This is a genomic window from Advenella mandrilli, from assembly GCF_016595155.1.
GTDB lineage: Bacteria > Pseudomonadota > Gammaproteobacteria > Burkholderiales > Burkholderiaceae_B > Advenella > Advenella mandrilli.
Window position 1 is genome coordinate 115344 of sequence record NZ_JAENGP010000010.1, and the last position, 51668, is coordinate 167011.

Consider the following 51668-nt stretch of genomic DNA (forward strand, 5'->3'; position numbering starts at 1 on the left):
AGGATAAACGTTGTATGAATAAAGATATCAGGATTCTGATTGTTGACGATTTCCCGACAATGCGCCGTATTGTTAAAAACCTGTTGAAAGACCTGGGGTTTGAAAGTGTTGATGAGGCCGAAGACGGTGCACAGGCACTGGCTAAATTGCGTAATGGCGTGTCTGGTTACGATTTGGTGGTTTCCGACTGGAACATGCCGGTCATGGATGGCCTGACCATGCTTAAGGAAATCCGGGCCGATGAAAAGCTCAAACAGATTGCCATCCTGATGGTGACGGCGGAAGCCAAAAGTGAAAATATTGTTAGTGCTGCCAAGGCGGGCGCCGACGGTTATGTGGTTAAGCCCTTTACGGCAGCTACGCTGGAAGAAAACCTGCATAAGGTGTTTGAAAAAGCCAAACGCCGCATGAGTGCTTAAGCTTAAGCATGCCCAACACCGGATGGACCGCCATACATCCTGACAAGGACTAAAATAATGAAAAATTTAACACAACCTTTGCCGGAAGACGGAAAAACCAATGCAGAAGCACCGGTTTATGACCGGATTGCCCATGTTACCCGTTTGCTGCGTGACAGCTTGCGCGAGCTGGGTCTTGAGCCTAGTGTGCAATCTGCCGCCAAAGCCATGCCAGATGCCCAGTCACGTATTCGTTACATTACCTCCTTAACCGAGAAGGCTGCCAATGATGTGCTGAACAGCGCGGAACTGGCCCAATCGGAACTGGGTCACCTGAAAGCACATGCTGCCGGCCTGTCCGAAGAACTGAAACAAGTCATGCAGTCTGGCCCCCATGATCAGGTGTTGCTATCCCGAGAGCAGGCTAAAAATGTCCAGTCTTTCCTGGCGGGCGTGAAAGATGAACTGCGGCCGGTTGATACCGCTTTGATTGATATCATTACGGCTCAGGCATTTCAGGATCTGACAGGGCAGGTGGCCAGCAAGCTGACCGTGTTGCTTGATCGCATCGAGCAGGAACTGGTACAGGTGCTAATTGAATACATGCCCGAAAAATACAGCCAGGAAATGGAAAAAGAAGCCCAGGCTGAAGAGGCCCTGTTAAATGGTCCGGTGGTTGAGCATGAAGAAAACGGTGGAACCGTAAAAAACCAGCAACAGGTAGATGATTTGCTGGCCCAACTGGGTTTTTAATCGCATTGATGCAGGTTTATCTGTCATAACCGGCATTAAGGCCGGTTTTTCATCCCTTACTCACCCAATTGCCGTGCTGGCAAAATAGGTAAACTGGTGGCAATTTACCATGCGCTCATTCCGGATAGCGCCCTTTAACCTTACCTCTCAGCATGGCAGAAGACAGCGACCTTGAAAAAACCGAAGCCGCTTCCCCGCAACGATTAACCAAAGCGCGGGAAGAGGGGCAGGTTGCGCGCTCGCGAGAGCTCAATACCTGCCTTATTCTGCTGGCCGGTGCCATGACGCTTTGGGCTAGTGGCGGTTTTTTGTATGACCGCCTGGTGTATGTCATGCGCACCACCATGCATTTTGATTGGGAACCCAAGAGTGCGGTAGAAAGTCTGGCGCCAGGCATGCTGGATAATTTCCTGCATGTGCTGGTGGGATTGTCTCCGCTGTTTGTGATATTGATTGTTATTGCGATTGGTTCATCGGTTGCCCTGGGTGGCCTGGTTTTTTCAAGCAAGGCGCTGGCCCCCAATTTTGGGCGCATGAATCTGTTCAAGGGACTGGGGCGCATGGTAAGCGCATCAACCTGGGTTGAGTTACTCAAGACATTGCTTAAAGCCGCCGTGATTGGCGGTGTTGGGGTAATGGTGATTAAATCGTATTTACCGCAAATGCTTGCCTTGTCACATCTTTCTTTGCCCAGGGCATTGGCCCTGGGTATGGAAATGGTGATGTTTTGCTGTGCAAGCATTATTGCTTCACTATTACTGATTGCCCTTATAGACGTGCCTTGGCAGCTGTTTTCCCATGCTAAAAAAATGCGGATGAGTAAAGAAGAGGTTAAGCGTGAACACAAGGAAAACGAAGGTGATCCGCACCTTAAGGGACGGATTCGCCAGCAACAGCGTGAAATGGCGCGCAATCGCATGATGAGTAGTATTCCTGACGCTGATGTGGTGGTAACCAACCCCACCCATTATGCCGTGGCGCTTAAATATGAACCGGAGGGCGACCGCGCACCGCTCGTGATTGCCAAGGGAACCGGTGAAATTGCCCGTAAAATTCGTGAGATTGCGGCAGAACATCATGTGGCGCAACTGGAAGCACCGGCATTGGCCCGTGCCCTGTATGCCAATGTCGAGCTGGATCAGCCTATTCCCGAAGCGCTGTTTAGCGCTGTCGCCCAGGTGCTGGCCTGGGTGTACCAGGTGCAGCAGTATCAGCAGGGAATGGCCGAAGAGCCAGGCCAGCCTGTGAATTTATTGGTGCCGCCTGAGCTTGATCCGCAATCCCGCGAAGCGCAGGGACCGGCACCAGAGCCGGTTCCATGATTTTTCCATGGCCTGAATTAGATTAATCAAAGAGTATATGAACCGTTTTTTTTCCTCACTGAAATTGCATGCGGCAGACTCCAGGGTACTGGTTGGTCCTGTGCTGATTGTCATGGTGCTGGCCATGATGGTCTTGCCCTTGCCGCCGTTTTTGCTGGATCTGTTTTTTACCTTTAATATCGCCCTGTCCATCATGATCCTGCTGGTGGCCATGTTTACCAAAAAACCGCTGGATTTTGCCGCTTTCCCGTCGGTACTGCTATTTGCCACGCTGCTGCGTTTGTCCCTTAACGTGGCATCTACCCGTGTGGTCTTGCTGCATGGCCATACCGGACCCGATGCGGCCGGTCAGGTTATTGAGGCATTTGGCCACTTTCTGGTGGGCGGCAATTTTGCCGTGGGGATTGTTGTTTTCGCCATCCTGGTGTTGATTAACTTTGTGGTGATTACCAAAGGGGCCGGCCGGATTGCCGAAGTGGGCGCCCGTTTTACCCTTGACGCGATGCCGGGTAAGCAAATGGCCATTGATGCCGACTTGAACGCGGGGCTGATTGCCGAAGATGAGGCGCGCAAAAGAAGGGCTGAGGTCTCCCAGGAAGCCGAGTTTTACGGTGCCATGGATGGGGCCAGCAAGTTTGTGCGTGGGGATGCCGTTGCCGGCCTGATCATCATGGTGGTGAGTATTGTGGGTGGCCTGCTGGTGGGCGTTTTGCAACATGACCTGAGTTTTTCAGAGGCGGGTGAGGTTTATACCTTGCTGACCATTGGTGACGGCCTGGTTGCCCAGATTCCTGCCTTGATTATTTCAACGGCCGCCGGTGTGGTGGTGTCGCGCGTGGCCAATAACCAGGATGTTGGCCAGCAAATGATGGGTCAGCTGTTTTCCAACCCGATGGTGCTTTATATTACGGCAAGCATTATTGGCATTATGGGCCTGATTCCCAATATGCCGCATATTGCCTTTTTATCGCTGGCGGCTTTGTTTGCTTATATTGGTTATAAAATCCAGAAAAACAATGAAGCACTTGCCTTGCAAGGGCCAGAGCAGGAAATAGACGCTACACCGGTTGATAGCGCTTCTAAAGAAGCACGCTGGGATGACGTCACCATGGTAGAGCCCTTTGCCATGGAAGTGGGTTATCGGCTTATTAGCCTGGTAGACCAGGAGCAGGGCGCTGAATTGATTTCCCGTATTCGCAGCCTGCGTAAACAGTTCGCCCAAAATATGGGTTTTTTGCCGCCAGTGGTGCATATCCGCGACAATCTTGAATTGCACCCCAGTGAATATCGCATTTTACTGTCGGGCGTGGAAATTGCCAAAGGCCAGGTTCAGCCGGGTAAATGGCTGGCGATAGACCCAGGCGGGGTAGAGTTTGAATTGACTGAAGGCGAGAAAACCGTTGATCCGACCTTTGGTCTGACCGCTTACTGGGTGAGTGAGGACGTGCGTGAGCGGGCTCAGGTCATGGGGTATACCGTGGTTGATGCCAGCACGGTGATTGCCACTCATATTAACCACTTGCTAACCCGGCATGCCGCGCATTTGCTGGGGCGCCAGGAAGTGCAGCAATTGCTGGAGCATATCGGCCGGGAAGAGCCCAAGCTGGTAGAGGACTTTGTGCCCAAAGCGGTATCCCTGACCACCTTGCATAATGTATTGCGTGGCCTGCTGGCCGAAGGGGTGTCTATTCGCGATATGCGTACCATTGTTGAAGTCCTGACCGAGTGGGGCCCTATTCTAAGTGGCCAGACCCAGCCCGGCATGATGATTAATATAGAAGAGCTGATTGCCCGGGTACGCACGGCGTTGGGCAGGTCTATAACACAGCAATGTTTTGGTGATGTTCCCGAGTGCAATGTGATTGGCCTGGCACCCCAATTGACCCAGGTGTTAACGCAGGCGCTTACCACCAGTGGTTCGCTGGAGCCCGGTCTGGCCGATAACCTGCATACCGAAACCGAACTGGCCCTGCAAAAACAAACGGTTCACAATTTTCCGCCGGTACTCGTGGTGCCACCGGTATTGCGGTCTTCATTGGCCAGATTGTTCAGGCACGGGTTTCCCCAATTAACCGTCTTGTCCAATACGGAAATTCCTGAAGAACGGTATTTAAAAGTCACGTCGGTGATTGGCGGTTAATGTAAACCAGGCAATGACCAGCGTGTAATGTAAATATACATGCTGCTCATCAAAGGCGGTCTGAAAATGCAGATTTAGTTTAAGCGCTGGCCAGGGGTTTGCCAGTGTTAACCGGTTTGCGCATGCCTTTGCCATCGTAGGTGTGTTGCACGCCAGCGGCGCGGTTAAGGGAATCAAGGGCGTCCTGGTTGTATTTCAGGTAACTGTGAATCATGATGGCGTTGTTTTCATTCAGGTTTTTTGCCTGTGAAACAAGCGCATTATAGTGGTGCCATTGTTTGGCAAGGTCGCCCTGCTGCTGGGGATCCAGCTTTTCAAGGGTGGCCGTCAGGCTGCTTTGTGTTTCTGAAACCGGAAAGCGTGATTGAACCAGCTGCATTCTTTCTTTATAGGCCGCTTCCAGTTGCTGGCCAATTTGCCATTTTTTTTGCGCCAACTCATGCAAAGGTTCGGGCGAGCTAAAGGCCATGAGTTCTGCGGATTCATCATTCAGTACTTGCAGAAACTGTTTGGCAATTTCTGTTTCCAATACAAGCTGTTCCAGGATTTGGCGGGGCAGGGAAGCTGGCGATGAATCGTGATGAGTGGTCATGGTTAAGGTGTTATTAATTCAGTATGTCCAGGGCATCTTGCAAAATGCCCTCGGCGATACGTGCGGGGTTGATATTAAGGGTGCCATCGGCCAGAGCCTGGCGAATAGCCTGGACGCGTTCCAGGTTAACGTCGTTTTCCGGGCTGGTAAGGTCGCGGGCTACCGGGCTTAAATCCACCTTGGTACTGCTGTCTGGCTGTGCCGGAGCAGGTGTGGCGGTGGCAGCGGCAGGCGTACCGTTACGGGAGGCCGGTTTGGTCGTAACCGCCGTGGTTTGGTAAAGCGAAGTGGGAGAAATTTTTATCGTCATGATTTTTGGGGCTGCCTGACGGATACATGATAAACCCCGCTTGGCAGCATTAAAACAGTTGGCTTACCGGTATTAACGGACGAATTGGTAAAAACTTTAGTCCAAAGCCTGTTTTTTTTGCTGTTAATGCGTTGATTATAAGCCAGGGCAGTCATGGTGGCGCCTAAAACAGGACATTAACCGTATTGGCATTAATAACCGTTCCCATAATGACCTTGCCGGTGCCGGTTTTAACCTGGATGCTGCCGCCCACGTCTGCCGTGCTAAGGGCCTCTCCTTGTTGGGTAACCGTTAGGGCACCATGGCTTACCTGAAGCCGTACCGGCTGTCCCTTGCTAATGGATTGCGGGCTGCGGATCATATTCAGTTTGATGGGGCGGCCTGCCGGGATACGGCTATTGGCAATATGGCCTAATAATTGCTTGGGTGTTGTGCGGGCGCTGGCCTGCAACTTGAGCAGGTCACCCTGTTTTTCTTCAAGGTGGGCGGGCATAATAGCCTGCCCCATTTCTATGGTTTGGGCCGCAACGTAATAATGGCCGGTGACTGAAAGCGCTGCGCGCAGGTATTCGGTTTTACCGGAATCCATGCAACGAATGCCCACCGACATTGAGGCGCGAAGCGTGCCTTTGTTGGGCAGGAAGTATACCCGGTCATGACAGGTTTCAAAGGATTGTGCCTTGGGCACACTGACATGAATGGTGGGCGTGCCATCAAGCGAGGCGGCTTGTTCGGCAAGGTAGTCTTCGGTTTCTTGCATAATGGCCTGTTGCAGGCCGGATATTTCAGTGGCCTTGGCCGGGTTGTAAAAAGTGGCCAGGCAAAGCAGGGCAAAGCCCAGCGTTTTTAAACGGGTGCCGGACAAATCTGTGCGAGTCAAAGACAGTATCCTGTTCATAATGTGAATTATATCCGCGGGCTGCTATTCCAATTAGCCTGAATTAAGCAAGAAAACCCCCGTTTACCGTTCCTTTGTATTGCCACGGCATGGCTTACCATATTAACTGTAATGGCTTAATAGTATGTTGTGAATGCAACAGGAACAGGCACTATGGACAGGATCGGTAACGACTTCAAATTTTTGCAAACCGCTGTTGGTTTGCGCCAGCAACGGATGGAATTGCTTTCCACCAATATTGCCAACGCAGATACGCCTAACTACAAGGCGCGTGATTTCAGTTTTAAAGAAGTACTTGCGCAGGCAACCGGTGGGCCAAAGGGCCTGGCAGATACGCAGCTTGCCCTGACCTCGGCCCGGCATATTCCGGCAGCGGCAATGGGGCCAATGCATTTTTCACCGCAATACCGCTTGCCAACGCAAAACAGCCTGGATGGCAATACGGTTGAAATGGATGTGGAACGGGTGGCTTTTGCTGATAACACCATGCAATACCAGGCCAGTTTGACGCTGTTGAATGGCAAGATCAAATCCATGCTGTCGGCCTTGCAGCCTAATTAATGAAAAGGAAACAGAATGTCTGACATGATGAGTATTTTCAGCATTTCCGGTTCGGCATTGAATGCGGGTTCACAGCGCATGAACGTAACGGCCAGCAATATTGCCAATGCCGACAGTGTGGCCGGGCCCGATGGCCAGCCTTATAAAGCCAAGCAGGTGGTTTTCAAAATGGCGCCGTTGGGCAATGCCATTAACCCGTCCCCGATTGGTGGCGTACAGGTTAGCAATGTGGTGGAAAGCCAGGCACCCATGCGGCTGCAGTATGACCCGCAAAGCCCTTATGCCAATAACGAGGGTTACGTGACGCTGCCCAACGTTGATGTAGTGGGTGAAACCGTAAACATGATTGCGGCGGCCCGTTCTTACCAGGCCAACGTTGAGGTGATCAATACGGCCAAGTCAATCATGATGAAAACACTGACACTTGGCCAGTAAAAGCGAAAGGTAATTTATGACAACCATCAATCCAGCCGGTAGTGCCAGCTCTCTTGCCGGAAGTGCGGGTAGCCTGGGCGCCGGCAGTATTGCCGAAACACAAGAGCAGTTCCTGACTTTGCTGGTTACCCAGCTGCGTAACCAGGATCCGCTTAATCCCATGGACAATGCCGGGATTACTTCGCAGCTGGCCCAGCTCTCTACCGTTAGCGGTATAGAAAAACTCAACCAGACCGTCTTGGCCCTTACCGGCCAATTGGATGTGTCGCAGTCCATGCAGGCCTCTAACCTGATCGGCCGTCATGTGTTGGTGCCCGGTGAAATCATTAAGTTGGGTGAAAGCGGTGTGGCCACGCCTTTTGGGGTAGACCTGATGAGTGAAGCTGCCAGCCTGAAAGTGGAAGTTATTGATGCCGCCGGTAATCCGGTGCGGACCTATGAGATGGGCGCGCAACGGGTTGATGTTATTTCCATGCAGTGGGATGGCCTTGGCGATAACGGCACGCAGGCTGCGGCCGGAAAATACACGGTTCGGGTGACCGCGCTGGATGCGGCCAACAGTGCCGTACCGGCAGAAGCGTTGCAATACGGGCAGGTACAAAGTGTTTCTTATAGCACCGAAGGCATGAAAATGGACCTGGGGCTAACCGGACGTTACGCGCTGACTGATTTGCGCAAAGTAATGAACTGAAGATTAATTTTTTATAAGTGATTTTTTATCATGGCATTTGGACAAGGTTTATCAGGCTTGAACGCCTCGGCACAGAATCTGGACGTGATTGGTAACAACATTGCCAACTCGGCCACAGTAGGTTTCAAGGCATCAACGGTAGCATTTGCCGATGTTTATGCATCATCACGGGTAGGTATGGGCGTGCAGGTGGCCGCTATTAATCAGCGATTTACCCTGGGTACCGTGAGCTCCACCGGAAATTCGCTTGATTTGGCGATTGACGGAGACAAAGGTTTGTTCCGTTTAACGGACACTAGCGGCAATGTGTCTTATACACGCAATGGCCAGTTTCAGGCAGACCGCAATAACTATATTGTGAACAACAGCGGGCAGCGTCTTACCGGCTATATTGGTGAAAACAGTACCTTGTTGCAGGAACTGAAAATCCCGGTGGGTAATATTGCGCCCAGCGCCACCCAGGATGCCAGTGTCGTGAGCAACCTGGATGCCAATGCCCCCATCATTTCAATTACCGGTTCGGCCGAAGTGCTGGGGCAGGTTGATCTGGAATCAGGCGGCACCACTACGACTTACCATTACCGGGTCAGCAGTACCGGTGGCCTGACCTGGACCGATGCCAGCGGTGCAGGTGTACCGGCGCCAGCAGATGGTACTTATGGCAGCGGCTCATCAAGTGTAATCCTGGCGGGTGGACAGGTGGTAAGTGGTGCTCTGGAACCCACGGCTGAATACGCAGCGGCACAGCAGGCAAGGCCATTCTCGCCCGCTGATCCGGCCAGTTTTACCCATTCGCTCAACATGAACGTGTACGACTCTTTGGGCAATGCCCATGAGTTGACCCAGTACTTTGTTAAGCGTGCCGGCACCAGTGGCACCGAAAGCCAGTGGGATGTTTACTACTATATGGATGGCGCTTCAGTGGATTCTCCTGCTGCCGGTGGCCCGTTACCCATGACCTTTGACAGCATTGGCCGTTTAACCAGTAGCAATACCTTAACGGTAACGGTTAACCAGCCGGGTACCGCCGGTGCACCCGCCGAGGCGCTGGTCATGACAATGGATTACACCGGCAGCACCCAGTTTGCCGGTGCCTTCTCCTATGACTTTATTCAGAATGGCTATGCCACCGGTGAGTATTCCGGTTTGGCTATTTCTTCTGACGGCGCCATTGTGGCCAGTTACACCAATGGTGAATCGCAGGTTATGGGCTATGTGGCCCTGGCCAACTTCAATAACCTGAGTGGTTTGCAACCCGTGGGTGGCAATGCCTGGCAGGAAACCCGCGATTCTGGCCAGCCTATTGTTGGCAAACCGGGCACTAACAGCCTGGCACTGCTTAAAGGGCAGGCGGTTGAAGAATCCAACGTGGATATGAGTGCCGAGCTGGTGAACATGATTATTGCCCAGCGCAATTACCAGGCCAATGCCCAAACCATTAAAACTCAGGACCAGATCTTGCAAACCCTGATCTCGATGCGTTAATTGGCAGGAGTGACATAAATGGATCGCGCAATCTATACCGCCAGCAACGGGGCTGCCAGAATCCTGGAGCAGCAGTCGGTCCTGTCCAATAATCTGGCTAACGTGAACACACCGGGCTTTCGGGCCCAAATGTCGCAATACCGTTCCACGCCGGTGGTTAGTCCGCTCATTAATAGCGCCGACACCACCCGGGTACTGACGGTTGCCACTACGGCAGACAGCAATATGGAGCAGGGCCCCTTCATGACCACCGGCCGTGACCTGGATGTGGCTATCCAGGGGGATGGCTGGTTTGCGGTACGGGCACTTGACGGCGCTGAAGCCTATACACGCAGCGGGAATTTACAGCGTAATGCCGACGGTTTGCTAGTGACCTCGGGTGGCTTGATGGTGCTGTCTGAAGATGGCCAGCCCATTGAAATTCCCGATGCGGCCGCCATTGGCATTGAGCGCTCGGGCGGTATTAACGTACTGGCCGATGGTGACGCCGCTACCGAAGTGCAGCGGGTGGCCAAACTTAAAATTGGCGACCCGGCCGATGCCCGGATGGTGCGTGGTGATGATGGCCTGTTTCGTGCCGTCAATGCCCAGGGTCAGCCGGTTGATTTGCCTGATACGGCACTGCTAACCGTTGTAAGCGGAACCCTGGAGGGCAGCAATGTTAGCGCCGCTGGCAATATGGTGGGGCTTATCCAGAATGCCCGCCGCTTTGAAATGCAAATGAAAATTATCCAGGAACTGAGCAGTAAAGAACAAAATGCCAACAGCCTGCTTTCATCGGCCGGTTAAACGCATCTTGCTGGAATGTGTAGTTACTTATTTATTGTTGATTTGATCAGGAACCAATATGATACGCTCGCTGTGGATTGCCAAAACAGGCCTTGAGGCCCAGCAAACCAATATGGATGTTATTTCCAATAATATTGCCAACGTGAACACCGATGGCTTCAAGCGCAACCGTGCCATTTTTGAAGACCTGATGTACCAGACCGTACGCCAGCCCGGTGCCCAGGTAGGCGATGCCAACCAGTTGCCAACGGGACTGCAAGTGGGTATGGGGGTGCGTACCGTGGCCACCGAACGCATCCACACCCAGGGTAATTTGAAGAACACCGGTAATAGCCTTGATATTGCCATTGACGGCAAGGGTTTTTTGCAGCTTGAAATGCCTGATGGCACCTTTGCCTATACCCGCAGCGGTTCGTTGCAGCTGGACCAGAACGGTCAGTTGGTCACTGCTGGCGGTTATCCCATACAGCCCGCGATTACCATCCCCGATAATGCCTTAACCATTGAAATTGGCCGCGATGGCACGGTGTCGGTCACCCAGCCAGGGGCAACCGGCAACAGCATCCAGGTTGGCCAGCTGGAATTAACCACCTTTGTGAATCCGGCCGGTTTGCTGAGCCTGGGTGAAAACTTGTATGCCCAAACCGATGCCTCGGGTGCCGAAACGGTTTCTACCCCAGGTTTGGATGGCACTGGCAGGATTTTGCATAAATATACCGAAACCTCTAACGTGAACGTGGCCGAAGAGCTGGTTAACATGATTGCTACCCAGCGGGCCTATGAAATGAACAGCAAGGCCATTACCACTTCCGACCAGATGCTGGCCCGTTTAACCCAGATCTGATGGTTTCATTAACCCTGCGATATTGCCCTATGTCTATGTCTTTGCGTTCGATTCGTCTGTTTATTGTTGGCCTGATCATTGCCCTGGCCAGTGCTTGTGCCATGGTGCCTCATCCTAAAATCGTGGACGGCCCCCTGACTGCCGAGCCTATGCCGCCAATGCCCGATGTGCAGCAAGAACCGGATGGTTCCATTTACCAGGCAGGGCGGGCGGGTAGCTTTCCGCTGTTTGAAGACCGTCGGCCACGCAATGTGGGCGATATCGTGACGGTAGTGATTGAAGAAAAAACCAATGCCTCAAAACGGGTGGCCACCAGCACAGACCGCAGCAGTGGTATTGACTTTGGGGTAACGGCAGCACCCGACTGGATGCCCAGTGCCCTGGAAGCCGACAAGCGCTTTACCGCTGATGGCAGCAATGACATGGAGGGCAAGGGCAGCAGCACAGCCAATAACATGTTTACCGGCAACATTACCACCACGGTTATTGGCGTGCTGGCCAATGGCAACCTGAGAATTGCCGGCGAGAAAGCCATTGCGATTAACCAGGGCAGTGAACACTTGCGTTTTTCAGGGGTCGTTGATCCTCGTTCAGTAACCGGCACCAATACCGTATCTTCCACCCAGGTGGCCGACGCCCGCATCGAGTTTCGCAGCAAGGGTGTGATGGACGAGGTGCAAACCATGGGTTGGCTGCAACGTTTTTTCCTGAACATTGCACCGTTCTAAACCTTGCTATTACATAACGATTGGAGTTGCAGTTTGACAATGAAATCCGGCATCCTGAAAAGCATCATGGCACTGGCTTTATGGCTGGGACTGGCTCAGGGTTTTGCCCTGGCTGAACCATTGCGGGACCTGGCGTCCATCCAGGGGGTACGCGATAACCAGCTCATTGGTTATGGTCTGGTTGTGGGGCTGGATGGCAGTGGCGACCAGGTGCGCCAGTCGCCCTTTACCCAGCAAAGCCTGACCAATATGCTGGCGCAGCTGGGGGTCACAGTGCCGGCCGGCGTCAATATGCAGGTAAAAAATGTGGCAGCGGTTATGGTAACGGCAACCTTACCCTCGTTTGCCCAGCCTGGCCAATCCATTGATGTGAATGTTTCCTCTATGGGTAATGCCAAAAGCCTGCGGGGTGGCACTTTGCTGATGACGCCCCTGAAAGGGGCCGATAACCAGGTATACGCCCTGGCACAGGGAAACATTGTGGTGGGTGGTGCAGGGGCCCAGTCTGGGGGCAGTCAGGTTCAGATTAACCAGCTTAACGGTGGCATTATTACCGGCGGTGCCTTGGTAGAGCGCACCGTGCCTACCCGCTTTGGCAAAGACGGGGTGGTTAAAATAGAAATGCATGACACGGATTTTGGTACCACTGAAAATGCCGTGGCCGCGATTAACAAAGTCATGGGGGTTGGGGCTGCAAGAGCCCTGAACGGGCGGGTGATTGAAGTTCGTGGTCCCATGGCTGAATCGGCGCAAACCGCATTTTTGGCTCGTTTACAGGCTATCAATGTGACGCGGGCCGCCGCAAGGGCCAAGGTTATTATTAATGCCCGTACCGGTACCGTGGTCATGAACCAGACGGTAACGATTGACCAGGCCGCGGTTGCTTTTGGCAGCCTGGCGGTGGTCATAGACCAGAGTTTAGAGGTTAACCAGCCCGATACGCCTTTTGGTGGCGGGCAAACCGTCGTCACCCCCAACACGAATATTCAATTGCAGCAGGAACAGGGCAAATTGCAAATGGTCCGCCGAAGTGTCCGCCTGACTGATGTGGTGCGCGCGCTAAATGCCTTGGGGGCCAGTCCGCAAGACCTGATTTCCATATTGCAGGCCCTGAAAAGTGCCGGTGCCCTAAGGGCCGAACTGGAAATCATTTAACCAACAGGAGTTGCCATGACTATCACCAGTTATACCCCTCGTCCCGGTGCGAGCCGTTCGGCGCCACAGTTTGTGATGGACATGAATTCACTGCACCAGCTCAAGCAGCAGGTGGCGGGGCAAATGAATACGTCGCTGGAAGACATTGAAAAGGGTGAAAAAGAAGTTGCGCAGCAGTTTGAAGCCCTGTTTATTCAAACCTTAATGAAACAGGCACGGGCAACCCGCCTGGGAGAGGGAATGTTTGAAAGTGACCAGTCGCGCCTGGTGCAATCCATGGCAGATGAGCAAATGGCCTTGCATCTGGCGTCGGGTAAAGGAATCGGCCTGGCCGAATCTTTGCTGGGGCAAATTCAGGCAAGTGGCTCTGCGGCCATGCTTAATGCCGGTGCGGTCACTGAAACCGTCCCTGGTGTAGCGATGGGAAGTGCAGGTTCAAACCATCTGGAAAGCAAAGACGCGATTGGTGAACTTATTTCCTCTTTAGGCAACCGGATGCGAAGCTTCACGAAAAATATGGCGTCGGTCATTGGGGTGGCTGGCAATGCCCCGGAACGGGTGGCGGGTTTTGTTGAAAAAATGGGCCCGGCTGCCAGTGCGGCAGCGGCCAGTTCCGGTATTCCGGCTTCGCTTATTTTAAGCCAGGCCGCCCTTGAGTCGGGTTGGGGGCGACGCGAAATCTTGCATGAAAATGGCCAGACCAGCCATAACCTGTTTGGCATTAAGGCCACGGGGGGCTGGAGCGGTAAAGTGGTTAATGTCATGACGACTGAATATGTGAATGGGGTGGCCAAGAAAATGGAACAGCCCTTCAGGGCCTATGACTCTTATGAAGAGTCCTTTGCCGACTATGCCCGCCTGATTAGCCAGAATAAACGTTACCAGCATGTATTGACGGCAGAAAATGCCCACGAAGCCGCCCGGCAGATCCAGAAAGCCGGTTACGCCACAGACCCCAAATATGCCAGCAAACTGATCAATATCATGGGTTATTTTGATGACCGTTCATTGGCTGGCCGTAGCCAATTGGCAGAACAAAGCCGGAGCACCAATATTTAGGCTGGCCAACGCGCTTTTTTAGGTGGCCACCCTAAACAATTGGATTTTTCTGCCGTAAACCAATAGAAAGACAAGCAATATTTATTGACGGAACATTATGAATTTGGCCAAACTTGGGCTAACCGCCCTGAATACGGCGCAGGCTCGCCTGACAACAACCAGCCATAATATTAATAACTACGATACCGCCGGTTATACCCGGCAGGAAACTCTGATCTCATCGGCGGGCGGCTCTTCAACAGGCAGCGGTTTTTTTGGCCGGGGTGTCGCGGTCGATACCGTACGCCGGGCTTACAGCTCTTTTTTAAGCGACCAGCTTGTTAACAATGAAAGCAAGGGCGCATTGCTGGCCGCTTATGGTGGCCAGATTTCAAAAATCAATAATGTCCTGGCAGACCGTACCGTGGGTATCGGGCCGTCAATCCAGTCATTTTTTGAGGGGGTTAATGCGGTGGCCAGTAACCCGGCTGATCCGGCTTCACGCCAGGAATTGCTGGGCCGTACCCAAACCGTGGTGACTCAATTCAACGAGCTGGGCCATTTTCTGGATCAGCAACGGGGTGAAATCAATAGCCAGATTGACAACTCGGTCACGTCCATTAACGCCCATCTTAGCCGCATTTCACAGCTGAACCAGCAAATTGTACAGGCCAAGGGCGTTAATCCCAATCATGAGCCCAATGACTTGCTGGACCGACGTGATTATGAAGTTTCCCAATTAAGCCAGATTATTAATGTCAATGTGGTGGAACAAGACAATCAGGTCAGCATTTCCGTGGGAAATGGTCAGCAGCTGCTGACCCAAAATAAAATTTACCCCTTAACCACCGGCCCCTCGGCAGACAACCCCAAAAATACCGTGGTGTATGCCACCATTCCGGTTGGCAGGCAAGATGAGGTTGTTAAGGTTGAGCTGGACGAAGCAAAAATAACGGGTGGTTCGCTGGGTGGTTTGTTGAAATACCGCCGTGAAAGCCTGGAAGTGGAGCAACGTGAAGTAGGGCAACTGGCCACGGCGTTTGCCCTGTCCATGAACGAGGCCAATGCCAAAGGCCTGGACCTGAAAGGTGAACCGGGCAAGGCATTTTTCAATGTGCCTGCCCCTGTTGCCACGGCCAATGCCCAAAATGTGGGTAATGTCAACCTGACGGCCAGCTTTCAGGCTGAAGCAGCCGGCAAAATACAGGCTTCCGATTACGCCATTTATTTTGATGGCAGCAATTACTCGGTTACCCGTGAAAGCGACAACCATCTTATTCATACTGGTACCAGCCTGAATGGTGTTGATATTGACGGTATGCAATTGAACATGGATAGCGGGACGGCGTCAGCGGGTGACCGCTGGGTGCTGTCTGCGGTTGCTCACAGTCCGGTACAAATTAGTGTGGCCATGACCAGCCCCGAACAGATTGCCGCTGCCGATACAGAGGGTGGCGTAGCCAACGGTAATAATGCGCTAGAGATGGCAAAACTGCAAAGCAGCAAAGTGTTGGGTGGCCTGAAAACGTTTAATGAAAGTTTTTCACAAATCGTTAACCGGGTAGGGGTTCAGGCCCAGCAAAATGAATTCATGATGGCCTCCCAGGAAGCCCTGACCAAACAAAGTTATGCCTCCCAGCAGGCCTTGTCAGGAGTTAACCTGAATGAAGAGTACATCAATCTTGAGGCTGCCCAGGAAATGTTCATGGCCGCTTCACGCATTATTGAAGTCAGCACGGTGCTGATGGATACTATTTTATCTTTGAAGTAAGGGGTTAAGGCATGCGCATCAGTACCAGCCAGTTCTATAAATCAGGATTAAACACGATCAATGCACAGCAAGCCCGGCAGCTGGATATCTTTACGCAAATTGGTACCGGCAAGAAAATTGTTTCTCCTAAAGACGACCCGCTGGGGGCCGCCCGCGCTTTAAATTTATCCAATAATATGGCGATTAATGATCGCTTTGCCGAGAACCGCAGCATTGCCAACCAGAACCTGGCTTTTGAAGAAAGCATCCTGAACGAAGTGGCCACGACGCTGGTTGCCATTAAAACCAGAATTGTGGAAGCGGGCAATGGCACCATGGCTGATGCCGATCGGGCCACGCTGTCCGAGGTAGTAAACAGCCTGCGCAACCAGGTATTGGGCCTGGCCAATAGTACCGACGGTAACGGGCAATATATTTTTTCGGGCAACCAGTCAGACCGTGCCGCTTTTGCCCCCGATGTCACCGGCAACATCAACTGGCAGGGTGACCTGGGCAACCGTGCCATTCAGGTTAGTTCTTCGCGTCAGTTAAGTTCGGCCGATACCGGTTATACGGTATTTACCCGTGCCGTTTCCGGCGAGAATAGTTATTTGACATCGGCCGCCAACACCAATACGGGTACCGGACAAATCAGCGCGCCCAATATCAGCGATCCGAATGGTGCCAATGTTGGCAACAATTTCAGTATTGTATTTAGTGGCACACCGCTATCTTATACAGTTGAAACCCGTAATGCCGATGGCGTGGTGGTGGGCACCGACGGCCCCAATGCGTATGAGGCCGATAAAGAGCGACTGGCCTTGCCCGGCGGAGTCGATGTGGCGTTTTCCGGCACACCCGCCGAGGGTGATACATTTAGCGTTAATCATGCCCGGAATGAAGATATCAATATTTTCAATACGCTGGATGACCTGGCTGCCGCCCTTAATACGTCGACCAGCACAGACCCGCAAGCGGCCGCCCGGTTGCGCAATGCGATGTCATCGGCCACCCAGAGAATTGATGCCAACTACAACACGGTGCTAACTACCCGAGCATCAATTGGTACAAGAATGAATGAAATCGAGGCACTGGACGCCAGTGGCGAGCAACGCCGGCTTGATTTCAGAAGTGAAATTTCCGCCATTGAAGATGTTGATTATTATGAGGCAAGTACCGAACTGACCATGCGTGGTATGGCACTTGAGGCAGCATCCCTGGCCTTCAAAAAAATCCAGGGCCTTAGCCTGTTCAGGACATTAGGTTAATATTGGAGTTGGTGCAATGAATTTATCTGCAATACAAATTAAATCCAGCCTGCGTATTTTGGTAGCCATTATTATTTTGGGTACCTTTGCTGTGTTGGCCATGGCCGTGGTAAGCAATTTCCAAAGCACGGCTTCCATCCAGACATTAAGCCAGGCACTGGCGCAATATGCCCCGGCTGATGTGGCCCTGGACAACCAAAAATTGCTTGAACAGTCCGAACACAATACCCGTTATGTGATGTTGACCTCGGCGGTAATTATCCTGTTTACCCTGTTCTTTGCTTTTTTCGTGCATCGCCTGTTAACCGCAGTGATTGTGAAGCCGTTTGCCCGGGTAGAAGATTACTTCAGCCGCATGGCCAAAGGTGAGCTTAACCAGAATATTCAAGTGATTGGCAATAATGAAGTAGCCCGTATTATGCGTGGCCTGGTTGATATGCAAGACAAACTGGGCAGTATTGTTGATCAGGTTCGGGACAGCCTGAATGTGATTAATGAAAACGGCGACAAGCTGGGTGAAGACAATCTTAACTTAAGTTCACGTACCGAGCAGCAATCGGCAGCTTTGCAAGAAACAGCAGCCAGTATGGAAGAGCTGTCCAGCACCGTTAAGCAGAACGCTGAAAATGCCCGTCAAGCCAATCAATTGGCGGTTCAGGCTTCCCAAGTGGCTGAACAGGGCGGGGATGTGATGCGCAAAGTGGTTAGCACCATGGAAGAAATATCCGTTGGTTCTAATAAAATTGCCGATATTGTCAGCATGATAGACAGCATCGCTTTCCAGACTAATATTCTGGCTATTAATGCGGCGGTTGAAGCCGCACGTGCCGGTGAGCAGGGTAATGGTTTTGCGGTGGTGGCCTCTGAAGTGCGTGCCCTGTCACAACGCAGTGCCGAGGCCGCCAAAGAAATCAAGCTGCTGATTGACGCGTCGGTGGACAAGGTGGGCGATGGTGCCAAATTGGTTGGCCAGGCGGGTGAAACCATGAGAAATATTGTGACGTCTATTTCAGAAGTCACCACCATCATGGGTGAAATTTCTTCAGCCACCGAAGAACAGGCCACCGGCATTGACCAGATCAATCGGGCCGTTATCCAGATGGATAATGTGACGCATCAGAACGCAGAGCTGGTTGAACGTCTGTCTGCGTCAACCGAATTTCTGAATAATCAAATTGATGAAGCCATGAATACGATGGCCCTGTTTGTGACTAAAGGCCATCGTTCATTTGTGGATGACGCTATTTATCAGTCTAAAAAGAGCGGTGTTAAAAAATCATCACCCATGCTGGCCGCTGCCAAAAAAGAAGTACCATCGCTTTCCCTGCAGCAAGCCTGGGAAAAGCGCCTGGAATTTGGCGAGCAAGATGTGCCCTTGCTAACCGAGAAGCATGAAGAACTGCGTTCTCCGCTAAAGTCTCATAAAAAGCAGGATGATTGGGTCTCTTTCTAGTTAAAACCCGCCCATGACACGCCCCATCTGTTCAAATCCATTGAAGAAAAACCGTTCAAGGAATTGATTCAGATAGGGCAGTACGATCATTAACAGCATCATACTGAAGGTGAGGGTAATGGGAAATCCTACCGCAAATACCGACAATTGCTGAGCGGTACGGTTCAGGATACCCATGGCCAGATTAATCGTTAGCAGGGAAATAATCAGCGGTATGGCAATAAGCATACCCGCAATAAAAATCTGTGCACTCCATTCAATCAGTAGGCCAATGCCATTTAGTTGCAGGGTGGCATCGCTAATGGGCACAATTTCAAAAGACCGTGCCAGGCCCGAGATTAAAATAAGATGTCCGTTGCCGGCTACAAAAATTAGCATGGCCAGGGCATTAAGCAGGCGCGACATGACGCTGGTATTACCCCCGTTGGCCGGATCAAAAAAGGACGCAAAAGAAAGTCCCATTTGCAGGCCAATCAACTCACCGGCCATATTCACGGCGGCAAAGGCAATGCGCATGGTAAAACCCATGGCCATGCCAATCACAATTTGTTTGGCCATCATGACCATGGCCGCCCAGGAATCGGGGGGGATAGTTTCAAAAGGGCCAATAAAAGGTGAAATGGCTACCGTTAAAATAACTGAAATGCCAATCTTGACCATGACGGGCACGGTGGATTCGCCCAGGACCGGTGAACTGCCCACAAAAGCCGCAATGCGACACAGTGGCCACAGAAACAGGCCAATCCAGGTGTACAGTTGATCCAGGGTAAAGGTAATCATAAGGGGTAGCGGCTAAGCGGGTGCTTGCAAACGCGGGCGTTTACTGGGCCAGGCTTGGAATGGAAATAAACAATTCCCGTATGTAGTCAGTGAGCGAGCCGATCATCCAGGGCCCCAGCAGCACCAGTACGGCACCCACGGCCAGAATTTTAGGAATGAAAGACAGCGTCATTTCGTTAATTTGCGTTGCTGCCTGGAAAATGGCAATCACCAGGCCCACCACCAGCGTGGTAACCAGTAGCGGTGCCGCCAGCGAAAAAGCCAGACGTAACGCAATATACGTCATTGACATGATGGATTCTGAAGTCATGCAAATTCCTTGTAAACAGGTGCGGGCCGCGTTTATTGATAAAAGCTGCGTGCCAGGGAGCCTAATAGCAGGTGCCAGCCATCAGCCAGTACAAACAGCATGAGCTTGAATGGCAGGGAAATAGTGACCGGCGGTACCATCATCATCCCTAAAGACATTAAGACGCTGGCAATCACCAGGTCAATAATTAAAAATGGGATGAAAATGGTAAACCCGATCTGGAAAGCGGTTTTCAGTTCACTGGTCACGAAAGCGGGAATTAAAATACGCATGGGTACGGCTTCGGGGCTTTCAAATTCGGTCATATTGGCCATATCACCAAACAGGGCCAGGTCGCTTTCCCGGGTTTGGCCAATCATGAAGGCATGAATGGGTCGCGCTGCCCGTTCAACCGCCTGCTCGAAGGTAATTTGTCCTTCATTCAGGGGGGTGTAGGCATCTTGGGCAATTTGATCAAGTACCGGAGACATGACAAAAAAAGTCAGGAACAAAGACAGGCCGATAATCACGCTATTGGGCGGAGAGGCGCCCGTGCCCAAGGCATTGCGCAGCAAACCCAGCACAATCACAATACGGGTAAAACCGGTCATCATTAAAATAACCGCCGGTAAAAAGCTTAAGCCGGTTAGCAAAAGCAGGGTTTGCATGCTAAGCGAATACGTTTGTGAGCCATCCGGGTTGCTGGCACTGGTTAAGGCCGGCATGTTCACCTGGGCAAAAGCCGGGTCGGCCATTAACAACAAGGCGGGCAACAGGAAAACCAGCAGTGTTTTAATGGGTAAATGGTGCTTCAGGGCTTCGCGAAAAGACCGCTTGTGGGCCTCTGGCTTTACTTGAACACTTGTTTCAGGGGATATTTCGGGGGCAGGCATTTTATGCAACAAGTTGATTTGTTGGGCAGTTACACCCAGCACCAGTTGTTCGTTACCAGCCTGCACCACGACAATTTCACTACGCTGACCCAGGGGGGTACGGGAAATAACGGGCAAGGCGGGGTTACGCCTTATTTTACCCAGCAGCCCGGTTTTGCGGGCCACCATGCCAAACAGGATAATACAGAACAGTACCAGCCCCAGTGCGGCAAAAACCCGAATAATGGCCAGTTGATCCATAAACTATCCCTTTAACTTGGCAAGCGTCGTTTTAGCGACGGCTGAAAGGACGGTTCAGACGATTCAGGCGTTCGGCCGGGGTAATAATATCGGTTAAGCGCACGCCATAATTGCCATTAACGCTAACAATCTCGCCCTGGGCAATTAGCATGCCATTAATAAGAACATCCATGGGTTCACCGGCCTGTGCGTTAAGCTCAACTACCGAACCCTGTCCCAGTTTAAGAATATCCTTGATAGGCAGGCGTGCACGGCCCAGCTCAACACTAAGCTGAACTGGAATGTCCTTGATAAAGGAAAGGTCATGGCTGGCCTGGGTGGCAGGTGGTTCGGGATCAAAAGACTCAAAAATGGAATCGGCCGTTTGGCTGGCTGATTCACTGGCCTGTTCGGCCATGGCTTTTTCCCATTCGCTGGCCAGGTCGTCCTGGTTGATATCGTCAGATGGAGTAGTATTGCTCATGGTTTTTTCAGATTAAAGTGGATTTTCAGGATTAATGCGGCCGGGGCTCAGGTCATTGTCATTAAGCGAAATTTCATCATCAATGGTGCTGTCTTCAACGACCATTTTTGGCTCTTCGGGCGCGTCAAAATACGGAATTTCAAGGTGTTTAATAACGCTTAGGGCATAATGTTTGTTAAAAGTGCCATATTTGGCACTGAATACGGGGATGTTATCCACCGTTGCCTCTACTGCTGTAGGCAGTTCAATAGGCAGGACACTGCCTTCTTTCAGGGCCATTAACTGTTCGATAGTGCATTCGATAGTGGTGAAATTGGCTACCAGTTCAACCTGGGTAGCGGGCACCTGGCCCGATAGCTGGCGCAGCCATTTGTTTTCATTGCCCTTGACGCTTTCATCCTGGAAAGGTTCGGTTAGCAAGTCACGCAGTGGCTCTATCATGGAGTAGGGCAGGCAGACATTCAGCAGGCCGCCAATGGTGCCAAACTCTATGCGGATGGGGGTTACCACCACCACTTCGTTGCTGCCGGCAATATTGGCAAACTTGGTATGCATTTCAGAACGCAGGTAGTGGTATTTAATGGGGTGAACCGGTTTCCAGGCATGAATATAGCACTCTAGCGTGTGCATGAGCAGGCGCTGAATAATGCGCTGCTCGGTGGCGGTAAAGTCGCGTCCTTCAACCCGGGTATTTTGTTTTATTTGCCCGCCAAACAGGGTTTCTATAATCAGGAACACCAGCGTTGGGTCAAAGCAGAACAAAGACAGGCCGCGCAGGGGTTCCAGCCTGACCATGTTCAGGTTGCTGGGCACCGGCAGGTTGCGTTCAAATTCGGCAAATGTCTGGATTTTAATGGGCAATACCGAAATATCGGCATTGCGCCGCATGAAACTAAGCAAAACGGCCCGCAGATTGCGGGCAAAGCGCTCATTGATAAGCTCGAAGGTTTGCATGCGCTTGCGAATGACCCGTTCGGGCGACGACAGGTCATAAGGGCGAACGCCATCGGGGTACACCGGCTCTTCAGTTTCAATCTTGGGCGTGGGTGTCCCTTCTATTTCTGCGAATAGGGAATCTACCTCGTTTTGAGATAAAAACGTATCATAGGCCATTTTTATTGCACAACAAAATTGGTAAACAGAACATGGGTAATGTGTTGGGTATACGGTTCAGGATAAAACGCGGGTTGCAATACCCGTTTGACCGTTTCTTTGATTAGCTCGGGTGTTTCTTTGTCATGAATGGTTTCAGGGTTCAGGGAAGACAGCTCGATCAGGATACGGCTGCGGGCCTCGGGCAGATATTTGGTAACCCGTTCCATGCTGGCCTTGTCTTCGAAACGCAGGGTAAAGCCCACATACAGCACGCGAGAAAACCCGTTACGGTTAAGGGTAATGGTAAAGGGATCGAGTTCCAGGAAAATAGGATTGGCGCTAACAACAGGAACCGCTGCAGCGGCAAGCGGCTGGCTGGTTTGCTGGGCTGCCGGCTGGGCAGATTGTAAATTGCCCATGTAATACCACATGCCAGCGCCACCAATGCCAAGGCATAAAATAATAATAATCAGTGTCTTGAAAAAAGACCCCGACTTGGGAGTTGCGTTATTTGTCTCTTTGCTCATGTAGGGCCATTAACCAAATCTAATAAAAACACCAGGATCAGCCTCTATTCTCGCTTATAAACAGCAAAGCCATAGCCTGGAATAAAGGGGGTTTTCTTCCTTTATAGGCCATTTAAAGGGCTATGCCAAAAGATTGGCAGTGATCGTATCAGGCAAACGTGTTGATCAGGCCATCGTGCTGGTGTGATGGCCTGGCGGCAGGCCCGCTGGACTCGATCAGGCCATCAGGGCTGTCTTCAGTTTGGGCAAGCGCGCCTGAAGCGTTATGTTCATCCATGAAGAAACTTTCTTGCTGGTCTTGCTGTTCTACATGGGCCTGCCCCAGGGAGAGTCCTTTTTCCTGCAAGGCCTGGTGCAAATCGGCCAGGGAATTTTCTAGCGCCTGGCGAACCGTGGCGTTGCTGGCCACAAATGCCGCCTGAGCCACCCCATCCTGAATGCTGATAGAAACTTTAATGGGACCCAGCTCGGGCGGGTCTAGCCGCATTTGGGCAATATGTGTGCCATTAACCTGCTGCCTGAAAAACAAGCTGGCCTGGGTGGCCACTTGCTGGGCCATGGCCTGTGACCAGCCGGGGTGGTAAAAAGAAGTGCCTAGGGCAATAAGGGGGCTGGCGGGTGCCTGGGTGTTGGTAACCGAGGCGCTAGCGGCTGCCGCAGAATGGGCCGCCACCGAAGACTCAAGCAGCTTGCCAGCTGCCTGGTCTGCCGCCATCATCTGGTTGGCCTGCAGTTGGGCAGATTTTTTCAGATTGATGTTTCGCGGGTCTGCCAGGTTGGCCGTATCCGTCTCTGGTGACAGGTGGCCAAACAAAGCGTCGCGAAGCTGATCGGCCGCTTTTTTATTGGTGTTAAGACTGGTGGCCCGGCCCGCGACGGCTTGTTTGTCAAGTGCTGCCTGCTGGCTGGCCGTAAGCCTGTTATTTTCTGTATTAAACAAGGTCTCTGGTTTTGCCTGGGCAGAACCCGCCTGCGTATCTTTAACGAGCCGTGCCAAAGCCTCTGAAGTGGCCTTCTCGTCTCCTTCTGAATTAGCCAGATTTTTGCCAGACAGGCGAGTGGACAGGTTTCGTTGAGGTTCGATAAGCTGGTGTAAAAGGGTGTTTTCAAAGGCCGGTTTGCCTTTGGATTCTGTATTCAGGCCCGTTGCCAGCTTGTCTTTCTGAAGAATGACCTGTTCTGGCAATAAGTTGGCCTGCTGGGCCTCATCCGGGGGTTGCGCGGCGTTCAGTTCATTGTCTGACGTCGTGGATTCGTGGGTGTCTACAGGGGTGTTTTCCTTGTCGGCAAGCGAGTCAGCTTGAGTCACCTCATTATTTGTTGATGTTTTGTGTTCAGTGGCGGGACGGCTATTTTCTGTCTTGCCCGAAGCCTGATTGCTTTGGGGGGCAGAAGATGGCTTGTTTTGCGCAGGCGCCGCAGTTTGCATGGCAAGAATGCTTGAAAACGCATTGTTGGTGCTGGCTGCCGGGTTGTTGCCGGCGTTATCACTGTTGGGAAAGTTGCTGGCATTCAGGTTGTTGCTGATGGTTGTCATTGTCATACCCATAAATTTAACTGCCAGACGCCTGGCGCCTGCTGGCGAAATAAGCCCGTGCGGCAAACTCGTCATTCATTTTCTGTTCTTGCCGGTTGGCAATTTTTAACTGTTCCTGCTTTCTGCGATCAATCAGCGCCTGCATTGAATTTACTTCACGGCGGGACTCAAACCAGGCTTCACGTTCTTTTTCCACCTGCTTGCCCAGCTGGGTAATAATGGCTCGCTGCTGCCCCAGTGCCTCTTCCAGGGTGGAAATGAATCTCTGGAAATTTACGCACTGGGCCGAACTCATGCCTTCTTTCAGGCGGGCCTGCAAACGGGCAATGTAATCCAGCCGATATTCACCCAACATCTCAAGCTGCTTACTTGCTTGTGTAAGGTTGGCTTCGGTTTGAGCAACCACTTTAGCCTTGTCGTCCATTTTCTGAACGGCCAGCTCATGCAGGGTTTCGAAAGAATCGCTGTGATGGTTCATAAGGTAAGTCCTGCAAACAGGCGACCAAGTTCCCGGGTGGCTTGTTCCATATCAACCTTTTCTTCAATATCCTGCATCAGGAACTTACGCAGGAAGGGGTAGCGGTCAATCGCTGCGTCAATTTCCGGGTCATTGCCTTTTTTATACGCACCCACGGCCAGCAAGTCACGGTTGCGCTGATACATGGAATACAGCTGCTTGAATTTGCGTGCCTGGACTAAATACTCTTTGCCCACCACCGCCGTCATGACCCGGGAAATAGAGGCTTCAATATCAATAGCCGGATAATGGCCGGTCTCGGCCAGCGAACGTGACAGTACAATATGCCCGTCAAGAATCGCCCGCGAGGCATCGGCAATCGGGTCTTGTTGGTCATCGCCTTCGGTTAGCACGGTATAAAAAGCGGTAATTGAACCGGCTGTTTTGCCATTCATGTTTTTACCATTGCCGGCCCGTTCCACCAGGGCGGGCAGGCGGGCAAACACCGATGGCGGATAGCCCTTGGTGGCCGGCGGTTCGCCAATGGCCAGGGCAATTTCCCGCAGTGCCATGGCATAACGGGTTAGGGAGTCCATAATAAGCAGCACATGCTTGCCCTGGTCCCGATAAAATTCGGCCAACCGGGTGGCATACACGCAACCCTGAATGCGCAGCAGGGGCGACACATCCGCCGGGGCGGCCACCACCACAGAGCGGCGCATGCCATCGGTGCCCAGGTTCTGTTCAATAAATTCTTTTACTTCCCGGCCACGCTCGCCAATCAGTCCCACCACAATCACGTCGGCCTTGGTATAGCGGGCCATCATGCCCAGCAAGACTGACTTACCCACGCCTGAACCGGCAAACAGACCCATACGCTGGCCACGGCCAACCGTTAGCAGGCTATTGATGGCGCGCACGCCTACATCTAGCGGCGTATCAATGGGCGCGCGGTCCAGGGGGTTGATATACGTGGCGGCCAACGGCGCCTGCCAGGCATTTTCAAACGGGCCAAGGCTGTCCAGTGGTTGGCCGGCGCCATCCACGACCCGGCCCAGCAAAGAAAAACCAACCGGCAGGGTATGGCCACCCTGGTTACTTAAGTTGGCATAAGCGTCATCGGCTTCCTGCAATGGAACCTGGGGTGGCAGGGTGGCTTCAACCGCTTCAACCCGCGCATTGGGTGGCAGGCCGGCAATATTGCCGTAAGGCATTAAAAACAGGGTTTGCCCCTGAAAACCCACCACCTCGGCATCTACCCATTTATTGCCCGCCATCTTGATACGGCAGGCCGCGCCCACTGGCAAGGCCAGGCCGCTGGCTTCCAGTACCATGCCGGTAGCGCGGATAATGCGTCCGGCACTGGTTTGCATCGGGCTGTCTTCTACCCGGCTGGCGGCACGCTTAAGCTGGTCTTGCCAGGCGGCAATGCCATGAATAGCGGGTGCTTGGGCGGGGGCAGGCTTATTCAAGGCTTACTCCCTGGTTTGATTCGCTGCGGGAGCGCTTATGCCCAGGCTGGCAATGGCTTGTGCCCAGCGGGTTTGCAGGCTGGCGTTAATTTCGCCGTAGGCGGTTTGTACCTGCCAGCCGCCCCGTTCAATGCCCGAGTCGGCCTTAAGGCGAATATGTTCGGGCAGGGGTAGCTGTCCGCTTTTGGCAATTAGATCAAGATCTTCGGGGTTAAGCTGCACTTCCATGGCCTGGCTTACGCCCGGTGGCTGGGTAATCGCCTGCTTCACTAAAGGAATAATATGTTCAGGGTGCTGTTTCAGTTCTTGCCCAATCACATGATGGGCAATCGTGGTGGCCAGTTCTATCAGGGCCTGGCCCATGCTGGTATCCAGATGGGTATATTGTTCTTGGGCCTGTTCGGCCAGCGCCAGCAAACGGGCCTGATGGGAGGCCGTTAACTCGGCCGCTGCCGCTAGGCCTTCGTTGTAGCCCTGCTCATAGCCGGCATCGTAACCTTCTTTATGGCCGGCCGCCAGCCCTTCGGCATGGCCGGTGGCATAGCCCTGTTCCTGCGCTTGTTGCAAGGTATTCTTGCGTTCCTGCGCCAGTTGTTGCTGGCGCAGCAGTTCGGGGTCGGGCTTGGCCTGCTGGATTTCCTGCTGCTTTTTAAGCGTTTCAGGGTCAACAATCGTGTCCATGCGCCAGGGCGACCAGCCGGCCTCGTTCATGGCCGGCTGTATGGTGTTTTTTTTGAACACCGGGTCGGCCAGCACCAGGGCATCAGGAAGGTTTTTGGGCCTAGATGTAATCATCGTCCTCTGTCTTGCTTAAGGAAATCTGGCCGCTATCGGCAAGGCGGCGTGCAATGCCAATAATCGCGCGTTGTTCTGCCTGAACCACCGATGCACGTACGCGGTTCATGTCCTGGATCTCGTCACGCAGCATTTGCGCTGCACGGTTGGACATATTCTTGAAGAAGCGTTCACGGACAGTCTCACTGGCACCTTTCAGGGCAAGCACCAGCATATTGTTGTCGGTAATTTCGGCCATAATGGTTTGCAAGGTAACATCATCAAGTTCGGCCAGGTTCTCGAAGGTAAACATTTCTTCCTGAACTTGCTGGGCCAGTTCGGGATCACGCTCTTGCAAGTGCGTAATCATGGCGGTTTCCAGGCCGGTATTCATGGTGTTGAGAATTTCGGCTGCCGCACGAACACCGCCCATTTTACTGCGTTTGGCAGTTTGGCCAGAAAGCACATTATTAAGCACTTCAGTGAGTTCGCGCAGGGCGGTTGGCTGTACGCCGCCAAAGGTGGCAACCCGGACCAGCACATCATTGCGAACCCGTTCGGTTAACAATGCCAGGGTATCGGCGGCCAAGTCGCGATCCAGGTGAACCAGAATCGTGGCAATAATTTGCGGGTGTTCGCCGGCAATCAGATCGGCAATGTTGGCAGGCTCCAGCTGGTTCAGGGCTTCAATACCATTTTCGTGCTTGGTCAGATCCAGAATGTCTTCCAGAATACCGGCAGCGCGATCGGTACCCAGCGCCTTGTTCAGAATGGTACGGATATACTCTTCAGAGCCCATATTGACCGACATGAACTGGTCTGCATCCTTACGGAACTGTTCCAGCACTTCATTTACATTATTGCGCGTCATGTTTTTCATGCCAATCATGGCGGCACCCAGTTCCTGGACTTCATGGGCACTCATATAGCGTAGTACTTCAGCCGCCGCCTCTTCGCCAATTGACATCAACAGGATAGCGCAGCGCTCCATTTTATTTTCTGCTGTCTTCATCGTTTTGGTTCATCCAGGTTCTAATTACCATTGCCACGGCACGCGGGTCTTCGGTAGCAATTTTCTTGACCACATTAAGATTGTCTTCGTAATGGTCATGCTTCACAGGGATTTCAGACTTGGCCTTGCGCTCGGCCTCTGCCTGGCGCACTGCAGCCTGTTTCTCGGCCTGTTCCAGGTTTTTACGGTCTTCAAGCGCGCGAATAAGTGGTTTGAATGCTTTCAGCCAGATAAGCATGACGGCAATAAACAGCAGCAGATATTGCCCCAGGGTTTTGGCCAGGGCATGCATGTCGGGGTCTTTCCAGACCGGAATCTGCGCTTCGGACGATGTGAATTCGCTGTTCACCACATTCAGGCTGTCGCCGCGCTCATCAGAGAAACCCACGGCTTCTTTGGCCAGGGCATTGATTTGCTGTATGGTCTCAGGGGGCAGGGGGCTTACTTCACCGTTTTCGTTTTCACGGTAATTCACCACCACTGCGACAGAAAGGCGCTTGATGGTGCCGACAGAATCCTTGACATGGCTGATGGTACGGTCCAGCTCGTAGTTAATGGTGGCGTTATTGGTTTGGCTGGCCGGGTTAAGTACCGTGGTGGCGGTGCCTGTGGTGGCATTGGTGCCCGGCGGGTTTTCAATGGGGGCAACGGGTGGCGCTGGGGGTTCGTTAGACAGGGCACCCGGTATACCCATGGGCTGGCCAATGCCGGCCTGGGCCGAGCGGTTGGTTTGCTCGCTGCGAATGGCCGCTTCATCGGGCTTTTGGTTGGGGCGATATATCTCGGAAGTTTGCTCGCGCTGGGCAAAGTCCATGCTGGCGCTTACCTGTGCATGGACATTGCCACGACCCACCACCGGCACCAGAATGGAAATAATGCGGGCCGTTAAGCGCTGTTCCAGTTCATCGGTAAATTTAAGGTGTGTCTGGTTGGCGCCAATCCCTTCAAGACCGGCACTGGAAGACAGCAGGCGGCCGTTTTGGTCAACAATAGAAACATGATCGGCCGTCAGGCCGGGAATACTGGAAGCAACCAGCCAGGCAATGGCGGCAATCTGGCCGTCACCCAGGCTGCGGCCCGGGCTAAGCTTAACCAGTACCGACGCGGTTGGCATCTTGCGGTCACGCACAAACAGGGTTTGCTTGGGAATGGCCAGATGAACCCGCGCGCTTTCCACTGAATTCATGGCTTCAATAGAACGGGCCAGCTCGCCTTCAACCGCACGCTGGTAAGTGACTTGTTCGGCAAACTGGCTGGCCCCAAACTGGGGGTCGTCCATGAGCTCAAAACCCACCCCACCACCTTGCGGAAGACCTTGTTCGGCCAGCATCATGCGGGATTCATGGACCTTGTCGGCAGGCACCAGAATGGCTGAGCCGCTATCATTGAACTTGTACGGAACGTTCTGTTTTTCCAGTGCGCTCACAATGGCGCCGCCATCCTTGTCTTGCAGGTTGGAAAACAGCACCTTGTACTCAGGCCCGCGCATCCACAGCAGGCTAACAACGATTAATGCAATCAGCCCGGCGGCAGCACCCATTAATACCGGGCGCGGCAACACCAGCAGGCGTTCCAGTATGGGGAAGCGGGCAGCAAGCTTATCCATGCCGCTCATATCAGTCTTCCTGTAAACCGTAAGGCAGTTTGGGCTGTGAATTCAATAATGACCATGGGAAACAACAAAAGACAATTATCCAGTTAAACTTTTTCAGATGGGTATTATCACCCAGGCGGGTGTAAAGCAATCAGGGGTTAAAGCGGTGTTTTTTGGCTTGTTCGCGCTATTGAAACGGGTGGGCGGGGGATAAGATGGGGGTATTTGCCACATTAGAATCGGCAGGCAGGCGTTATATTTTATTTATATGTCAGGCGTTATTTGAGTTTGTTTCTTAACCAGAATCGTCAGAAGTACGCTATTGATGCTTGTTTGCCAGTCAGCACAGTCAGGACATTTTTATGCAAGCCATATCGCCCCTTGCCATTTCAGGCATGAATACATTGCAGCAACAAATGATGGAAATGGCCAACGGCGCCAAAGCCGGCGCGGTTTCCAGTCAATTGGGAAATATGCAGCCCATGGGCGTGCAGGCAGGCGGGTTGTCGTCTATGAGCTTGCAAAGCACAGGCGCAGAAAAAACCTCTTTTGCCAGCCAGCTGGACGCCGCCATCAAAAGCATTTCCGCCACCCAGCAAGCCGCCAATATCCAGGCCGAACAATTCATCATGGGTAAACCGGGCGTTTCGTTGAACGATGTCATGATTGACATGCAAAAGGCCAGCATCGGCTTTCAAAGCGCGATCCAGGTAAGAAATAAATTGGTCCAGGCCTATCAAACCATTGCAAGCATGCCGATATAATTCCCCTCTGCGGAGGGGTGGCGCGAAGCGCCGGGGTGGTTCTAAAGCAACCAAAGTACCTATCGAAGCCCACGGTGGTTCTAAAGCAACCAAAGTACCTATCGAAGCCCACGGTGGCTCTAAGTCAACCAACCCGCCCATCGAAGCCCCAAGTTGGTTCCAGCCCAACCGAAGTGCTTGCTAAAGTACCGATTCAGCTCTTTTCCAGCCCCGCTTCCAGCGAGTAAATCCATGCCAGCAATTCAGCCACTACGGTGTACAGTTCTGGTGGGATTTGCTGGTCCAGGTCTACCTGCATAAGCATGGCAACCAGCTCTGGGGATTCATGCACGGGTACGTTATGCTGTTTGGCCAGTTCAATAATGCTTTCTGCAATATTTCCCATGCCTTTGGCCACGACCTTGGGGGCCGGGTCAGTGGCGTGGTAGGCCAGCGTGACAGCCGTTTTGCGCGTTTCAGGTGAACCAGGCTTATTCATGGCAGATCCTCTTGTTGCGCGGTTCGCTTTGGTTGCGCGTTTCGTTTTAACCAGACCTGTTCATCGCACTTTCTAAACCAGACCAGTTCATCACATTTTCTTTCGCCCCTGTCCATTACGCTTCCTCTTGCCCCGGTTCATCAGCCTGCAGTTGCCCCGCTTGGTCAGCCTGCCATTGCCCCGGGTCGGTAAAGACTTCAAAGGAATGGGTTTGCAGGCCCAGGGCTTGTAAGCGGTTGGTAAACTCGGGCATGCGTTGCAATAGCAAAGACGCGGTGCTTTGTCGGTCTTTTAATTCAGGGTTGTCAATAACCTGATACTGCGCTTGCACGTGCTTATTAATAATCTGTACCATCACCTGGATTTTCCCCAACATGGGCAGGTTTAATGTAAGGGTGGTTGACCATGGCGTTACTGGGGCCTCTTGCTCTGGGCCGGGGGCTTGTTCACTGGCGGCATCATTCTGTTCATCTTCTGCCTGGTTGCCTGCTTGCTGGGCGGCAAATGCTTGCGGGTTGTCTTTCTGGATTTCCCAGGTCATGGCGGCACCTTGCCAGGCCTCGCCCTGCCACACGATGCGTTGCTGTTGATGCATTTCCAGCTGTTGCTGGACCAGGCTGGCCAATGCCCCTGATAATGGGGGCGGGGCAGGGGTTGCTTCTGCCTTGCCTTGGGTAAGTACGCTTAATATGGATAACTGCCGGGCTGCCTGCTGCTGCGCTTGCTGCTCTTTCAGCAACTGTGCCTTGGGATGGCTGGCCAGTTCTTTCAAATTGCCATTGCTACGCAGCATGCGCCACAGCGTGGCTTCATACGACAGGCCCGGGCGGGCAATTTCACGGGTTAAGGTTTCGCGGATAATTGAGGCAAAAAGGCTGGAGCCCAGTGCCCGTAACGCATCTTCTTTTAATGGTATGTTGGCGTTTGTTGCCTGTGAAGGAGCGCCAGCTGCCTGTGACGCCACACCACCCGTTAACGAGCGGCCCGATAAAGCCGCTGGTTCGGCAGGGCGCGACAGGTATGACAATAATTCTTTGGGGTTTTTGGGAATAATAGGCGCATGGTTGGTGTTGCCTAATGGCGCTGCCTGTTCGGGCATTTGCCCCAGCAGGGCCACCATGCTGCGCGCGGCGCTGCTCCAGCGGGTAGAGGTTGATTCTGCCGGGTTGCGGACTGCGTCTTGAGCCGTATGCTTGCCTGCCTGACCCAGCGCCTGCTGGCTAACTGTACTGTTAACAGGGCTTCCCTGTATAGGACGGTGCCCCAGTGATGCCTGCACACTTTGCGCCACCGCCTGAAAATTGCCAGCCTGTTGCTGCGCCTTGGTGGCGTTTTCAAGGGCTTCGGGCCGTGCAACGGCCCCCGTGGGTAAAACTGATTGCCGGCTACGCGCCGACTGCAATTGCCCCTGCGTGGAAAGCGTCACGCCCAGCGCGGTTTCCAGTCGTTGTACAAGAAGGGTGCTTAAACTGCCAGAAGACATAAGGCATGCCTACCCCGACCGCTTGATGCCAGAATAAGCCTTGACCATTTTCTTTTGCTGGTTGCGGGTATGCAATAATTGTGAAAGCCGCTTCATTTCAGGAGAAACCGCATCACGCACCGCGGCATCATGCAAAAGCACCTGGCGCAGCAAATGGGAACAAACTTCCCTTTCGGCCTTATTGCCGGGCTGAAGATGTACCTTATTACGCAACACCTCTACTTCGTGCACATAGCTTTGTCCCAGGGAAAGCGTGGCTTCCCAGTTTTCCTGCCGGGCGGCATCTTCCATTTGCCGGGTAATATCCACCAGCTGTTGGTATGCCTCTATCACACAGCTGTTGCACTCCTGGGGAAGAGGCCCCATGGCATTGGCCGAGTGCGCTTTATTGCTATCTGAATGAAAATAAGTCATTTTCTGTATCTTTCTGGTCTAATAACCGTAAACCAAATCCCTATTTTAGGGGCTTATTACCGGTGGCTGTTTTCCAGGCATCGGTAATATCAACCAGCATTTTTTCAACAACATCCAGATGCGATTCCTGCTGGTTCACACTGGCTAACAACAAGTGCTGCGACATCAACCTGAAACTAAGAATCATATTCTTGGCCACTTCGCCAGCTGATTCGTTTATACCAGGAATAAGGCCTGAATCAATAATACTGATGGCCTTTGAAATGTTCTCGCCCCGTTTGGCAATATCGCCATTCTGGAAATACAGCCTGGCTTTCATCACGCAAGACTGGGTGGCTTCCAGCATGATGGTGATCAGTTCCTCGGGGGAGGCGGTAAGTACCTGTGTTTCCAGACCTACTTTTGCATAAGCCTTGACAGGATTCTGGCCATTAGCCACGTTAGTAGTGTTCATCATAATATGAAATAAACCCTTAAAAATCAATCATTATTTACTGCCACTGGTATTCCACATGGACAATTGCTGGCTTAAATAGGCCGATGTCCCATTCATTTTTGCAACCAGTGAATCCAGCGCGGTAAATTGGGCCCGGTAGCGTTCCATCGTGGCTTCAATTTGAGCCTGTTTGCGCTCATATTGCGAATTCAGTTCTTCAATTCGCGTCTTGGTGCCGTTACTGGCAGTGGTCACAATGCCGGTGGTGCTGCTGATCAAGCTTTTGGTTACGTTTTGCGTATACGTGGCAATACCGTTGGTTTTGTCCTGGAACAGTTTGGCAATGTCGTCCCGGTTTTCTGTCAGGGCTTTGTCAAACTTTTCTTCGTCCAGCTTAATGCTGCCATCGGCCTGGGTACGGATACCCAGGTCTGACAGCGTTTTAAACGCGCCGCCATTGCTGCTTTGGAAGCTCATAATGCCGCTTAAGCGGGTTTGTACCGTACGGGCCGTGTTGTCACCGTTCAATATGCTGCCACCAGCCCCTTCAGTATAGGCCGTGCTGCTTTTAATGAACTTCTGGACATTGTTATAAGCCGTAATGAATTCGTTAATGGCTGACTTGGTTTTGTCATCGTTGCGGGAAACCGTCAGCGTTTGCTCTGTGGTGTCTGCCTTGTTTAAGTTCAGGGTTACGCCTTGGATCACACCTTCCAGCTTGTTGGTGGCCTGGGTAACCTTAATTCCGTTTACATGAATGACCGCATCGGTGGCGGCCTGTTCGGTCATACCGGTTTTGTTCAGCAATGCGCCCAGCGCACCATCGTTACCTTCTACGGTAATTTCACTAATGGCTGCCTGCGTGCCCGTGGCGGTGGTGCTTATCATTAAGCGGAAGGGCGTGCCTGAACCGTCATTCATGATGCTGGCGCTAAGTCCCAGCTCTTTGTCGGCATTAATCGCTTTGGCTATATCCTGAAGAGAGGTGCCTTTGCCGGTCAGGTCCAGTGTTTTTACTTCTCCGTTTTTCAGCGTAAACTTAACCACGCCACCTGTGCCGTTTGCAGCGGCTTTATCGGCCACGCCACCAGCAATGAGCGTTTGGGTGGAAGCCAGGGATTCCACTTTAATGCGGTAACTGCCCGCCACCGCAGAACTGCTGGCACTGGCGCTAAAGCTTTCACCGGTTTGGGTGGAGGTGTATTGCCCAAAAGTCGTATCGCCTTCAAACGCTTTGGCAGCCGTTTGCAGTTTTTCTATGGCGCTGGAAAGCTGGCCATAGGCAGACAGTCGCGCGTTTTCAGTGCTTTTGCGCTGGGTAATGGTGCTTAATACGGATTCTTCGCTGGTACGCAGGCCTTCTAGCAAGGTAGATAAATCTAAACCTGAACCAACGCCAATGCTGGAAATATTAGCCATAATATAAGTTTTGTCTTAATCGTTGAGGGTTATTTCCTGAAAAGGCAAAAGGCATCAATGTAAAAAACGCAATGTTGGCCTATATACAAAAACCTGATGCCGGCTTGGTAAACAGACAGAAAATAAAACCTTAAAGCTGTTTATACAGGATTTAACGGCTGGGTTTTGCCAATCTTTAATTTAAGGCCCGCATTAAATAGCGCTAAATAACAGGCCTGCCATAAATGCATGCCAGCTAAATATAAACATAAACAACTTGATCATTCACAATGACTACCAGACATAATGACAGATAAACACGGCTTGCAAAGCACCAATTACCCGCCAAACCAGGCCTAGTTCTGCCCATTGAATGCAAGCAAAATCGTTAATAATGACAAAATGTATACCAACCATATTCATCGTGCATGAGCAAGGCTACGTTACCAACACCCTCTATAGAGCAGATATTGCGCGAACACGCACCCCTGGTGCGTAGCATTGCCCTTAAAATGATGGCCCGGCTGCCCGCCAATATAGAACTGGATGACCTGATCCAGGCCGGCATGATTGGCCTGCTGGATGCTGCCCAGCGTTTTGAAAACACCGGTGCCGCGCAATTTACCAGCTACGCCAATACTAGAATAAGGGGCGCCATTACCGACGAGCTGCGCCGCCAGGACTGGCTGCCGCGCACCCTGCGCAGCAAAAACAGCAAAATCCAGAAAGCCATGGCCCAGGCCCAAAAAAAGCTGGGCTATGAACCTGGTGATGAAGAAATTGCCGAAGAACTGGGGATTACCGTAGAAGCCTACCGCGAACAACTGCACGACGTGGGCACGGTGCATGTGGTGCACTATGAAGATTTCAGGTTTGACAGCGACGAAGGTGAACGGGAAAACAACCAGCTGGACAGGTTGATGGGGGGTACAGATGAATACAACCCGCTAGCGGGCCTGCTGAATGAAGAATTCAAACATACGCTGGTTGAATGCATTGGCAAACTGCCTGAAAGGGAGCAGCTGGTGCTGTCCTTGATATTTGAACAAGCCTTGAACCTGAAAGAAATAGCCGCCGTGCTGGAGCTGACCGAGGGCAGGGTATCGCAACTGCGCTCGCAGGCGGTGTTGAGATTGCGCAGCATGCTGAAAGAAGCGTATTGGGACCAGTTGCCAGAGAATTTTTAATAAAAAATTAAAAAATGATTAAAAAACATTAAAGAAAAAAAAACACAGGCCGTTAATAAGAACATAAACCGGTAGTAAGCCTTCAAGACAAAGGTGAAATGACTTGGTTTTTCTTGAAGTGATCTTATTTTTTTGGAGTGTTCCATGTCTGTAATTAATACAAACTATCTGGCTCTTGTTTCCCAGAATAACCTGACAAAATCCCAAAATGCATTGGGTTCTGCAATTGAGCGTTTGTCTTCAGGCTTACGCATTAACAGCGCCAAGGACGACGCTGCTGGTCAAGCTATCGCTAACCGCTTCACGTCTAATATTAAGGGTTTGACCCAAGCCGCTCGTAATGCTAACGATGGTATCTCCATTGCGCAGACGACCGAAGGTGCACTGAACGAAATTAACAACAATTTGCAGCGAGTTCGCGAACTGACCGTTCAAGCACAGAACGGATCGAACTCCGCGTCCGACATCGACTCCATTCAACAAGAAGTTAACCAGCGTTTGGAGGAAATTAATCGTATTGCAGAGCAAACAGACTTCAACGGCACAAAAATTCTCTCAAAAGACGCTGACACCACTATTGGAATTCAGGTTGGAGCGAACGATAATGAGCGGATTGATATTTCTATTAAAGCAAACGGCGCATGGAACTTGTATAAAGAAACGGGAGTTGGTGCACCCGCTTATGGTACAGACAGCCGTGATGTCAAAATCCATGGCTTTGATGTATTGAGTAATTCCGGTTCGACAACGGAAGTGGCAAACGCAGTTTCGCTTACTAATGCTCAAAATCTTGCTGCTGAAAAAGCCGGTTTAACGGATGCTACCACCGCGAGGTCGGTATCTTATGACGATGGTAATAGTTACGCTATCGTCGTCGGAGCCGTTGGATCCGAGACAGCTTACGCACTCAGCTTCGATGCTGAAGGTCGGGCTGTGGTGGGTGGCGAACTGGCCGGAGCGAGCAAAGAGGCCGCTGTTGCTGCCCCTGTTCCAGCAAACGCAGTCGTTGGTGGCACGACATCAGTAAAAGTTGCTGCGGGTAATAGCGACGCACTAAAGGTCATCGATGATGCGCTGATGGCCGTTGATAATCAACGCAGCGATCTGGGTGCAATCCAAAATCGTTTCCAGTCGACGGTTGCCAATTTGAGCAACACAATCACCAACCTGTCCGCAGCTCGTTCGCGCATTGAAGACGCCGACTACGCAGTCGAAGTCTCCAACATGACTCGCGCTCAGATCCTGCAACAGGCTGGCACTTCGGTTCTGGCACAAGCCAACCAAGTACCGCAAGGCGTTCTGTCGCTGCTGCGTTAATTCACATAGCAGTAGTGGGGACGGGAAACCGTCCTCGTGTGGAACACGAAGCCGCCTTTCCTTCTGGATCGGCGGTTTTTCCGTTTTCGGGATGCTACGGTAGATGAAGCACCAGCTCTTTATCGCAAAATCACTTTCTTCTTGATCGGCTTTCCATCGCTTCCCTGGACGGTCCGATGTCCATAGAGGCCAACTGTCTCCAGATTATTCCGCACGGCGTTATCGCTGACGCTGATGCCTTCTTCCCTCAATGCCTTGCCAATCTGACTCGGATTGGCATACAGGCCAGATCGAGCCATATCTTCAATACGTTGCCTCACGTCAGCAGATAACGCCATGCCGTTCTTCTTCGGTGCCCGGCTTTTTGGTGATGGCACGACGGCTTCTCCAGTCTCCTTGATATTCTTCTTCACGGCGCCAAGCCAGCGATTGTAATTACTTCGCGCCAATCCCAAATCCTTGCATGCCTGTGTGATTGTCTTTCGCTTCCTTTTGTCGGAGTGATTGACGGCGCTATGGACGGCTTTTACCAGTTGCGTTTTCTCTTCCTGAGATAGCTGCTTGCTCATCAAAAAACTATAACACATATGAGACAAACAGCAGCCTTGGTGCCTGTTTTTCCGACGCGATTCGATAAATACCCGGCCACTTGGTGTCCTACTGCTTTTACCCGTGATGCCGAATGGCCTCATCTCATCATTACGCACTCATCGGCATATGCCAATGAGGGTCTCAATTTCACGCTGCAGGCGACTTTGTGATCAGGAACATGGGGTCAGTCGTTCAGGGTATTCGGTTAAACTATGCACAAAATATCTGTAAAGAAGATGCTGAAGTGAACCACATACACGGAATCAACACACAGGCAAAACACCAAAGAAAAGACAAAAATCCTTTTAATCAACATTTCCCTCTAACCACTTCATTGAAGGAATGTTGATCACATGACTGACCTAATCCACATATCTCACATCAGTCCGCCCGTAATGGGAATAACAACACAAATAAAGGACATACATGACCACGCATCACAACACCCAATTCCTACAGTGAAATACTACTTCTCGTCTGGATGATTCGGGTAATACACTTTCATTATCCTAGCCCCGTCTGGTTCGATCTGCTGGAAAATATTGGATTGAGCATCAATATAATGGTGGTACTTATTATTTTGAAGCAGAGCTAACCATACACGGAGATCAGCACAAGATTACAGCTCAGGCAAAATCTGATATGCGGGTTGCAAAAGCCGATATGGGTGGCGGCACTTTGCAGCAGGTTAATTACGCACCGGCTGTGCCTTTGTCTACGGCGGACTACAGTTTAACGCTGGATGGTAATGACGAACTAGGGAATAGCAATTTAAAATTGGTACATGTGGGCGGCTATTACTATGTTGAAGAAAACCTGGGTAGTGATAAATATGCCTACTTTAAGGCCAACGTAACTATTAAAACGGGTGGCGCACAAAATATTGTTACCGTTGATTCAAGCCGCACCAATAAAATATCAACGAGTGACCAACCCTATGTGAATGGTACAGGGTGGGTGGTTGTTTGCCTGCCTGTCGGTTATTGTTGCTATATATGGAAAACGCCAACAAAATGATTCAATATGACTTCGCTGGATGCTTATTGTAAACTGCCTGCTTTTGAACGATATATACGCGATAGGGGATAAACACGTGCGAGTGACGAGGTGGAAAATTTATGTCTTGCTGGCCATGGGTGGTTTGTTGATGGGCTGCACGAGCAAGGCGCCCTCAGATAAGGATGTGGAGGTCGCTCTTAAACAGCTATGGGCTGGTAACTCTTGGGAGTTCAGCTCTAATTTCGATGTTACCAACTTTGACAGACTGAACGGCTGGAAAGATGGCGAAGACTATTGGGTAGAGGTGACTTACAAGGTGAAGGCCAGGCAACCATACTATGCGATAGTAGCTGATTGTGTTGAACCTACCGTGGCGGAATACAATGATACGACCATGGGGCAGATTACAATGGGCCTGAGCGCCATGATGAAAGGATTTCAAGGTACCGAGGCGTTGGATGAGTATAAGGAATACCTCAAGACCAATCCCGAGCCGGCAAAGATGGAACTGGCCCGCAGCAAGTATGAAGCGCAATATGTGAATATTGCTTTTCTGGATTGTGTGAATTATCTTGCCGAGAAATCAAGTGTTTTCCATAAGGATCTGAAGACGGGTGACACGCTGGATTACAACCTCAAATTGAGGTTCAAGCAAACAGAGCAGGGTTGGAAGAACCTGTAGTCAGCCGCATCAGTTCAAGATTGCGCAGGCACCATTAGTTAATCACGTTGTGCTGTAAAGATTGCCCTTAAAAGGCTGGATATGAGCCAGCGTATCGTAAAGGGCTTCTCTGGCCAATTCGGTATCATAATGAGCTTGAAGGCTTAGCCAGCTTTGGGCATCAGTATTGGTAATCACCGACAGCACAAGGCGTTACCAAAAACCATCACCACGCGACTTAGCAAGGTATCCATTCCAGCCCGCATAAGATGGGTTTTATCGAAAAACTGTTGGATGGCACTGCTATTCATTCGGATTTGCAGGAAATAGCAGAGACTTATTCATCGAATTAAGGCATTTGCAAAGGAATGCATAAGCAGAATAGAAATTAGTGAGTTTGCAGATGCGATGAGGGTAAGTTTACGGATTGAATTGGTTATTTAGATTAATAGCGGCTTCTTCATTGCTTTATTTGTCATAAAAAGTTACATTATTTTAATGACGTTGGGCAAGTCAGGCGCCGTTTTCTATATGGTAAAGCAGTACAGGGCGCCAACACCCAATCCGGGGCGATATTGGAAAAGGCAATATCGCTTATTCGCACTAGATGGAACTTGATATTACATGAAAGCCAAAGAAGCAAGACTCTTGGAGTTTTTAAAAAACACACCTCAGTTTGTTATTCCTATTTATCAGCGAACTTATTCATGGAAAGAAAAAGAGTGCCAACAATTGTGGGATGACGTTCTTCGCAGTGGTTATAACGATAATATCAAGGCGCACTTTATAGGGTCCGTCGTTTATGTTGAGAAAGGCTTGTACTCAGTGTCTGATCAAACGCCGTTATTGCTTATTGATGGCCAGCAACGTATAACAACCATTACCCTTCTTATTGCCGCACTCACAGAAGTGATAGGTGATCAAGAACCTATTGAAGATTTTAGTCGTGCTAAATTAAAAGGTTATTATTTAACGAACCCTTTGGAAAGTGGTGAAAAATTCCATAAATTGATTTTATCTCAAACAGATGATAAATCACTTAAAGCAATCATCCATGGAAATCAACAACCCGATGACAAGTCGATTCGAGTAGTTGAAAATTTTGAGTTTTTCAAATCCAAGTTAGAAAAGCTGGGTGACCTGAAGCCGATCTGTAAAGGCCTGGCAAAATTGATGGTGGTTGATATTTCTCTGGATCGGGAACAGGACAACCCGCAGTTGATATTTGAAAGCATGAACTCTACGGGTAAAGAGTTAAGCCAAGCCGATTTAATCCGTAATTACATTCTTATGGGGTTAGAGCCAACGCATCAGACCCATTTATACGAACAATATTGGCGACCCATGGAGTTGGCGTTTGGACAGCAAGCCTATAGTGATTATTTTGATAGTTTTATGCGCCATTACCTGACGGTCAAAACTCGTGAAATTCCTAAAATTGGTGAAGTGTATGAAATGTTCAAAGAGTATTCAATGCAACCTGCCGTGGTAAATAAAGGCTTTGAGGAACTGGTCAAAGACATCAAAAATCACGCTATGTATTTCTGTAACTTTGTCTTAGGTAAGGAAAAAGATGAAGATTTAAAACTGGCCTTTAAGGACTTAAGAGAACTTAAAGTTGATGTTGCCTACCCTTTGCTGCTGGAGCTTTACTCGGATTTTTCACAAGGTCTTTTGACTCATGACGAGTTTTTATCAGCTGTGCGCATTATTGAAAGTTATGTGTTTAGGCGTACGATCTGCGAGATTCCTACAAACTCAATGAATAAAACCTTTGCTCGTATGGGAATTGGTCTGAGGAAAGATCGCTACCTCGAAAGTCTCATGGCTTCTTTCCTATTGTTGCCATCTTATCGGCGTTTTCCTGGTGATGATGAGTTTCATCGAAAAATTCAAACCAAAGACGTTTATAACTTTCGCAGTAAAAGTTATTGGTTAAGGCGGATGGAAAATTTTGGCCGAAAAGAGCGGGTTCTGGTTGATGACTACACCATTGAGCATATTATGCCGCAGGCCGACAATAAAGCAGAAAAGCTTCCCGAAGTCTGGCGTATTGAATTGGGTGATGAGTGGGAGCGTGTTTGGGAAACATATCGCCATACGCTAGGTAACTTGACTTTAACGGCCTACAATTCAGAGTACAGCAATAATGCATTTCAAGAAAAATGTAACCACCCATACGGATTCAAATTCAGTCCATTAAAGATGAACGAAGGGATTGTTGCTGAAAAACAGTGGAATGAGGCAGCTATTCAGAGGCGCGCCAAAAAATTGGCTGATAAAGCCACTCTTATCTGGAGCAAGGTTGAGTTAACTGCTGATATTATCGAGGCTTATAAGCCTCAAGTTGATCCGACCACTGAATATAGCCTGGCAGACCATCCCTATTTGTTGACCGGAAAAATGGCAGAACTATACCAGGTCTTTCGTAAGTCCGTTCTGGAACTTGATCCTTGCGTGACAGAAGAAGTGAAAAAGCTCTACGTGGCATTCAAGGCAGAGACCAATTTTGTTGATGTGGTTCCTCAAGCCAAAAGGTTACGATTATCGCTTAACATGCCTTTTACTGAGATTGATGACCCAAGAGGACTTTGCAAAGATGTCACCAATTTAGGGCGTTGGGGTAACGGTGATGTTGAGGTTGGGCTTGATAACCTGGACGATATTCCCCACGTCATGGCATTGGTGGCCCAAGCCTTTGAGCGGCAAATAGAAGCAGAGCAAAGTTAATCTTGGTCCCAGAAAGAATTTCAGTCTTTTCGTATCAAGGCGAAAAGACTCTGACAAACAAACAATCAGGAAAGATAGAAAATGACAAGTGCACAACAACGTGCTGAACTTCAACGCCGGATCTGGCAAATCGCCAACGATGTACGTGGTTCCGTCGATGGCTGGGACTTCAAGCAATATGTACTGGGTGCGCTGTTTTACCGCTTTATCAGTGAAAACTTTGCCAGCTATATTGAAGCGGGTGACGACAGCATCCACTACGCTGACATGCCGGATACGGTCATCACCCCTGAAATCAAAGACGATGCGATTAAAACCAAAGGCTACTTCATTTACCCCAGCCAGTTATTTGAAAAGGTCGTTAAAAACGCGCACACCAATGAAAGCTTAAACACTGATCTGGCCAATATTTTCAGTGCAATTGAAAACTCGGCCAATGGTTACACTTCAGAATCTGACATAAAAGGCCTGTTCGCAGACTTTGACACCACCAGCAACCGCCTGGGTAATACGGTAAGCGATAAAAACAAACGCCTGGCCGCCGTGCTAAAGGGCGTGGCAGAACTGAACTTTGGCCATTTTAAAGACAGCCAGATTGATTTGTTTGGTGATGCCTACGAGTTTCTTATCTCGAATTATGCCGCCAATGCCGGCAAATCGGGCGGGGAATTTTTTACCCCGCAACACGTATCCAAACTGATTGCGCAACTGGCCATGCACAAGCAAACCAGCGTCAACAAAATTTATGACCCGGCGTGTGGCTCGGGTTCGTTGCTGTTGCAAGCCAAAAAACAATTTGAGGAACACATCATCGAAGACGGATTCTTTGGCCAGGAAATCAACCATACCACTTATAACCTGGCCCGCATGAATATGTTCCTGCACAATATCAACTACGACAAGTTCAATGTTGAGCTGGGTGATACCCTGCTTAACCCGCATTTTGGCGACGACAAGCCTTTTGATGCGATTGTTTCCAATCCACCGTATTCAGTGAAATGGGTGGGTGCTGATGACCCCACCCTGATCAACGATGACCGCTTTGCCCCGGCAGGTGTGCTTGCGCCCAAGTCGAAGGCCGATTTTGCCTTTGTGCTGCACGCGCTCAGTTACCTGTCCAGCAAAGGCCGGGCGGCCATTGTCTGCTTTCCCGGTATTTTTTATCGTGGCGGCGCCGAGCAAAAAATCCGCCAATACCTTGTGGATAACAATTACGTGGAAACCGTTATTTCACTGGCCCCTAATCTGTTTTTTGGTACCAGCATTGCGGTGACTATTCTGGTCCTGTCCAAGCATAAAGCCGACACCACCACCCAATTTATTGATGCAAGTAGCCTGTTCAAAAAAGAAACTAACAATAATATTCTCACTGATGCGCACATCGAACAAATTATGCTGGCATTTGACAGCAAAGCGAATATTGAGCACTTTGCCAAGTCAGTTCCTTTTGATGACATCGCTGCCAACGATTACAACCTGTCCGTCAGCAGCTACGTGGAAGCCAAAGATACCCGCGAAGTAGTGGATATTGCCCAGCTTAACGCCGAGCTTAAAACCACTGTCGCTAAAATTGACAAGCTGCGCAAGGATATTGATGCGATTGTGGCTGAGATTGAAAGCGAGGAGTTGGAAGGATGAGTAGCATGAGTTTTATGGAAAAGCTGCTGGATGGCGTTGTGGTGGAGTGGAAAGTATTAGATGATGTAATAAAATCTTTAAAAACTGGTTTAAATCCTCGTCAAAATTTCCAACTTAATACATCTGATGCAGAAAATTATTATGTGACAGTTCGTGAAATTCAAAATGGAAATGTGGTATTCCTAGATAAAACAGACAGAATTAATAAAACAGCTTTAGAACTTATTAATAACCGCTCCAATTTAGAGAAGGGGGATATTTTATTTTCAGGTACAGGTACTGTTGGCAGAACTGCAGTGATTTATAAAACACCAGAAAATTGGAATATCAAAGAAGGGGTTTATGTAATAAAACCCTTCCATAAAGTAATTGATTCGAGATACCTTGCTCACTTATTAAATTCGCAAGAAATAGTTAAAGAATACAGTAAAAAAGTCGTTGGTTCACCAGTAGTCAGTTTGCCAATGAGTGAACTTAAAAAACTCCAAATCCCTATCCCCTGCCCAGAAAACCCAAAAAAATCGCTTGAAATCCAAGCCGAAATCGTTCGCATTCTCGACGCCTTCACCGAGCTGACCGCCGAGCTGACCGCCGAGCTGACCGCCCGCAAAAAACAATACAACTACTACCGCGACAAGTTGTTGAGTTTTGACAATAAGGAAGTGGAATGGAAAACACTGAAGGAAGTAGCCTTAGAATTTGGGCGAGGAAAATCAAAACATCGCCCAAGAAACGATCCAAAGTTATACGGTGGAGATATTCCCTTTATCCAAACTGGTGATATTAGAAATGCTGCTCATGTCATCACACAATACGCACAAACATATAGCCAATTTGGATTAGCCCAAAGCAAACTATGGCCTAAAGGGACACTTTGCATAACAATAGCAGCCAATATCGCAGAAACAACTATTCTTGGCTTTGATGCATGTTTTCCTGACAGTGTTATAGGCTTTATTGCCAATCCTGAAAAAACAAATTCAAATTACGTAGAGTATCTTTTATCTTCTTTCAAGTCGAAGCTGCAATCAAAAAGCACAGGCAGCGCTCAGGAGAATATAAACCTTGCAACCTTTGAAAACATACGACTGCCATTTCCATCCCTCGGCGATCAAGAACATATTGTTTCCATTCTGAACAAATTCGAAGACTTAACCAACTCCATAACTGAGGGCTTGCCCCGTGAAATCGAACTGCGCCAAAAACAATATGAATATTATCGCGACCAGCTATTGAGCTTTCCCAAAACAGAAGCGCGAGCAACTGCTTTGGCATAAGGAACGAGACCGATGTATAACCTAAGCCTGCAAGACCAAACCACGGAATTCCTGCTCTACACGGCACCCAATGGCGAGATAAAAGTGGAAGTGCTGCTTAGCAATGAAACCATCTGGATGACGCAGAAACGCATGGCGGAGCTATTTGGCGTAGGTATACCGGCCATTTCCAAGCACCTTAAAAATATCTTTGCGAGCAATGAGTTGGAGCCAGATTCAGTTATTTCCATTTTGGAAACAACTGCCGAGGATGGTAAAAAATACCAAACACAGTACTACAACCTTGACGCAGTGATTTCCGTCGGCTATCGGGTTAACTCGGCTCAGGCAACCCAATTCCGAATCTGGGCAACTCAGCTTATAAAAGAGTACATCATCAAAGGCTTTGCCATGGATGATGAGCGCCTGAAAAATGGCCGTTATTTCGGCAAGGATTATTTTAGAGAGCTGCTGGAGCGGGTACGTTCTATCCGCGCCAGTGAGCGGCGCATTTATCAGCAAATTACCGATATTTTTGCCGAGTGCAGTATTGACTATGACCCAAACTCTCAAACCACCCGCCGGTTTTATGCCCATGTGCAGGATAAGTTTCACTTTGCCATTACAGGCCATACAGCCGCTGAAATCATTTCACTAAAGGCGGATGCCAGTAAACCGTTAATGGGCATGAGTACGTATAAAAATGCCCCTGCTGGCCGTGTATTAAAATCAGATACCATTTCGGCAAAAAACTATTTAAGCGAAACAGATATTAAAAAACTGGAGCGTACGGTATCTGCTTTTTTTGATTATATTGAAGGCGTTATTGAGCGGCACACTACGCTCACAATGGAAAGCTTTTCGGAAAGCGTTGACAAATTTCTGTCCTTCAACGAATACCGGATTCTGGAAGGGTACGGCAAAGTTACCCGCCAGCAAGCGGAGCAAAAAGCCTTTGCCGAGTATGAAAAATTCAACAAACTGCAACGCATTGAGTCGGATTTTGACCGTACTGTGAAAAAACTGCTGCAGAAAAAGGACATAAAGGAATGAACGCTTACAATCCCATCGCAGAGACCAATAACTTTATCGTCCTTGATAAATACATCAAGGAATGGAGTGTCGCTGAAAGTTACCAGACTGAAGGCGAGCTGGAGCGGGAGCTGATTCAGGATTTGGTCAATCAGGGTTACGAGTACCTGCCTGGTCTGAACAACCCTGAAGCCATGCTGGCCAATATACGCACGCAACTGCAAGTCCTGAATAACGTGCAGTTTGGCAATGGCGAGTGGCTGCGCTTTGTGGAAACGTATTTGGACAAGCCCAGCGATGGCATGGTGGAAAAGACACGCAAGATTCACGATGACTATATCCACGATTTTGTGTTTGATGATGGCCGTATCCAGAACATCTACCTGCTGGATAAGAAGAACATTGCCCGCAACAAGGTGCAGGTCATCAAGCAGTTTGAGCAAACCGGTTCTCATGCCAACCGCTACGATGTCACGATTCTGGTTAATGGCTTGCCACTGGTGCAGGTGGAGCTTAAAAAACGCGGTGTGGCGATTCGCGAGGCTTTTAACCAGGTGCATCGTTACAGCAAAGAGAGTTTTAACAGTGAGCATTCGCTATACAAGTATTTGCAACTGTTTATTATTTCCAACGGCACCGATACCCGTTATTTTGCCAATACCACCCAACGCGATAAAAACAGCTTTGATTTCACCATGCATTGGGCCAAATCGGATAACGGCCTGATTAGGGACCTGAAAGATTTTACCGCTACGTTCTGCCAGAAAAATACCCTGCTGAATGTGTTGCTGCATTATTCAGTGTTTGATACCAGCAAGACCCTGCTGGTGATGCGCCCGTATCAGATTGCCGCGACCGAGCGGATTTTGTGGAAAATCAACAGTTCCCATGCGACTAAAAACTGGAGCAAGCCGGAAAGTGGCGGTTTTATCTGGCACACCACCGGTTCAGGCAAGACGTTAACCAGTTTCAAGGCGGCACGCCTGGCGACCGGGCTGGAATTTATCGACAAGGTTTTCTTTGTGGTGGACAGGAAAGATCTTGACTTCCAGACCATGAGGGAATATCAGCGGTTTTCTCCTGATAGTGTCAACGGTTCCGACAGCACGGCAGGGTTAAAGCGCAATCTGGAACAAGACGACAACAAAATCATCGTCACCACCATCCAGAAGCTGAATAACCTGATGAAAAGCGAAGGCGACCTGCCCATCTACAACAAGCAGGTGGTATTTATTTTTGATGAATGCCATCGTAGCCAGTTCGGGGAAGCGCAGAAAAACCTGAAGAAGAAGTTCAAGAAGTTTTATCAATTTGGGTTTACCGGCACACCTATTTTCCCGCAAAATGCCCTGGGGGCCGAAACCACCAGCAGCGTATTTGGTCGTGAGTTGCATTCCTATGTGATTACCGATGCGATTCGCGATGAAAAAGTGCTCAAGTTCAAGGTGGACTACAACGATGTGCGCCCGCAATTCAAGGCGATAGAAACCGAGCAGGATGAGAAAAAGCTCAGTGCCGCTGAAAACAAACAAGCCCTGCTGCATCCGGAGCGTATCCGCGAAATTTCGCAGTATGTTCTGAATAACTTCCGCCAGAAAACCCATCGACTGAAAGCGGGAGGCAAGGGTTTCAATGCCATGTTTGCGGTAAGTAGTGTGGATGCGGCCAAGCTGTATTATGAGACGCTGAATCAACTGCAACAGGATAATGACAAACCACTAAAAATAGCGACCATTTTTTCCTTTGCCGCCAATGAAGAGCAGGATGCGGTGGGCGATATTCCGGATGAAAGCTTTGAGGTTTCTGCCATGAATAGCAGTGCCAAAGAGTTTTTAAGCGCAGCCATTGCCGATTACAATGGGTTCTTTAAAACCAGTTTCAGCGTTGATAGCAATGGTTTTCAAAACTACTACCGCGATTTGGCCAAACGGGTCAAAGCGCAGGAAGTTGATTTATTGATTGTGGTGGGCATGTTCCTGACCGGCTTTGATGCACCGGCACTCAATACCCTGTTTGTGGATAAAAACCTGCGCTACCACGGGCTGATTCAAGCCTATTCACGTACGAACCGTATTTATGATGCCACCAAAACCTTTGGCAACATCGTGACCTTCCGGGACTTGGAACAGGCCACTATTGATGCCATTACCTTGTTTGGTGACAAAAACACCAAAAATGTGGTGCTGGAAAAGAGCTACCAGGAATACATGGAAGGCTTTACTGATCTTATCACCGGTGAGGCCAGGCGCGGGTTTGTGGAGATCGTGGCCGAATTGGAAACACGTTTTCCCAAGCCGGACGAGATTTTTCTGGAAAAAGACAAAAAAGATTTTGCAAAGCTGTTTGGCGAATATTTGCGGGTAGAAAATATTTTGCAAAACTATGATGAGTTTGCCAGCCTGAAAGCGCTGCAGAATGTCGACATGAGCGACCCTGAAGCGGTTGAGGCTTTCAAGGCAGCGCATTATTTGAATGATGACGATCTGACTGCCCTGCAAGCGATCCAGATACCCGCTGATCGAAAACTCCAGGATTACCGCTCTACGTATAATGATATCCGCGACTGGCTGCGTCAGCAAAAAGCCGCCAGCGAACAAGACCAGTCCACGCTGGATTGGGATGATGTGGTCTTTGAAATAGATTTGCTGAAATCACAGGAAATCAACCTTGATTACATTCTTGAGCTGATTTTTGAAAACAACAAGAAAAACAGGAGCAAAGCCGAATTGATTGACGAAGTACGCCGATTGATTCGCGCCAGCTTGGGTAACCGGGCCAAGGAAAGCCTGATTGTTGATTTTATCAATCAAACCGATCTGGATAAGGTCAATAAGAAAGAGAATCTCATTGAAACTTTTTTCACCTTTGCCCAGGTAGAACAGCAACGTGAGGCACAAGCGTTGATTCACAGCGAGAGCCTGAATGAGGACGCAGCCAAAAGATACATTGCTTCTTCATTAAAACGCGAATATGCCAGTGAAAACGGGACTGAGCTTAATGAGATCCTGCCGAAGATGAGCCCCTTGAATCCACAGTATCTGAGCAAAAAGCAAAGCGTATTCCAGAAAATTGCTGGGTTTGTTGAGAAGTTTAAAGGCGTGGGAGGGGCTTTGTAGTTTATTGATGTTTACGCCATGTGCTGTCGGTAATTGTCGACTATCCGGTTGATTGGATGGACGAATTGTTGCACTGGCGAGTGCTGTTGTTAAAACAAGCTTCAATCTGTCAATACGTTATGGGGCGGAGCGTTACGGGTAAAGGATAGTTCATATGGGCAAAAAGAAACTGGAAGCCTGCTCTGAATCGGTTTATCATTAAAATAAAATAAATAAACAGCAACCAAACAAGGAAAACCATTGAATCTAGAAGCATTTGAAAACCTATACGAGTTTTACAGAAAAGAACGGGATGCTTATCCCGAGTTTTTTCGGCTGCGCATACATCGCAGTTTAAGCTGGTTGAAAAAAGCGGTGGCAGAACCAGATGATCTGGATATTCAATTCATTTCCTTGTGGATTTCATTTAATGCAGCGTATGCAAAAGATTTGAAATTTCATCAATCTGTCGCTGACAGAGCAGAGTTCAGGAATTTTATTAATGAAATTTGTCTGTTTGATAAAGAACGCCAAATTTATCAACTGGTCTGGGAAACCTATTCCAGTCATATTCGTATGCTTCTGGATAGCCCTTATACTTTGCAGGCGTTTTGGGACTTTCATAATGGACTTATTTCTGAGACTGCATGGAAAGAAATTGCGCTTGATGCAAAAACCAAAGCCAATAATGCTTTAAGACGCGTGGAAGATGTTGAGTCAATTTTGTATGTTATTTTTGACCGTTTGTACACATTAAGAAATCAACTGGTGCATGGCGGTTCAACCTACAACAGCTCAGCCAATCGTAAGCAATTGAAAGATGCTTGCCTGTTGCTAAGCGATCTTATACCGCTTTTTTTAAAGTTAACGATGGCCAATGCAAACAGTCATGATTGGGGTAAACCGTTTTATCCTTATATTCGGGAAGATTAATAAATAGCAGTAACGGTTTCAAGCTAACATACGAAAAACTCAGAGGGTAGTTATCATGAGAAAACCATTTTTAAAAAGCATTACCTTGTTCGCATTGCTATTTTCCGCATCGGCCGCCAATGCAAACAATAACGAGATTGTTTTCAACTGCTTCACAAAAAACAAGAAAGAAATAAAAATTGTCAAAAACGGTGATAAATTTACTTATTCCTTTGGGAAAATAAATCTCAAACCGGATATTTCCCTTACCCGACATGAAAGTCAACTTACATCTTATGCCTGGAAAGGCATTGGTAAGGATATGCCTTACGGTGTTACTTTCCAGAATGGTGAGTATTCATATACCGTTTACGAGACTATAGCAAGAGATTATTCCGGAGATGAGGTACAGGTTGAAATTTCCAGAGGTGTTTACGTTGAAAAGAATGGTAAATCAATCGCAAATATTTCATGTTTGGATGGCACTGCTATTCATTCGGATTTGCAGGAAATAGCAGAGACTTATTCATCGAATTAAGGTAAGCCTCCGGTAAAACCACCTTTTCAAACACGCGATTAAGCGAGAATATACGTGTCCACGATCCTTTGAACTGCGCCCCAAAACTTAGACTCTCGATACTGCATTCTTAAGTCGATATTGTACGGGGCTTAAACCGTCTAAGGCGTGTTAACACAAACGCAGTCCGTCCATCACGAGTACGAAATTGACGAATCCAATGAACATGAGATCGAGCTTCTCAAAGCGGGAGAAGATTCTTCGGTAGCCTTTGAGGCGACGAAACAATCGCTCCACCTCGTTTCGCCGTCGATACATCGCGCGGTCATACTCCCATGGATCCAACCGCCTGGAGGACGTAATGCTCCGCCCCATACCGTATTGACAGCTTAAAACTTGTTTTTACAGCTGCACTCGCCAAGGCAATAACTCGTCGACGCGATTAACCGGATAGTCGGCAATCACCGACAGCACATGACGCAGGTACGCCTCGGGATTGATACCGTTCAGTTTGGCTGTGCCAAGCAAACTGTAAAGCGTTGCCGCCCGTTCACCACCCGCATCCGAACCCAGGAATAAGTAATTCTTGCGTCCAACAGACACGCCACGTAATGCCCGTTCTGCCGCATTATTATCGATTTCAATTTCCCCGTCATCCAGATAGCGTGTCAAGGCCTGCCACTGGTTAAGGGCATACTGGATGGCATCGGTCGTTACGGATTTACGTGACAGAGTCGGTAACTGCTGCATGAACCACTCATGCAAGGCAAGCACAATTGGCAATGACTTGTCCTGGCGCTCGGCCTGACGAGTTTGTGGTGGACTGCCCCGGATGCCGGCCTCAATCTCATATAAACGGCCAATTTGAGTGAGCACATGATGGGTAATATCAGAGGGCCGATGGACATGAATATCATGGAACTTGCGTCGGGCATGGGCCCAACAACCCGCTTGAATAACCTTGCCGGTTCGGTATACCTCGTTGTAACCAGCATAGGCATCGGCCTGTAAAATACC

50 protein-coding genes and 1 pseudogene are annotated in these 51668 nt (G+C 50.0%); 28 read left to right on the top strand and 23 right to left on the bottom strand.

What is annotated here, in order from left to right; translation table 11 throughout:
* The first annotated feature begins 14 nt into the window (after positions 1-14).
* The 4 genes from cheY (at position 15) to flhA (ending at position 4613) form a co-directional block, all read left to right on the top strand.
* The gene (gene cheY, locus JHL22_RS09905) at positions 15-419 is read left to right on the top strand and encodes a chemotaxis response regulator CheY (RefSeq protein ID WP_200236624.1); all 405 of its coding nucleotides are present in this window, start codon (positions 15-17) and stop codon (positions 417-419) included.
* A 57-nt stretch (positions 420-476) separates the two neighbouring features.
* Positions 477-1151, top strand: a complete 675-nt coding sequence (locus tag JHL22_RS09910; protein ID WP_200236628.1) for a protein phosphatase CheZ — start codon at positions 477-479, stop codon at positions 1149-1151.
* 152 nt (positions 1152-1303) lie between these two features.
* Positions 1304-2473 carry a flagellar biosynthesis protein FlhB gene (gene flhB, locus JHL22_RS09915; RefSeq protein ID WP_200236632.1) on the top strand — a complete coding sequence of 390 codons (1170 nt, stop codon included), beginning with the start codon at positions 1304-1306 and terminating at the stop codon, positions 2471-2473.
* Between the two features lie 37 nt (positions 2474-2510).
* Positions 2511-4613, top strand: coding sequence for a flagellar biosynthesis protein FlhA (gene flhA, locus JHL22_RS09920; RefSeq protein ID WP_200236635.1), 2103 nt, complete (start codon positions 2511-2513; stop codon positions 4611-4613).
* A gap of 79 nt (positions 4614-4692) precedes the next feature.
* Here flhA and flgN read toward each other — a convergent pair whose 3' ends face one another.
* The 3 genes from flgN to flgA all read right to left on the bottom strand — a co-directional run bounded on the left by flgN (position 4693) and on the right by flgA (position 6395).
* A complete protein-coding gene (flgN, locus tag JHL22_RS09925) occupies positions 4693-5205 on the bottom strand; it encodes a flagellar protein FlgN (RefSeq protein WP_200236637.1) in 513 nt (170 codons plus the stop codon).
* Between the two features lie 13 nt (positions 5206-5218).
* Positions 5219-5515 (bottom strand): flagellar biosynthesis anti-sigma factor FlgM, encoded by a 297-nt coding sequence (gene flgM, locus JHL22_RS09930; RefSeq protein ID WP_200236640.1) that lies wholly within the window; start codon positions 5513-5515, stop codon positions 5219-5221.
* A 163-nt stretch (positions 5516-5678) separates the two neighbouring features.
* Complete coding sequence (flgA, locus tag JHL22_RS09935) at positions 5679-6395, bottom strand: flagellar basal body P-ring formation chaperone FlgA (protein ID WP_200236644.1); 717 nt, start codon at positions 6393-6395, stop codon at positions 5679-5681.
* Between the two features lie 171 nt (positions 6396-6566).
* On the opposite strand from flgA, the gene flgB reads away from it, so the two are divergent.
* The 12 genes from flgB to JHL22_RS09995 all read left to right on the top strand — a co-directional run bounded on the left by flgB (position 6567) and on the right by JHL22_RS09995 (position 18610).
* Entirely contained in the window at positions 6567-6974 is a 408-nt protein-coding gene (gene flgB / locus JHL22_RS09940; RefSeq protein WP_200236647.1) for a flagellar basal body rod protein FlgB, read from the top strand.
* A 15-nt stretch (positions 6975-6989) separates the two neighbouring features.
* Positions 6990-7409, top strand: a complete 420-nt coding sequence (gene flgC / locus JHL22_RS09945) for a flagellar basal body rod protein FlgC (RefSeq protein ID WP_200236650.1) — start codon at positions 6990-6992, stop codon at positions 7407-7409.
* Positions 7410-7425: 16 nt separating this feature from the next.
* On the top strand, positions 7426-8100 hold the full coding sequence (locus tag JHL22_RS09950; RefSeq protein ID WP_200236653.1) for a flagellar hook capping FlgD N-terminal domain-containing protein: 675 nt from the start codon (positions 7426-7428) through the stop codon (positions 8098-8100).
* Between the two features lie 30 nt (positions 8101-8130).
* Positions 8131-9585 (top strand): flagellar hook protein FlgE, encoded by a 1455-nt coding sequence (locus JHL22_RS09955; protein WP_200236656.1) that lies wholly within the window; start codon positions 8131-8133, stop codon positions 9583-9585.
* An 18-nt stretch (positions 9586-9603) separates the two neighbouring features.
* Positions 9604-10374, top strand: coding sequence for a flagellar basal body rod protein FlgF (locus tag JHL22_RS09960; RefSeq protein WP_200236659.1), 771 nt, complete (start codon positions 9604-9606; stop codon positions 10372-10374).
* Between the two features lie 58 nt (positions 10375-10432).
* Positions 10433-11218, top strand: a complete 786-nt coding sequence (flgG, locus tag JHL22_RS09965) for a flagellar basal-body rod protein FlgG (protein ID WP_200236662.1) — start codon at positions 10433-10435, stop codon at positions 11216-11218.
* Between the two features lie 35 nt (positions 11219-11253).
* The gene (locus JHL22_RS09970; protein ID WP_200236797.1) at positions 11254-11946 is read left to right on the top strand and encodes a flagellar basal body L-ring protein FlgH; all 693 of its coding nucleotides are present in this window, start codon (positions 11254-11256) and stop codon (positions 11944-11946) included.
* A gap of 39 nt (positions 11947-11985) precedes the next feature.
* On the top strand, positions 11986-13101 hold the full coding sequence (locus tag JHL22_RS09975) for a flagellar basal body P-ring protein FlgI (RefSeq protein ID WP_407926771.1): 1116 nt from the start codon (positions 11986-11988) through the stop codon (positions 13099-13101).
* A gap of 15 nt (positions 13102-13116) precedes the next feature.
* Positions 13117-14160: a flagellar assembly peptidoglycan hydrolase FlgJ gene (gene flgJ / locus JHL22_RS09980; protein ID WP_200236665.1), complete on the top strand. Its 1044-nt coding sequence runs from the start codon at positions 13117-13119 to the stop codon at positions 14158-14160.
* 97 nt (positions 14161-14257) lie between these two features.
* On the top strand, positions 14258-15910 hold the full coding sequence (flgK, locus tag JHL22_RS09985; protein ID WP_200236668.1) for a flagellar hook-associated protein FlgK: 1653 nt from the start codon (positions 14258-14260) through the stop codon (positions 15908-15910).
* A gap of 11 nt (positions 15911-15921) precedes the next feature.
* The gene (gene flgL / locus JHL22_RS09990; protein ID WP_200236671.1) at positions 15922-17157 is read left to right on the top strand and encodes a flagellar hook-associated protein FlgL; all 1236 of its coding nucleotides are present in this window, start codon (positions 15922-15924) and stop codon (positions 17155-17157) included.
* 16 nt (positions 17158-17173) lie between these two features.
* Positions 17174-18610 (top strand): methyl-accepting chemotaxis protein, encoded by a 1437-nt coding sequence (locus tag JHL22_RS09995; protein ID WP_200236676.1) that lies wholly within the window; start codon positions 17174-17176, stop codon positions 18608-18610.
* On the opposite strand, the gene fliR is transcribed toward JHL22_RS09995, so the two are convergent.
* The 12 genes from fliR to fliF form a co-directional block, all read right to left on the bottom strand.
* Positions 18611-19390, bottom strand: coding sequence for a flagellar biosynthetic protein FliR (gene fliR, locus JHL22_RS10000; RefSeq protein WP_200236680.1), 780 nt, complete (start codon positions 19388-19390; stop codon positions 18611-18613).
* A 40-nt stretch (positions 19391-19430) separates the two neighbouring features.
* Positions 19431-19700: a flagellar biosynthesis protein FliQ gene (fliQ, locus tag JHL22_RS10005; protein WP_200236683.1), complete on the bottom strand. Its 270-nt coding sequence runs from the start codon at positions 19698-19700 to the stop codon at positions 19431-19433.
* 32 nt (positions 19701-19732) lie between these two features.
* On the bottom strand, positions 19733-20812 hold the full coding sequence (gene fliP, locus JHL22_RS10010) for a flagellar type III secretion system pore protein FliP (RefSeq protein ID WP_200236685.1): 1080 nt from the start codon (positions 20810-20812) through the stop codon (positions 19733-19735).
* A gap of 31 nt (positions 20813-20843) precedes the next feature.
* Positions 20844-21275, bottom strand: coding sequence for a flagellar motor switch protein FliN (gene fliN / locus JHL22_RS10015; protein WP_200236687.1), 432 nt, complete (start codon positions 21273-21275; stop codon positions 20844-20846).
* Positions 21276-21287: 12 nt separating this feature from the next.
* Positions 21288-22388, bottom strand: coding sequence for a flagellar motor switch protein FliM (fliM, locus tag JHL22_RS10020; protein ID WP_200236688.1), 1101 nt, complete (start codon positions 22386-22388; stop codon positions 21288-21290).
* A 2-nt stretch (positions 22389-22390) separates the two neighbouring features.
* A complete protein-coding gene (locus JHL22_RS10025) occupies positions 22391-22897 on the bottom strand; it encodes a flagellar basal body-associated FliL family protein (RefSeq protein ID WP_200236690.1) in 507 nt (168 codons plus the stop codon).
* Between the two features lie 148 nt (positions 22898-23045).
* Entirely contained in the window at positions 23046-24434 is a 1389-nt protein-coding gene (locus JHL22_RS10030) for a flagellar hook-length control protein FliK (protein ID WP_200236692.1), read from the bottom strand.
* A gap of 16 nt (positions 24435-24450) precedes the next feature.
* Positions 24451-24912, bottom strand: a complete 462-nt coding sequence (fliJ, locus tag JHL22_RS10035) for a flagellar export protein FliJ (RefSeq protein ID WP_200236694.1) — start codon at positions 24910-24912, stop codon at positions 24451-24453.
* Positions 24909-26363 carry a flagellar protein export ATPase FliI gene (fliI, locus tag JHL22_RS10040; protein WP_200236696.1) on the bottom strand — a complete coding sequence of 485 codons (1455 nt, stop codon included), beginning with the start codon at positions 26361-26363 and terminating at the stop codon, positions 24909-24911. Before fliI ends, fliJ begins: the two co-directional genes overlap by 4 nt.
* A gap of 3 nt (positions 26364-26366) precedes the next feature.
* Positions 26367-27158: a flagellar assembly protein FliH gene (locus tag JHL22_RS10045; protein ID WP_200236698.1), complete on the bottom strand. Its 792-nt coding sequence runs from the start codon at positions 27156-27158 to the stop codon at positions 26367-26369.
* On the bottom strand, positions 27145-28149 hold the full coding sequence (fliG, locus tag JHL22_RS10050) for a flagellar motor switch protein FliG (RefSeq protein WP_200236700.1): 1005 nt from the start codon (positions 28147-28149) through the stop codon (positions 27145-27147). Before fliG ends, JHL22_RS10045 begins: the two co-directional genes overlap by 14 nt.
* On the bottom strand, positions 28130-29764 hold the full coding sequence (fliF, locus tag JHL22_RS10055; protein WP_200236702.1) for a flagellar basal-body MS-ring/collar protein FliF: 1635 nt from the start codon (positions 29762-29764) through the stop codon (positions 28130-28132). Before fliF ends, fliG begins: the two co-directional genes overlap by 20 nt.
* Before the next feature lie 341 nt (positions 29765-30105).
* On the opposite strand from fliF, the gene fliE reads away from it, so the two are divergent.
* Positions 30106-30507 (top strand): flagellar hook-basal body complex protein FliE, encoded by a 402-nt coding sequence (gene fliE / locus JHL22_RS10060; protein WP_234041227.1) that lies wholly within the window; start codon positions 30106-30108, stop codon positions 30505-30507.
* A gap of 193 nt (positions 30508-30700) precedes the next feature.
* On the opposite strand, the gene JHL22_RS10065 is transcribed toward fliE, so the two are convergent.
* The 5 genes from JHL22_RS10065 to fliD form a co-directional block, all read right to left on the bottom strand.
* The gene (locus tag JHL22_RS10065; protein WP_200236706.1) at positions 30701-30985 is read right to left on the bottom strand and encodes an EscU/YscU/HrcU family type III secretion system export apparatus switch protein; all 285 of its coding nucleotides are present in this window, start codon (positions 30983-30985) and stop codon (positions 30701-30703) included.
* A 115-nt stretch (positions 30986-31100) separates the two neighbouring features.
* Positions 31101-32468, bottom strand: a complete 1368-nt coding sequence (gene fliK, locus JHL22_RS10070) for a flagellar hook-length control protein FliK (protein ID WP_200236709.1) — start codon at positions 32466-32468, stop codon at positions 31101-31103.
* A 9-nt stretch (positions 32469-32477) separates the two neighbouring features.
* Positions 32478-32882, bottom strand: coding sequence for a flagellar protein FliT (locus JHL22_RS10075; RefSeq protein WP_200236712.1), 405 nt, complete (start codon positions 32880-32882; stop codon positions 32478-32480).
* Positions 32883-32922: 40 nt separating this feature from the next.
* Positions 32923-33339, bottom strand: a complete 417-nt coding sequence (gene fliS, locus JHL22_RS10080; protein ID WP_200236715.1) for a flagellar export chaperone FliS — start codon at positions 33337-33339, stop codon at positions 32923-32925.
* 30 nt (positions 33340-33369) lie between these two features.
* Positions 33370-34737 (bottom strand): flagellar filament capping protein FliD, encoded by a 1368-nt coding sequence (fliD, locus tag JHL22_RS10085; protein ID WP_200236718.1) that lies wholly within the window; start codon positions 34735-34737, stop codon positions 33370-33372.
* A gap of 407 nt (positions 34738-35144) precedes the next feature.
* On the opposite strand from fliD, the gene JHL22_RS10090 reads away from it, so the two are divergent.
* Together JHL22_RS10090 and JHL22_RS10095 are read left to right on the top strand one after the other, a co-directional pair.
* Positions 35145-35903 (top strand): RNA polymerase sigma factor FliA, encoded by a 759-nt coding sequence (locus tag JHL22_RS10090; protein ID WP_200236725.1) that lies wholly within the window; start codon positions 35145-35147, stop codon positions 35901-35903.
* Positions 35904-36047: 144 nt separating this feature from the next.
* Positions 36048-37220, top strand: a complete 1173-nt coding sequence (locus tag JHL22_RS10095) for a FliC/FljB family flagellin (protein ID WP_200236728.1) — start codon at positions 36048-36050, stop codon at positions 37218-37220.
* A 119-nt stretch (positions 37221-37339) separates the two neighbouring features.
* Here the strand turns inward: JHL22_RS10095 and JHL22_RS10100 are convergent, their stop codons facing one another.
* Entirely contained in the window at positions 37340-37789 is a 450-nt protein-coding gene (locus JHL22_RS10100) for a hypothetical protein (RefSeq protein WP_200236731.1), read from the bottom strand.
* A 664-nt stretch (positions 37790-38453) separates the two neighbouring features.
* Between JHL22_RS10100 and JHL22_RS10105 the strand changes: the two genes are divergently transcribed.
* The 9 genes from JHL22_RS10105 (at position 38454) to JHL22_RS10145 (ending at position 50672) form a co-directional block, all read left to right on the top strand.
* Positions 38454-38828, top strand: a complete 375-nt coding sequence (locus JHL22_RS10105) for a hypothetical protein (protein ID WP_200236734.1) — start codon at positions 38454-38456, stop codon at positions 38826-38828.
* A gap of 106 nt (positions 38829-38934) precedes the next feature.
* Positions 38935-39492: a hypothetical protein gene (locus JHL22_RS10110; protein WP_200236738.1), complete on the top strand. Its 558-nt coding sequence runs from the start codon at positions 38935-38937 to the stop codon at positions 39490-39492.
* A gap of 603 nt (positions 39493-40095) precedes the next feature.
* Positions 40096-42201, top strand: a complete 2106-nt coding sequence (locus JHL22_RS10115; RefSeq protein WP_200236741.1) for a DUF262 and DUF1524 domain-containing protein — start codon at positions 40096-40098, stop codon at positions 42199-42201.
* An 81-nt stretch (positions 42202-42282) separates the two neighbouring features.
* The gene (locus JHL22_RS10120; protein ID WP_200236746.1) at positions 42283-43839 is read left to right on the top strand and encodes a type I restriction-modification system subunit M; all 1557 of its coding nucleotides are present in this window, start codon (positions 42283-42285) and stop codon (positions 43837-43839) included.
* A gap of 5 nt (positions 43840-43844) precedes the next feature.
* Complete coding sequence (locus JHL22_RS10125) at positions 43845-45116, top strand: restriction endonuclease subunit S (RefSeq protein ID WP_200236749.1); 1272 nt, start codon at positions 43845-43847, stop codon at positions 45114-45116.
* Positions 45117-45128: 12 nt separating this feature from the next.
* Entirely contained in the window at positions 45129-46148 is a 1020-nt protein-coding gene (locus JHL22_RS10130) for a virulence RhuM family protein (RefSeq protein ID WP_200236752.1), read from the top strand.
* On the top strand, positions 46145-49243 hold the full coding sequence (locus tag JHL22_RS10135) for an HsdR family type I site-specific deoxyribonuclease (RefSeq protein ID WP_200236756.1): 3099 nt from the start codon (positions 46145-46147) through the stop codon (positions 49241-49243). Before JHL22_RS10130 ends, JHL22_RS10135 begins: the two co-directional genes overlap by 4 nt.
* 240 nt (positions 49244-49483) lie before the next feature.
* Complete coding sequence (locus JHL22_RS10140) at positions 49484-50155, top strand: HEPN domain-containing protein (protein ID WP_200236759.1); 672 nt, start codon at positions 49484-49486, stop codon at positions 50153-50155.
* A 55-nt stretch (positions 50156-50210) separates the two neighbouring features.
* Entirely contained in the window at positions 50211-50672 is a 462-nt protein-coding gene (locus tag JHL22_RS10145; protein WP_200236762.1) for a hypothetical protein, read from the top strand.
* Positions 50673-50822: 150 nt separating this feature from the next.
* Here JHL22_RS10145 and JHL22_RS10150 read toward each other — a convergent pair.
* Both JHL22_RS10150 and tnpC read right to left on the bottom strand, forming a co-directional pair.
* A pseudogene (locus JHL22_RS10150) lies at positions 50823-51005 on the bottom strand (IS5-like element ISCARN85 family transposase); the annotation flags it as partial.
* A gap of 48 nt (positions 51006-51053) precedes the next feature.
* A partial coding sequence (gene tnpC, locus JHL22_RS10155; protein ID WP_200236778.1) for an IS66 family transposase occupies positions 51054-51668 on the bottom strand: 615 nt, incomplete at its 5' end.

Coding starts and splice junctions, on each gene's coding strand:
- JHL22_RS10130 (WP_200236752.1), top strand. CDS start 45,129: ATGTATAACCTAAGCCTGCAAGACCAAACCACGGAATTCCTGCTCTAC.
- flgL (WP_200236671.1), top strand. CDS start 15,922: ATGCGCATCAGTACCAGCCAGTTCTATAAATCAGGATTAAACACGATC.
- JHL22_RS10135 (WP_200236756.1), top strand. CDS start 46,145: ATGAACGCTTACAATCCCATCGCAGAGACCAATAACTTTATCGTCCTT.
- JHL22_RS09970 (WP_200236797.1), top strand. CDS start 11,254: ATGTCTTTGCGTTCGATTCGTCTGTTTATTGTTGGCCTGATCATTGCC.
- fliD (WP_200236718.1), bottom strand. CDS start 34,737: ATGGCTAATATTTCCAGCATTGGCGTTGGTTCAGGTTTAGATTTATCT.
- JHL22_RS10025 (WP_200236690.1), bottom strand. CDS start 22,897: ATGAGCAAAGAGACAAATAACGCAACTCCCAAGTCGGGGTCTTTTTTC.
- JHL22_RS09910 (WP_200236628.1), top strand. CDS start 477: ATGAAAAATTTAACACAACCTTTGCCGGAAGACGGAAAAACCAATGCA.
- JHL22_RS10125 (WP_200236749.1), top strand. CDS start 43,845: ATGAGTTTTATGGAAAAGCTGCTGGATGGCGTTGTGGTGGAGTGGAAA.
- fliP (WP_200236685.1), bottom strand. CDS start 20,812: ATGGATCAACTGGCCATTATTCGGGTTTTTGCCGCACTGGGGCTGGTA.
- JHL22_RS09960 (WP_200236659.1), top strand. CDS start 9,604: ATGGATCGCGCAATCTATACCGCCAGCAACGGGGCTGCCAGAATCCTG.
- flhA (WP_200236635.1), top strand. CDS start 2,511: ATGAACCGTTTTTTTTCCTCACTGAAATTGCATGCGGCAGACTCCAGG.
- flgB (WP_200236647.1), top strand. CDS start 6,567: ATGGACAGGATCGGTAACGACTTCAAATTTTTGCAAACCGCTGTTGGT.
- JHL22_RS10030 (WP_200236692.1), bottom strand. CDS start 24,434: ATGACAACCATCAGCAACAACCTGAATGCCAGCAACTTTCCCAACAGT.
- flgM (WP_200236640.1), bottom strand. CDS start 5,515: ATGACGATAAAAATTTCTCCCACTTCGCTTTACCAAACCACGGCGGTT.
- fliJ (WP_200236694.1), bottom strand. CDS start 24,912: ATGAACCATCACAGCGATTCTTTCGAAACCCTGCATGAGCTGGCCGTT.
- JHL22_RS10090 (WP_200236725.1), top strand. CDS start 35,145: ATGAGCAAGGCTACGTTACCAACACCCTCTATAGAGCAGATATTGCGC.
- JHL22_RS10075 (WP_200236712.1), bottom strand. CDS start 32,882: ATGACTTATTTTCATTCAGATAGCAATAAAGCGCACTCGGCCAATGCC.
- JHL22_RS09975 (WP_407926771.1), top strand. CDS start 11,986: ATGAAATCCGGCATCCTGAAAAGCATCATGGCACTGGCTTTATGGCTG.
- JHL22_RS09995 (WP_200236676.1), top strand. CDS start 17,174: ATGAATTTATCTGCAATACAAATTAAATCCAGCCTGCGTATTTTGGTA.
- flhB (WP_200236632.1), top strand. CDS start 1,304: ATGGCAGAAGACAGCGACCTTGAAAAAACCGAAGCCGCTTCCCCGCAA.
- flgG (WP_200236662.1), top strand. CDS start 10,433: ATGATACGCTCGCTGTGGATTGCCAAAACAGGCCTTGAGGCCCAGCAA.
- fliR (WP_200236680.1), bottom strand. CDS start 19,390: ATGATTACCTTTACCCTGGATCAACTGTACACCTGGATTGGCCTGTTT.
- JHL22_RS10120 (WP_200236746.1), top strand. CDS start 42,283: ATGACAAGTGCACAACAACGTGCTGAACTTCAACGCCGGATCTGGCAA.
- fliK (WP_200236709.1), bottom strand. CDS start 32,468: ATGTCTTCTGGCAGTTTAAGCACCCTTCTTGTACAACGACTGGAAACC.
- fliN (WP_200236687.1), bottom strand. CDS start 21,275: ATGAGCAATACTACTCCATCTGACGATATCAACCAGGACGACCTGGCC.
- JHL22_RS10100 (WP_200236731.1), bottom strand. CDS start 37,789: ATGAGCAAGCAGCTATCTCAGGAAGAGAAAACGCAACTGGTAAAAGCC.
- flgC (WP_200236650.1), top strand. CDS start 6,990: ATGTCTGACATGATGAGTATTTTCAGCATTTCCGGTTCGGCATTGAAT.
- JHL22_RS10095 (WP_200236728.1), top strand. CDS start 36,048: ATGTCTGTAATTAATACAAACTATCTGGCTCTTGTTTCCCAGAATAAC.
- JHL22_RS10105 (WP_200236734.1), top strand. CDS start 38,454: ATGCGGGTTGCAAAAGCCGATATGGGTGGCGGCACTTTGCAGCAGGTT.
- JHL22_RS09950 (WP_200236653.1), top strand. CDS start 7,426: ATGACAACCATCAATCCAGCCGGTAGTGCCAGCTCTCTTGCCGGAAGT.
- JHL22_RS10045 (WP_200236698.1), bottom strand. CDS start 27,158: ATGATTACATCTAGGCCCAAAAACCTTCCTGATGCCCTGGTGCTGGCC.
- JHL22_RS09955 (WP_200236656.1), top strand. CDS start 8,131: ATGGCATTTGGACAAGGTTTATCAGGCTTGAACGCCTCGGCACAGAAT.
- fliM (WP_200236688.1), bottom strand. CDS start 22,388: ATGGCCTATGATACGTTTTTATCTCAAAACGAGGTAGATTCCCTATTC.
- fliG (WP_200236700.1), bottom strand. CDS start 28,149: ATGAAGACAGCAGAAAATAAAATGGAGCGCTGCGCTATCCTGTTGATG.
- flgK (WP_200236668.1), top strand. CDS start 14,258: ATGAATTTGGCCAAACTTGGGCTAACCGCCCTGAATACGGCGCAGGCT.
- fliF (WP_200236702.1), bottom strand. CDS start 29,764: ATGAGCGGCATGGATAAGCTTGCTGCCCGCTTCCCCATACTGGAACGC.
- JHL22_RS10065 (WP_200236706.1), bottom strand. CDS start 30,985: ATGAATAAGCCTGGTTCACCTGAAACGCGCAAAACGGCTGTCACGCTG.
- JHL22_RS10115 (WP_200236741.1), top strand. CDS start 40,096: ATGAAAGCCAAAGAAGCAAGACTCTTGGAGTTTTTAAAAAACACACCT.
- fliE (WP_234041227.1), top strand. CDS start 30,106: ATGCAAGCCATATCGCCCCTTGCCATTTCAGGCATGAATACATTGCAG.
- fliS (WP_200236715.1), bottom strand. CDS start 33,339: ATGATGAACACTACTAACGTGGCTAATGGCCAGAATCCTGTCAAGGCT.
- fliQ (WP_200236683.1), bottom strand. CDS start 19,700: ATGACTTCAGAATCCATCATGTCAATGACGTATATTGCGTTACGTCTG.
- flgJ (WP_200236665.1), top strand. CDS start 13,117: ATGACTATCACCAGTTATACCCCTCGTCCCGGTGCGAGCCGTTCGGCG.
- flgN (WP_200236637.1), bottom strand. CDS start 5,205: ATGACCACTCATCACGATTCATCGCCAGCTTCCCTGCCCCGCCAAATC.
- JHL22_RS10145 (WP_200236762.1), top strand. CDS start 50,211: ATGAGAAAACCATTTTTAAAAAGCATTACCTTGTTCGCATTGCTATTT.
- cheY (WP_200236624.1), top strand. CDS start 15: ATGAATAAAGATATCAGGATTCTGATTGTTGACGATTTCCCGACAATG.